At 66.4% G+C, this 53843-nt stretch carries 61 protein-coding genes (1 of these 61 running past the window's edge); 32 read left to right on the top strand and 29 right to left on the bottom strand.

Annotated features, from left to right (window positions below; translation table 11 throughout):
• Positions 1-75 precede the first annotated feature (75 nt).
• The 3 genes from ACU0AG_RS08630 to ACU0AG_RS08640 all read left to right on the top strand — a co-directional run bounded on the left by ACU0AG_RS08630 (position 76) and on the right by ACU0AG_RS08640 (position 3196).
• Positions 76-567, top strand: a complete 492-nt coding sequence (locus tag ACU0AG_RS08630) for a DUF2497 domain-containing protein (protein WP_482782050.1) — start codon at positions 76-78, stop codon at positions 565-567.
• 62 nt (positions 568-629) lie between these two features.
• Complete coding sequence (locus tag ACU0AG_RS08635; protein WP_482781868.1) at positions 630-2786, top strand: dipeptidyl-peptidase 5; 2157 nt, start codon at positions 630-632, stop codon at positions 2784-2786.
• Complete coding sequence (locus tag ACU0AG_RS08640) at positions 2783-3196, top strand: (2Fe-2S) ferredoxin domain-containing protein (RefSeq protein ID WP_482781869.1); 414 nt, start codon at positions 2783-2785, stop codon at positions 3194-3196. Before ACU0AG_RS08635 ends, ACU0AG_RS08640 begins: the two co-directional genes overlap by 4 nt.
• A 129-nt stretch (positions 3197-3325) precedes the next feature.
• Here ACU0AG_RS08640 and ACU0AG_RS08645 read toward each other — a convergent pair whose 3' ends face one another.
• Positions 3326-3637, bottom strand: a complete 312-nt coding sequence (locus ACU0AG_RS08645) for a hypothetical protein (protein ID WP_482781870.1) — start codon at positions 3635-3637, stop codon at positions 3326-3328.
• A gap of 138 nt (positions 3638-3775) precedes the next feature.
• Here ACU0AG_RS08645 and ACU0AG_RS08650 point away from each other — a divergent pair, with 138 nt between their 5' ends.
• The 3 genes from ACU0AG_RS08650 to xth all read left to right on the top strand — a co-directional run bounded on the left by ACU0AG_RS08650 (position 3776) and on the right by xth (position 5506).
• Entirely contained in the window at positions 3776-4207 is a 432-nt protein-coding gene (locus tag ACU0AG_RS08650) for a CBS domain-containing protein (protein ID WP_482781871.1), read from the top strand.
• Between the two features lie 39 nt (positions 4208-4246).
• Positions 4247-4579 (top strand): HesB/IscA family protein, encoded by a 333-nt coding sequence (locus ACU0AG_RS08655; protein WP_482781872.1) that lies wholly within the window; start codon positions 4247-4249, stop codon positions 4577-4579.
• 132 nt (positions 4580-4711) lie between these two features.
• The gene (xth, locus tag ACU0AG_RS08660; RefSeq protein WP_482781873.1) at positions 4712-5506 is read left to right on the top strand and encodes an exodeoxyribonuclease III; all 795 of its coding nucleotides are present in this window, start codon (positions 4712-4714) and stop codon (positions 5504-5506) included.
• Between the two features lie 97 nt (positions 5507-5603).
• Here the strand turns inward: xth and ACU0AG_RS08665 are convergent, their stop codons facing one another.
• The 10 genes from ACU0AG_RS08665 to ACU0AG_RS08710 all read right to left on the bottom strand — a co-directional run bounded on the left by ACU0AG_RS08665 (position 5604) and on the right by ACU0AG_RS08710 (position 12216).
• Complete coding sequence (locus tag ACU0AG_RS08665) at positions 5604-6260, bottom strand: cell wall hydrolase (RefSeq protein WP_482781874.1); 657 nt, start codon at positions 6258-6260, stop codon at positions 5604-5606.
• A 197-nt stretch (positions 6261-6457) separates the two neighbouring features.
• The gene (locus tag ACU0AG_RS08670) at positions 6458-6799 is read right to left on the bottom strand and encodes a DUF1491 family protein (protein ID WP_482781875.1); all 342 of its coding nucleotides are present in this window, start codon (positions 6797-6799) and stop codon (positions 6458-6460) included.
• Between the two features lie 2 nt (positions 6800-6801).
• The gene (locus tag ACU0AG_RS08675; RefSeq protein ID WP_482781876.1) at positions 6802-7278 is read right to left on the bottom strand and encodes a PaaI family thioesterase; all 477 of its coding nucleotides are present in this window, start codon (positions 7276-7278) and stop codon (positions 6802-6804) included.
• Between the two features lie 16 nt (positions 7279-7294).
• Positions 7295-7756 (bottom strand): PTS sugar transporter subunit IIA, encoded by a 462-nt coding sequence (locus tag ACU0AG_RS08680; protein WP_482781877.1) that lies wholly within the window; start codon positions 7754-7756, stop codon positions 7295-7297.
• 160 nt (positions 7757-7916) lie between these two features.
• On the bottom strand, positions 7917-8483 hold the full coding sequence (gene hpf, locus ACU0AG_RS08685; protein ID WP_482781878.1) for a ribosome hibernation-promoting factor, HPF/YfiA family: 567 nt from the start codon (positions 8481-8483) through the stop codon (positions 7917-7919).
• A 61-nt stretch (positions 8484-8544) separates the two neighbouring features.
• On the bottom strand, positions 8545-9249 hold the full coding sequence (gene dnaQ / locus ACU0AG_RS08690; RefSeq protein WP_482781879.1) for a DNA polymerase III subunit epsilon: 705 nt from the start codon (positions 9247-9249) through the stop codon (positions 8545-8547).
• Between the two features lie 63 nt (positions 9250-9312).
• On the bottom strand, positions 9313-9897 hold the full coding sequence (coaE, locus tag ACU0AG_RS08695) for a dephospho-CoA kinase (RefSeq protein WP_482781880.1): 585 nt from the start codon (positions 9895-9897) through the stop codon (positions 9313-9315).
• Entirely contained in the window at positions 9894-10775 is an 882-nt protein-coding gene (gene aroE, locus ACU0AG_RS08700) for a shikimate dehydrogenase (protein WP_482781881.1), read from the bottom strand. The genes coaE and aroE overlap by 4 nt, the downstream gene beginning before the upstream one ends.
• Positions 10772-11374, bottom strand: coding sequence for a Maf family nucleotide pyrophosphatase (locus ACU0AG_RS08705; protein WP_482781882.1), 603 nt, complete (start codon positions 11372-11374; stop codon positions 10772-10774). The genes aroE and ACU0AG_RS08705 overlap by 4 nt, the downstream gene beginning before the upstream one ends.
• The gene (locus ACU0AG_RS08710; protein ID WP_482781883.1) at positions 11371-12216 is read right to left on the bottom strand and encodes a pyruvate, water dikinase regulatory protein; all 846 of its coding nucleotides are present in this window, start codon (positions 12214-12216) and stop codon (positions 11371-11373) included. The genes ACU0AG_RS08705 and ACU0AG_RS08710 overlap by 4 nt, the downstream gene beginning before the upstream one ends.
• Before the next feature lie 325 nt (positions 12217-12541).
• Here ACU0AG_RS08710 and hemE point away from each other — a divergent pair, with 325 nt between their 5' ends.
• From hemE to ACU0AG_RS08735, 5 genes are all read left to right on the top strand, one after another.
• Positions 12542-13558: a uroporphyrinogen decarboxylase gene (gene hemE, locus ACU0AG_RS08715; protein WP_482781884.1), complete on the top strand. Its 1017-nt coding sequence runs from the start codon at positions 12542-12544 to the stop codon at positions 13556-13558.
• 4 nt (positions 13559-13562) lie between these two features.
• Entirely contained in the window at positions 13563-14009 is a 447-nt protein-coding gene (locus ACU0AG_RS08720) for a CopD family protein (RefSeq protein WP_482781885.1), read from the top strand.
• Positions 14010-14209: 200 nt separating this feature from the next.
• Entirely contained in the window at positions 14210-15475 is a 1266-nt protein-coding gene (gene rho, locus ACU0AG_RS08725; protein ID WP_017663775.1) for a transcription termination factor Rho, read from the top strand.
• Between the two features lie 49 nt (positions 15476-15524).
• Positions 15525-15917: a BLUF domain-containing protein gene (locus tag ACU0AG_RS08730; RefSeq protein ID WP_482781886.1), complete on the top strand. Its 393-nt coding sequence runs from the start codon at positions 15525-15527 to the stop codon at positions 15915-15917.
• A gap of 13 nt (positions 15918-15930) precedes the next feature.
• On the top strand, positions 15931-16356 hold the full coding sequence (locus ACU0AG_RS08735; protein ID WP_482781887.1) for a hypothetical protein: 426 nt from the start codon (positions 15931-15933) through the stop codon (positions 16354-16356).
• A 3-nt stretch (positions 16357-16359) separates the two neighbouring features.
• Here the strand turns inward: ACU0AG_RS08735 and ACU0AG_RS08740 are convergent, their stop codons facing one another.
• Together ACU0AG_RS08740 and ACU0AG_RS08745 are read right to left on the bottom strand one after the other, a co-directional pair.
• Positions 16360-16767, bottom strand: a complete 408-nt coding sequence (locus ACU0AG_RS08740) for a nuclear transport factor 2 family protein (RefSeq protein ID WP_482781888.1) — start codon at positions 16765-16767, stop codon at positions 16360-16362.
• On the bottom strand, positions 16764-17462 hold the full coding sequence (locus tag ACU0AG_RS08745) for a dienelactone hydrolase family protein (protein WP_482781889.1): 699 nt from the start codon (positions 17460-17462) through the stop codon (positions 16764-16766). Before ACU0AG_RS08745 ends, ACU0AG_RS08740 begins: the two co-directional genes overlap by 4 nt.
• A 99-nt stretch (positions 17463-17561) precedes the next feature.
• Between ACU0AG_RS08745 and ACU0AG_RS08750 the strand changes: the two genes are divergently transcribed.
• From ACU0AG_RS08750 to ACU0AG_RS08775, 6 genes are all read left to right on the top strand, one after another.
• Positions 17562-17813 carry a DUF6489 family protein gene (locus ACU0AG_RS08750; RefSeq protein ID WP_482781890.1) on the top strand — a complete coding sequence of 84 codons (252 nt, stop codon included), beginning with the start codon at positions 17562-17564 and terminating at the stop codon, positions 17811-17813.
• Between the two features lie 7 nt (positions 17814-17820).
• On the top strand, positions 17821-19116 hold the full coding sequence (gene mnmE, locus ACU0AG_RS08755) for a tRNA uridine-5-carboxymethylaminomethyl(34) synthesis GTPase MnmE (RefSeq protein WP_482781891.1): 1296 nt from the start codon (positions 17821-17823) through the stop codon (positions 19114-19116).
• A gap of 243 nt (positions 19117-19359) precedes the next feature.
• On the top strand, positions 19360-21222 hold the full coding sequence (mnmG, locus tag ACU0AG_RS08760; RefSeq protein WP_482781892.1) for a tRNA uridine-5-carboxymethylaminomethyl(34) synthesis enzyme MnmG: 1863 nt from the start codon (positions 19360-19362) through the stop codon (positions 21220-21222).
• Positions 21219-21845 carry a 16S rRNA (guanine(527)-N(7))-methyltransferase RsmG gene (rsmG, locus tag ACU0AG_RS08765; RefSeq protein ID WP_482781893.1) on the top strand — a complete coding sequence of 209 codons (627 nt, stop codon included), beginning with the start codon at positions 21219-21221 and terminating at the stop codon, positions 21843-21845. The genes mnmG and rsmG overlap by 4 nt, the downstream gene beginning before the upstream one ends.
• A gap of 57 nt (positions 21846-21902) precedes the next feature.
• Positions 21903-22679, top strand: a complete 777-nt coding sequence (locus ACU0AG_RS08770) for a ParA family protein (protein ID WP_482781894.1) — start codon at positions 21903-21905, stop codon at positions 22677-22679.
• Positions 22676-23638, top strand: a complete 963-nt coding sequence (locus ACU0AG_RS08775) for a ParB/RepB/Spo0J family partition protein (protein ID WP_482781895.1) — start codon at positions 22676-22678, stop codon at positions 23636-23638. The genes ACU0AG_RS08770 and ACU0AG_RS08775 overlap by 4 nt, the downstream gene beginning before the upstream one ends.
• A gap of 63 nt (positions 23639-23701) precedes the next feature.
• Here ACU0AG_RS08775 and ACU0AG_RS08780 read toward each other — a convergent pair whose 3' ends face one another.
• Together ACU0AG_RS08780 and ACU0AG_RS08785 are read right to left on the bottom strand one after the other, a co-directional pair.
• Positions 23702-24553: a hypothetical protein gene (locus ACU0AG_RS08780; RefSeq protein ID WP_482781896.1), complete on the bottom strand. Its 852-nt coding sequence runs from the start codon at positions 24551-24553 to the stop codon at positions 23702-23704.
• Positions 24554-24681: 128 nt separating this feature from the next.
• Positions 24682-25182, bottom strand: coding sequence for a GAF domain-containing protein (locus ACU0AG_RS08785; protein ID WP_482781897.1), 501 nt, complete (start codon positions 25180-25182; stop codon positions 24682-24684).
• A gap of 57 nt (positions 25183-25239) precedes the next feature.
• On the opposite strand from ACU0AG_RS08785, the gene ACU0AG_RS08790 reads away from it, so the two are divergent.
• Positions 25240-26715, top strand: a complete 1476-nt coding sequence (locus tag ACU0AG_RS08790) for a PQQ-dependent sugar dehydrogenase (protein WP_482781898.1) — start codon at positions 25240-25242, stop codon at positions 26713-26715.
• A 38-nt stretch (positions 26716-26753) separates the two neighbouring features.
• Here ACU0AG_RS08790 and ACU0AG_RS08795 read toward each other — a convergent pair whose 3' ends face one another.
• Positions 26754-27572 carry a DUF815 domain-containing protein gene (locus tag ACU0AG_RS08795; protein WP_482781899.1) on the bottom strand — a complete coding sequence of 273 codons (819 nt, stop codon included), beginning with the start codon at positions 27570-27572 and terminating at the stop codon, positions 26754-26756.
• A gap of 1 nt (position 27573) precedes the next feature.
• Positions 27574-29316: an acyl-CoA dehydrogenase family protein gene (locus ACU0AG_RS08800; RefSeq protein ID WP_482781900.1), complete on the bottom strand. Its 1743-nt coding sequence runs from the start codon at positions 29314-29316 to the stop codon at positions 27574-27576.
• Positions 29317-29389: 73 nt separating this feature from the next.
• Here ACU0AG_RS08800 and ACU0AG_RS08805 point away from each other — a divergent pair, with 73 nt between their 5' ends.
• Positions 29390-30319, top strand: a complete 930-nt coding sequence (locus tag ACU0AG_RS08805; protein WP_482781901.1) for an L-threonylcarbamoyladenylate synthase — start codon at positions 29390-29392, stop codon at positions 30317-30319.
• Here the strand turns inward: ACU0AG_RS08805 and ACU0AG_RS08810 are convergent.
• The 6 genes from ACU0AG_RS08810 to ACU0AG_RS08835 form a co-directional block, all read right to left on the bottom strand.
• The gene (locus tag ACU0AG_RS08810) at positions 30316-30648 is read right to left on the bottom strand and encodes a hypothetical protein (protein WP_482781902.1); all 333 of its coding nucleotides are present in this window, start codon (positions 30646-30648) and stop codon (positions 30316-30318) included. The genes ACU0AG_RS08805 and ACU0AG_RS08810 overlap by 4 nt on opposite strands.
• A gap of 40 nt (positions 30649-30688) precedes the next feature.
• Entirely contained in the window at positions 30689-31513 is an 825-nt protein-coding gene (locus ACU0AG_RS08815) for a head GIN domain-containing protein (protein ID WP_482781903.1), read from the bottom strand.
• 208 nt (positions 31514-31721) lie between these two features.
• Entirely contained in the window at positions 31722-32255 is a 534-nt protein-coding gene (locus ACU0AG_RS08820) for a CarD family transcriptional regulator (RefSeq protein ID WP_482781904.1), read from the bottom strand.
• A gap of 266 nt (positions 32256-32521) precedes the next feature.
• A complete protein-coding gene (gene fdxA, locus ACU0AG_RS08825; RefSeq protein ID WP_482781905.1) occupies positions 32522-32860 on the bottom strand; it encodes a ferredoxin FdxA in 339 nt (112 codons plus the stop codon).
• 10 nt (positions 32861-32870) lie between these two features.
• Positions 32871-33236, bottom strand: a complete 366-nt coding sequence (locus ACU0AG_RS08830; RefSeq protein ID WP_482781906.1) for a S4 domain-containing protein — start codon at positions 33234-33236, stop codon at positions 32871-32873.
• Positions 33233-35974: a helicase-related protein gene (locus ACU0AG_RS08835; protein ID WP_482781907.1), complete on the bottom strand. Its 2742-nt coding sequence runs from the start codon at positions 35972-35974 to the stop codon at positions 33233-33235. Before ACU0AG_RS08835 ends, ACU0AG_RS08830 begins: the two co-directional genes overlap by 4 nt.
• A 210-nt stretch (positions 35975-36184) precedes the next feature.
• Here ACU0AG_RS08835 and ACU0AG_RS08840 point away from each other — a divergent pair, with 210 nt between their 5' ends.
• Genes ACU0AG_RS08840 through ACU0AG_RS08865 form a run of 6 tightly spaced genes read left to right on the top strand, consistent with a single transcriptional unit; the run spans position 36185 to position 40944 of the window.
• Positions 36185-37972 (top strand): peptidoglycan DD-metalloendopeptidase family protein, encoded by a 1788-nt coding sequence (locus tag ACU0AG_RS08840; protein ID WP_482781908.1) that lies wholly within the window; start codon positions 36185-36187, stop codon positions 37970-37972.
• A 43-nt stretch (positions 37973-38015) separates the two neighbouring features.
• Positions 38016-39011: a porphobilinogen synthase gene (gene hemB, locus ACU0AG_RS08845; RefSeq protein WP_482781909.1), complete on the top strand. Its 996-nt coding sequence runs from the start codon at positions 38016-38018 to the stop codon at positions 39009-39011.
• Positions 39004-39555 carry a GNAT family N-acetyltransferase gene (locus ACU0AG_RS08850; RefSeq protein WP_482781910.1) on the top strand — a complete coding sequence of 184 codons (552 nt, stop codon included), beginning with the start codon at positions 39004-39006 and terminating at the stop codon, positions 39553-39555. The genes hemB and ACU0AG_RS08850 overlap by 8 nt, the downstream gene beginning before the upstream one ends.
• A complete protein-coding gene (locus ACU0AG_RS08855) occupies positions 39552-40100 on the top strand; it encodes a GNAT family N-acetyltransferase (RefSeq protein WP_482781911.1) in 549 nt (182 codons plus the stop codon). Before ACU0AG_RS08850 ends, ACU0AG_RS08855 begins: the two co-directional genes overlap by 4 nt.
• Entirely contained in the window at positions 40097-40663 is a 567-nt protein-coding gene (locus ACU0AG_RS08860) for a gamma carbonic anhydrase family protein (protein ID WP_482781912.1), read from the top strand. The genes ACU0AG_RS08855 and ACU0AG_RS08860 overlap by 4 nt, the downstream gene beginning before the upstream one ends.
• On the top strand, positions 40663-40944 hold the full coding sequence (locus ACU0AG_RS08865; RefSeq protein ID WP_482781913.1) for a DUF167 domain-containing protein: 282 nt from the start codon (positions 40663-40665) through the stop codon (positions 40942-40944). Before ACU0AG_RS08860 ends, ACU0AG_RS08865 begins: the two co-directional genes overlap by 1 nt.
• Here the strand turns inward: ACU0AG_RS08865 and ACU0AG_RS08870 are convergent.
• The 3 genes from ACU0AG_RS08870 to ACU0AG_RS08880 form a co-directional block, all read right to left on the bottom strand.
• Positions 40941-41573: a YoaK family protein gene (locus tag ACU0AG_RS08870; RefSeq protein WP_482781914.1), complete on the bottom strand. Its 633-nt coding sequence runs from the start codon at positions 41571-41573 to the stop codon at positions 40941-40943. The genes ACU0AG_RS08865 and ACU0AG_RS08870 overlap by 4 nt on opposite strands.
• A 10-nt stretch (positions 41574-41583) precedes the next feature.
• Positions 41584-42099, bottom strand: a complete 516-nt coding sequence (locus ACU0AG_RS08875; RefSeq protein ID WP_482781915.1) for a DUF1993 family protein — start codon at positions 42097-42099, stop codon at positions 41584-41586.
• A 177-nt stretch (positions 42100-42276) separates the two neighbouring features.
• Positions 42277-43890, bottom strand: a complete 1614-nt coding sequence (locus ACU0AG_RS08880; protein WP_482781916.1) for a cisplatin damage response ATP-dependent DNA ligase — start codon at positions 43888-43890, stop codon at positions 42277-42279.
• A gap of 98 nt (positions 43891-43988) precedes the next feature.
• Here ACU0AG_RS08880 and ACU0AG_RS08885 point away from each other — a divergent pair, with 98 nt between their 5' ends.
• Positions 43989-44291, top strand: a complete 303-nt coding sequence (locus ACU0AG_RS08885) for a hypothetical protein (protein ID WP_482781917.1) — start codon at positions 43989-43991, stop codon at positions 44289-44291.
• Between the two features lie 22 nt (positions 44292-44313).
• On the opposite strand, the gene ACU0AG_RS08890 is transcribed toward ACU0AG_RS08885, so the two are convergent.
• The 3 genes from ACU0AG_RS08890 to ACU0AG_RS08900 all read right to left on the bottom strand — a co-directional run bounded on the left by ACU0AG_RS08890 (position 44314) and on the right by ACU0AG_RS08900 (position 48145).
• Entirely contained in the window at positions 44314-45321 is a 1008-nt protein-coding gene (locus ACU0AG_RS08890) for a ligase-associated DNA damage response exonuclease (protein WP_482781918.1), read from the bottom strand.
• Positions 45322-45452: 131 nt separating this feature from the next.
• Positions 45453-47810, bottom strand: a complete 2358-nt coding sequence (gene clpA / locus ACU0AG_RS08895; RefSeq protein WP_482781919.1) for an ATP-dependent Clp protease ATP-binding subunit ClpA — start codon at positions 47808-47810, stop codon at positions 45453-45455.
• A gap of 131 nt (positions 47811-47941) precedes the next feature.
• Positions 47942-48145: a DUF1192 family protein gene (locus tag ACU0AG_RS08900; RefSeq protein WP_482781920.1), complete on the bottom strand. Its 204-nt coding sequence runs from the start codon at positions 48143-48145 to the stop codon at positions 47942-47944.
• Positions 48146-48248: 103 nt separating this feature from the next.
• Between ACU0AG_RS08900 and ACU0AG_RS08905 the strand changes: the two genes are divergently transcribed.
• The 6 genes from ACU0AG_RS08905 to ACU0AG_RS08930 all read left to right on the top strand — a co-directional run.
• Positions 48249-49271 (top strand): NAD(P)H-quinone oxidoreductase, encoded by a 1023-nt coding sequence (locus ACU0AG_RS08905; protein ID WP_482781921.1) that lies wholly within the window; start codon positions 48249-48251, stop codon positions 49269-49271.
• 1 nt (position 49272) lies between these two features.
• The gene (locus ACU0AG_RS08910; protein ID WP_482781922.1) at positions 49273-49902 is read left to right on the top strand and encodes a glutathione S-transferase family protein; all 630 of its coding nucleotides are present in this window, start codon (positions 49273-49275) and stop codon (positions 49900-49902) included.
• A gap of 195 nt (positions 49903-50097) precedes the next feature.
• Positions 50098-51006, top strand: coding sequence for a UDP-2,3-diacylglucosamine diphosphatase (locus ACU0AG_RS08915; RefSeq protein WP_482781923.1), 909 nt, complete (start codon positions 50098-50100; stop codon positions 51004-51006).
• The gene (locus ACU0AG_RS08920) at positions 51003-52109 is read left to right on the top strand and encodes a glycosyltransferase family 4 protein (RefSeq protein ID WP_482781924.1); all 1107 of its coding nucleotides are present in this window, start codon (positions 51003-51005) and stop codon (positions 52107-52109) included. Before ACU0AG_RS08915 ends, ACU0AG_RS08920 begins: the two co-directional genes overlap by 4 nt.
• Positions 52110-52211: 102 nt before the next feature.
• The gene (locus tag ACU0AG_RS08925) at positions 52212-52949 is read left to right on the top strand and encodes a DUF1013 domain-containing protein (RefSeq protein WP_482781925.1); all 738 of its coding nucleotides are present in this window, start codon (positions 52212-52214) and stop codon (positions 52947-52949) included.
• A 304-nt stretch (positions 52950-53253) separates the two neighbouring features.
• Positions 53254-53843, top strand: partial view of an AMP-binding protein gene (locus ACU0AG_RS08930; RefSeq protein WP_482781926.1) — the beginning only. Its footprint extends 1072 nt past the window's final position; only the first 590 of its 1662 coding nucleotides appear in the window; the start codon lies at positions 53254-53256; the stop codon falls past the right edge of the window.

Below are 53843 nucleotides of genomic sequence, written 5' to 3' on the forward strand. Positions count from 1 at the left end.
GCCGAAGTTGCAGCCCGGCGAATGAAACCGGTCCCGATTCGGGACAGGCCGGGAACAGGGAATATGGGGCATATGATGGCGCAGGACGGCGAGGCTTCGGTCGAGGAGATTCTCGAATCGATCAAGAAGGTGATCGCACGCGACAACCGGGCCGGGGCGATGGAAACCCGGCGCCGGCGCGAAAGCGTGTCGGATCATGTCCTTGCGGACCGGGCCGAGCCTGCCCGCGCCCATGTGGTGCGTGACGAAGACGAGGTGCTCGACCTTGCCGAGATGGAATGCGCCCCCGAAGACACCGCACCGCTGCCGCCGGTCGAAGCCGAAGATGCGCCGCTGATTGCCGATACCGTGCGCGATGCGATGCACGAAAACCTCGCCGCACTGGCGATGCTGGCAGAGCCCGGTGCGCGGCCGCAGATCGTGCGTTCGGGCGAGACCTCATTGGAAGGGCTGACCCGCGAATTGCTGCGCCCGATGCTGGCACAATGGCTTGAAGCCAATCTGCCGGGCATGGTCGAAAAGCTGGTGCAGGCGGAAATCGCGCGGATCGTCGGCAAGCGTCCCTAGGCTGCACCACCCACGCTTTGCAGCACTGGCGCGTCGGCATAAGGCGGGCTAATCCCGCCATCATGCACAAGCTGATGATCTCCGGCGCGTCAGTCGCCGTCGCCGCCCTGTTCGCCGCTCCGCTTGCCGCGCAGGAAGCGCCCGCCGTTCCGGGCGTGACTGCCCCGCCGATGAGCGCCGAGGATCTCGTCACCCTGCCCCGCCTCGGTGCGCCTGCGGTCAACGCGGGCGGAACGCTGGCGGTTTACAGCGTCACCACCACCGATCCCGAAAGCCTGGCGCGCAGCACCGCGTTCTACCTGCTCGATCTGACTGCGGCAGGGGCTGCGCCGGTGGCGCTCGATTTCGGGATCGCGGCGTCCGATCCGGTGTTCGGCGCGGACGGGCAGCTCTATTTCCTCAGCAGCGAACATCCCGATGGCGAGGGGGTCGAGGCGCGCGGGCGGGTGTGGCGGGTCGGCCTGACCAAGGCGGGCATCAGCGGCACGCCGCAGCTGGTTGCAGGCTATCCCCACGCCGGGATCGAGGGCTTCAAACTCGCGCCCAATGGCAAGGCGATCGCCCTGTGGGCCGCCCTGCCCCGCGATTGCCCGAAATTCGGCTGCGCCGATGCCAAGCCGAAGCACCTGCCCGGCCCGGGCACCGGCCGGCTGTATGACGCAGCAGACGGCTTCGTGCGCCACTGGGACAGCTGGGAGACCCCCGGCACCCACAACCGCATCTTCGTCGCCCCGCTGACCGACGGGCGCGTTTCGGGCGCGGAAGTTCCGGTTGACGGCACCGATCCCGCCACCGGCCTCGTCGCCGACAGCCCCACCATGCCCTTCGGCGGCGCGGAGGAAGTGGCCTTCGCGCCCGATGGCAAGGCGCTCTATTTCACCGCGCGCAAGGCCGATGCGGCCGAGCCCACATCAACCAATCTCGACATCTATATGTCGGATCTCAAGGGCGCAGCGCCGGTGCTGCTGACCGATGGCAACACAGCCACCGACACCACCCCCGTGCCTTCGCCCGATGGCCGCTATCTGGCATGGCTCGCCATGGCCCGCCCGACTTACGAGGCGGACAGGCTGGCGGTGCAACTGCTCGACCTCAAGACCGGCAAGGCCCGCAACCTGACAGCGGACACCGATCTCAGTTTCGGCAGCCTGACGTGGAGCACGGATGGCAAGCACCTCATCGCCACCGCGCAGAAGGTGCTCGATACCCCCGCCTTCCGCATCGACATCGCCACCGGCGCGGTGACGGAACTCAACCTGATGGCCGGCAACGAGGCGCATATCGGCAACCTTGCCGCCCTGCCCGGCGGGCGGCTGCTGTTCACCCGCGATTCGCTCGGCAATCCGGCGGAGCTGTTCCTGTCGGATGGCGGCGCGCAGGCCCGCCCGCTGACCGATGTCGCCACCACCCTGATGGGCAAGCGCGCCAATATCGTCACCCGCCGTTTCAGCTTTGCCGGCGCGAATGGCGACACGGTGTGGGGCCAGATCACCCGGCTCGCCGACCAGACCGGCCCGATCCCCGCAATCCTCTATATCCACGGCGGGCCGCAGGGCAGCTTCAACGACAGCTGGTCGACCCGCTGGAACCCTCGCGTCACCGCCAGCCAGGGCTATGCGGTGATCTCGGTCGATTTCCATGGCAGCACCGGATACGGGCAGGCCTTCACCGATGCGATCAACAAGGACTGGGGCGGCAAGCCGCTCGAAGACCTGCAAAAGGGCCTCGACGCCGCCCTCGCGCTCGACCCGCAGATCGATGGCAGCCGCGCCTGCGCCATGGGGGCGAGCTATGGCGGCTACATGATCAACTGGATCGCCGGGCAGTGGCCCGACCGCTTCGATTGTCTCGTCAACCACAACGGATTGTTCGACAATCGCGCCTTTGCCTATTCGACCGAGGAACAGTGGTTCCCGCGCTGGGATTTCGGCGGCTCCTATGAACAGGCGCGGGAGACCTACGAGAAGTGGAACCCGGTCAACCATGTCGGCAAATGGCAGACCCCGATGCTGGTGGTGCTGGGCGAAAAGGATTTCCGCGTCCCCTACACGCAGGGGCTGGGCGCCTTCACCGCGCTTCAGGAACGCGGGATTCCGGCGCAATTGCTGGTGTTTCCGGATGAAAACCACTGGGTGCTCAAGGCCAAGAACTCGCTGCAATGGCACAACACCGTCTTCGCATGGCTGGGCCGCTGGCTGAAGGCGGACAAGCCGGAATGAGCCGGCAGGAACTGCTCTCGGCGCAAACCTCGCTCGCCAAGCATTACGGCGATCCGGCCAAGGCCAGCGCGATCACCCGCCACATCATGCTGTGTGCGGTATCGGACAAGCAGAAATGCTGTTCGCGCGAGGCGGGCGAGGAGGCGTGGGGCTTTCTCAAATCACGCCTGAAGGAACTGGGGCTGGTCGGCCCGCAGCGCACCGCCGACAGCAATCGCGGGCCGGGCGGCGGGGTGCAGCGCAGCAAGGCGGATTGTCTGCAAATCTGCGCGGCGGGGCCGGTCGCGGTCGTGTGGCCGGACGGGGTGTGGTATCATTCCTGCTCGCCCGCGGTGCTGGAGCGGATCATTCAGGAACATCTGGTCGGCGGAGTGCCGGTCGAGGAATTCCGGCTGATGCCCGCGCAATAGGTTCCGTTCGCCTCGAGCGTAGTCGAGAGGCCGGTGCGCAAGGTGTCTCGACTGACGACAGTATGTCGGCAGTTCATCCTGAGCCTGCCGAAGGGCTCGACACGAACGGGGACGGGGCGCGACGGCCCCTCAATCCTCTTTCGGGCTCCAGAATTCGTCCTTGGCGGGCATCTGGTTATCGACCGATTCATCGTGGCCGGTGCCGTTCGAAAGGAACACCAGCCCCATCAGCGCCCCGCCCAGCAGCATCGTCAGGCTGATGCCGAGCGCCACGGCGATGTAGAAATGCACCGAGACCATGCCGTTATAGGCAAACAGCAGGCCCATCGCGATGGCCACCACCAGCACGGTTGCGGCCAGCAGCAGCTTCATGATCTGGCGATAGCGCGCCCAGGCGTGGGCCGCATTCACAGGGTCATCGAGCGGAGATTTGCGGGTCATGGCCCAAGCCATGGCCTGCGCCGCCACGATTGGCAACGCGCAAAGGGTGCAAGTCAGCCCTCACGCCGCGCAATCATGCGGATTCGCCTTTTGGCGGGAAACATGTCACCTTCCTCATCCGATAGAGAGGGAGTCGTCATGAACATCGCTCGAATCATCGCCCAGCGCGGCCCATCCGACATCATCGCCTGCGACGTTGCGACGCCCGTGTCGCAGGTCGTCAGCACGCTCGCCAGCAAACGCATCGGCGCGCTGCCGGTGCTGCGCGATGGCCGCGTGGTCGGCATCGTGTCCGAACGCGACGTGATCTACCGCCTTGCCGATCACGGGGGCGCGTGCCTCGATCTGCCGGTCGAACAGATCATGACATCGCCTGCGGTCACGGTCGAACCTTCGACCACGATCGACGAGGCGCTGGGCATGATGACCCGCCGCCGTTTCCGCCACTTTCCGGTGGTCGAGGATGGCGCGCTGGTGGCGTTCATCTCGATCGGCGACCTGGTGAAGCACAAGATGGACGAGGTGCAGCACGAGGCCGAGGCGCTGCGCAACTATATCCAGGCGGTGTGACCGCTTGAGGATTGCGCCCGCGCGCCCTAGATTGTGACCATGAGCGCCGAGCCCCTGATCCTCACCCCGTCCGCCGCCAAGCGCGTGGCCTTCATCGCGCAGAAACAGTCGCGCCCGGCGATCCTGCGCCTTGCGGTCGAAGGCGGCGGGTGTTCGGGCTTCCAGTACAAGTTCGATCTGGCAGATGCCCCCGATGCCGATGACAGCGTCTCCGAAACCGATGGCGTGAAGCTGGTGGTCGATCCGGTCAGCCTCGATCTGATCGCGGGCAGCACGGTCGATTTCGTCGAATCGCTGGGCGGCGCGGCCTTCAAGGTCGAAAACCCGCAGGCCGCCGCAGGCTGCGGCTGCGGGGCCAGCTTCGGGATTTGAGTTGATCTCTTGCCCCGTCATTGCGAGGAGGCCCGCAAGGGCCGACGCGGCAATCCATGGACAGGCCTCGCCTCAGGCGGAAACGCTGGTCGATGGATTGCTTCGCTCCGCTCGCAATGACGAGGTAGCCCCATGAAAATCGCCACCTTCAACATCAACGGAATCAAGGCCCGCGGCCCGCGCCTTATCGAATGGCTTGAGGAAACGCGCCCCGCGGTCGCTTGCCTGCAGGAAATCAAGACGCAGGACGAAGGCTTCCCCGCGGGCGATTTCGAGGCGATCGGCTATTCGGCGATCTGGCACGGACAGAAGAGCTTCAACGGGGTCGCGATCCTCGTCGATACCCGCGCCGGATACACCCTTGCCGAAGTGCAGCGCGGGCTGGGCATCCCCGGTCCCAACGAAGGCGACGAGGAACAGGCGCGCTATCTCGAAGCCGATGTCTCGGGCGTGCGGATCGCCTGCCTGTATCTGCCCAACGGCAATCCCCATCCGGGGCCGAAATTCACCTACAAGCTGGCGTGGATGGCAAAGCTGCGCGAGCGCATGGCCGCGATCCGTGCCGAGGAAGTGCCCGCCGTGGTGCTCGGCGATTTCAACGTCATTCCCGAAGACAACGACGTGTGGTCGGTGAAGGCAATGGCGGACGATGCCCTGATGCAGCCCGAATCACGCGCCGCCTATGCGCGGCTGCTCAATGATGGCTGGACCGACGCGATCCGCACCCACAATCCGCGTGGGGGCGTGTGGACCTACTGGGACTATCAGGCCGGTGCATGGCAGCGCGATCACGGCTTCCGGATCGACCACATCCTGCTGTCACCCGAATGCGCCGACCGGCTCGATGCCTGCGGCGTCGACAAGGCCTATCGCGGACGCGAAAAGGCCAGCGACCACACGCCTGTTTGGGTGAAAATCAGAAACTGACCCAGCCTTAGGGCGATGACCGGCGCGCAGCGCCGCAAGGGCGACCGCCCGCCCGCGGCCGCTCGCCCGAAGGGCGAACAGCGGCGAGGATGAGCGATCAGCGATAAAAGATATGCGTGTCGATCTGGGCGAGGCGCGTCTTGGTGCGGCTCCAGCCGGGTTTGACGTAGCGGGCGTGGAAGAACACCGCTTCGCCCGCTTCGGATTCCCACAGGCCCTTGTGCGCGATTTCGGCGATGGCCACGGCGCGGGCCCAGGCGGGTGATCCGGTGCGGATCGCGGGCATACGGTTGCCGCGCATGAACGAGAACTGCCCCGGCTGTGACACGACGCCGCAATAGGAGCGCGGGAAGCGGCCGTCTTCGGTGCGGTTGATGATCACCTGCGCCACAGCCAGCTGGCCGGTCAGCGGCTCGCCGCGAGCCTCGAAATAGACCGCGCCGGCGAGGCAGTGCAGCTCTTCGGTGAGGGTCTGGCCGGTATCGACCATGCCGACCAGCTCGGCAAGCGAACCCGCCTCGGTCAGAACCGGCGCGGCAGGCGCAGGCGCGGGCGCGAGCGGCTGCACCACGGCTTCGGATACGAAGGTGATCGGGGTTTCAGGCACCAGTTCCGCATCATCGACCACATCGGTCACGGCGGACTGTTTATCGGCTGCCCGGGCCAGAGCGACGGCATCGGAGCCGCCGGGAAACATCGTGGTTGCGAAAGCCAGTCCGGCAATCGCGACAATCGTGGCAGTCTTGCGACTCATGAACTCTACAAATCGGGCGGTGAGCGCGCTCCGTCGCAGGCGGGAACCTTGATCCAGATCGTTTGGCGATGTGGGGGGGTTCGAAGAAGCCTGCCGGCCGCTCCCCGTCTGCGTGCTGGTCGATACGGCCGGATTGCCGCCCTGCCAGCCTGCGCTTCAGAGGTTGCGGCGGGCCGTTAGCCCCATCGCCGCGCAGGTCAACGCCAGTCGTTCAATTCCGCGACGAAGCGTTCGGGATCCGCGATGTCCACCTCGATCAGCCAGATATCGGCATCCTGCTGGCGACGACGGGCCAGATAATCGGTGAATTCCTGCCGGTTTTCAGGATTTTCCCGCTTTGCAGCAACATAAGTGCGCGATCCGTCAAGCTGCGGCATCCTTTCGTAAAGCACCGCGCCGCTGCCGCGACACTGCGTTACGACCAGGATCGTGCCCGTGTCCCGTTCCCCCTTGGCGAGCACTGCGGCGAACCCGCCCTGCGATTCGGCGAGGCGGATGATCGCACTCGCTTCGAGGTGGGCGGGCAGGCGGCCCTCCACCGCTACACGTCCGCCACGTAGCCCGGCAGGCTGGAGAGCGCCATGCGCGAACGCATGAAGGTGCCGGTGCCGCGCCCGATTTCCTCGCCCTCGCTATCGACCAGCCGCGCCTCGGCCACGAAGACGCGGCGCTTGCCGGTCACCCAGCGGCCCTCGGCCACCACGGTGCCTTCGCGCACCGGGCGGGTGAAGTGCAGGTTGAAACTGGTGGTCAGCAGAAAGCGGTCGGTCGCCAGCGTGTTGGCGGCATAGAAGGCCGCATCGTCGAGCATCTTGAAATAGATCGTCCCGTGCGCCGCGCCCGCCGCGTGATAATCTTCCGGGGTCACGGTGAAGGTCAGCCGCGACAAGCCCTCGCCCGGAATGTGCAAGGTGCTGGCAAACTTGCGATTGATCGGCGCCGAGGCATAGAGCCGTTCCAGCGCACGGTAATGCTGATCGGCACCGGTTGCGGATGAATTCTCGTCACTCACCGGCATCACACAGCGTTGCAGATCACGCGGCGTCGCGCAGGAACTGATCGGTCAGCAAGCCATAGACCGCCTCGGTGGTGGGGGCATCGGCGAGCATCTGGAGCATCGTTTCGTCCCGCGTCAGGCGCGAGATCGCCGCGAGCGCGTGGAGGTGCGTCGCCCCCGCATTCTCCGGCGAGACAAGCCCGCACACCAGCGAGACCGGGCGCGAATCCGCGGCTGCGAAATCGATCGGCTGCTCCAGCCGGATCAGCGCCAGCGACGGACGGCGCACGGCCTTGCTGCGGCAATGCGGGATCGCCACCCCGCGCCCGAAGCCGGTGCTGCCCAGCGCCTCGCGCGCTTCGAGGTTTTCGAGCACCTCGCCCGCATCCAGCCCGTAGGCATCGGCGAGCAGCTGCGCGGTCTGCGCCAGCACCTTCGGCTTGCTGTCCAGCCGGGCGAACGCGATCGCCTTCGGAGATAGGGCTAGGTTGACGTCCATTGTGTTGATGATCCCGATAAACTGCGCCCTTGTGCGGCGAATATCCGGACCGGATATGCTGGAACAGCATCGCCGGGCCGGGGCGGTGAGCCCCTCCTGCTACCGCCGCCTGAACCTTTGGACGCCGGCCTTCCGGCAATCGCGGAAGGCCAACGCGGCTCTATTTCGGTTCGACCCATCCGATCGAACCATCGGCCCGCCGATAAACCATATTATGCCTGCCGGTGCCAGCATTTTTGAAAAACAGCGCGCCCGTGTTCCGCAGGTCCATCAGCATCACCGCATCCGCGACAGTGGCGGTGGGAATGTCGACGCGGGTTTCGGCGATCACCAGCGGGGCATCGGCAACAACCTCTTCTTCCTCGTCTTCCTCGACGGCGAAGATGGTGTAGGCGGCCTCTTCCTCGTTGCGGGCGTGATCGGCCTGCTGGTGGCGATCTGTCAGCCGGCGCTTGTAGCGGCGCAGCTGCTTTTCGATCTTCGCTGCCGCATCATCCAGCGCGATATGGGCATCCTGCGCGCTGCCTTGCGCCTTCAGGATCAGCCCCTGCATCACATGGGTGACGATATCGCAGGTAAAGGCCCCGGCGGGCGCCTTGCCGAAGGTGACATGGGATGACAGCGCGCGGTCGAAATACTTGTCGACGATTGTGCCCAACCGGTCAGCCGCATGTTCCTGCAAGGCTGCGCCGGTTTCCATCTGGTGGCCGGAAATCCGAATATCCATAAGCTGTCAGTCCTCCCGTCAATGATGACGATCCCGTGTCTGATCGTGGACCGCTGAACCCTCAGCGGTTCCAGATCGCGTTGTCGATCCCGGCAATGAATGCACGGTGGCGTTCCAGCTCCTCCGGGCTGGCAACATGAGGGCGGGGTTCGCGCCGGGGCTTGTCCGTGGCCGGACGGTGCCAGGGCGCGTTGGTGGTGGTGGTGGTGGCGGAATCGCCCGCCGGATCGCTATCGACCAGACCAAGCCCGATCTGGCGACCGCCGGTCAGTTCGACATAGACCTGCGCGAGCAGTTCGGCATCGAGCAGCGCGCCATGCTTGACCCGGTGCGAGCGATCGATGCCGTAGCGGGTGCACAGCGCATCGAGGCTGAGCTTGGAACCGGGGTGCTTCTTGCGGGCGATGGCGACGGTATCGACCATCCGTTCCATGCTGATCGGTGCGCGCCCGATCAGCTCCAGCTCGTTGTTGAGAAAGCCGAAATCGAACCCGGCATTATGCGCCACCAGCGGTGCATCGCCGAGGAATTCGAGCAGTTCGTCCGCGCTGTCGGCAAATCTTGGCTTGGTCGCCAGGAAGGCGGCAGACAGGCCGTGCACCCGTTCCGCCTCGGGCGGCATGTCGCGTTCGGGGTTGAAATAGGCGTGGAAGGTGCGGCCCGTTTCAACCCGGCCGATCATCTCGATGCACCCGATTTCCACCATGCGATCCCCGGTCTTGGGATCGAGCCCGGTGGTTTCGGTATCGAAGATCACTTCACGCATTTGCCGGACTATCTGCCCAAGTCGGGTGACTTGCAAGCGCTGGCTGCAATCAAAATGACGCAATCACAACGTGGCGATCAGCGCTGCGACCTGGGCGCGGGTTTCTTCCAGCGAGGTGCCGGTATCGATCACGTGATCGGCGCGTTCGCGCTTGTGCGAATCGTGCAGTTGCAGGCCGAAGATGTGTTCGAACTTCTGTTCGGTCATGCCCGGACGGGCGAGCACGCGGGCGCGCTGCACGGCTTCGGGGGCGGAGACGACGACGATGGTATCGACTGCTTCGTGCCCGCCGCGCTCGAACAGCAGCGGAATGTCGAACACCACGGCGCGCTTGTCGTGATGCTGTTCGAGGAACGCGGCGCGCTTGGCCGCCACCGCCGGGTGGACGATCGCTTCCAGACGGTGCAGCGCTTCCTTGTCGGCAAAGACCTGATGGCCCAGCCGGTCGCGGTCCACGCCATCGGGGCCGGTGCTGCCGGGAAAGGCGGCCTCGATCGCGGGGAGCAATTCGCCCCCCGGCCCCTGCATGGCGCGCACTTCGGCATCGGCATCGAAGACGGGGATTCCGGCCTCGGCAAACATCTGCGCGACGGTCGACTTGCCCATGCCGATGGAGCCGGTGAGGCCGATGATCTTCGGTTGCGTCATTGCGTCAGGATGGTCCGGAGTTCACTGTCACGCTCGCGCGGGGGCGCGGCGCCGAAGAAGCGCTCAAAGGCGACCGCCGCCTGCCCGATCAGCATGGCAAGGCCATCGATGGTGCGGTGGCCCCTGGCCGCCGCGCCTTGCAGGAACGCGGTGTCGAGCGGGGCGGTGACGATGTCATAGGCGATGGCACCGGGCGGCGCGTGGCTCCAGTCGAAGGCGAGGGGGGCCTGCCCCTGCATCCCCAGCGACGAGGCATTGATCACCAGATCGCAGCATCCCTCGCGGTCATCGAAGGCAAAATCGGTCGGATCGGCAAAGTGCGAAAGATGGATCGCATGGTGCTCGCCCTTGGGGGCAAGTTCGTCGAGCAGGGCGCGGGCCTTGGCCGGATCGCGCCCGGCGACCACCAGTGTGAAGCCTTGCCCCGCCAGCGCCGCGATGATCGCCCGCGCCGCGCCGCCGGTGCCGATGATGCGGGCCATGCGGAAATAGTGCGTCTGGCCCAGCACCGCCTTCAGCGGCTCCAGAAACCCGCTTGCATCGGTGTTGGTGCCGCTTAGCCCGCCCTTGCCCCCCGGCAGGATGGTGTTGACCGCGCCGATGCTGTCAGCCGGCGCCTCGATATGATCCAGCAGCGGCATCACGGCCTGCTTGTGCGGCATGGTGACATTGCACCCGCGCCACAGGGGGTCATCGCGGCGCTGCCGGAGGTAATCGGCGAGCTCATCGGCTCTGACATGGCAGGCGCGGTATTCGGCATCGATCCCCAGCTTCTCGAGCCAGAAATTGTGGATTTTCGGGGATTTGGACTGGGCGATGGGATCGCCGATCACCTCGGCATAGGCCTGTCCTGAGCTCTGTCGAAGGGGGCGGGTCATGCGATCAGCACCCCTTCCTCGCGCAGCGCCCCCAGCAAGGGCAGCAGCGGCATGCCGAGCACGGTGAACTGGTCGCCCTCGATCGCCGAGAACAATTGCACCCCCGGCCCCTCGATCCGGAAGGCGCCTACGGTATGGCCGATGGCTGGCCATTCAAGCGCCAGATAATGCGCGATAAACTCCTCCGAGAGTTCGCGCACATGCAGGCGCGCAAGGCTGGCATGGCTCCACGCGCACCCGTCGCCGCGCACCAGAGCGGCAGCCGAATGAAGCTCCATCACCTGTCCGGAGAAAAACCGCAGATGCTCCGCGGCTTCATCGCGGGAAGCAGGCTTGTCGAAGCGGCGGCCGGCGCACACCACCAGCGAATCCGAACCCAGCACAAGGGCTTGTGGGTGCAGCGAGGCAACCGCAGCCGCCTTGGCTACGGCCAGCGCTTCCGCCACCTCGGCGGGGCCAGCGCCTTCAAGCCCGGCCTCGACCGCGCGTTCGTCGATATCGGCGGGAATGCTATGGTAGGCTACGCCCGCCGCATCGAGCATCGCCCGGCGCGAGGCCGATTTGCTGGCGAGGATCAGGGTCATATCGGCCAGAGTCATATCGGCTTGTCAACTCCGTCGACCTGTGCGGGTCGCCGCTCGCGCTCCTGCGCCAGACGGATGATCGCGGCGGCGGTTTCCTCGATCGAGCGGCGGGTGACGTCGATCACCGGCCAGCCATTATCGCCGAACATCCGCCGGGCAAATTGCAGCTCGGCCTTCACCCGGTCATTATCGACATAGGCGGTCTCGGTTGCTTCGTTGAGCGACAGCAGCCGGTTGCGGCGGATCTGGACCAGCCGTTCCGGCGACGTCGTCAGCCCCACCACCAGCGGATGGCGCAGGCGGTAAAGCGCCGAGGGCGGCGGGCTTTCCACCACCAGCGGGATATTGGCGACCTTGTAACCGCGATTGGCGAGATAGATCGAGGTCGGCGTCTTGGACGAGCGCGACACGCCCACCAGCACGATATCGGCCTCCTCCCACTCCTCGTGGCCGAGGCCGTCGTCATGGGCGATGGTGTACTGGATCGCATCGACGCGCTTGAAATAGGTCTCGTCCATCATGTGCTGGCGACCGGGGCGGCCATGGGCTTCCTGCCCCAGCTGCGCCTCCAGCGCGGCGGTCACCTGGTCGAGCACGGGCACGGCCGGAAGCCCGAGATGGCGGCAATGCTCCTCCAGCCGCTTGCGGGTTTCGGGGTTCACCAGCGTATAGAGCACCAGCCCCGGATGCGCAGCGAGATCGGGCACGATCCGGTCGAGGTGCTGCAAAGACCGCACCATCGGCCAGAAATGGCGGTTTACGCTTGGGTTGTCGAACTGCGCCAGCGCCGCCTTGGCGATCATTTCCAGCGTCTCGCCGGTCGAATCCGATACAAGGTGCAGGTTGAGTCGGTTCATGCGGAGAGTTCGTTCGGACGCCTGTGGACAGATTGCCGCATAAACCATGGGAGGGCGGGGCTAACAAGCAGGGGAGCAATTTTCATGCCCGCTCCCGGCCTTTTCGCAAGGCTATTTGCCCACACGGGACAAGTTTTGTCGACAGGCTGGGAATAGTGGGGATAAAGCTGGCTTGACGTCCAATCCGTGCGGATTCGGTGGGGGCTTGAGTCACAGGGGGAGACTGGGGGTAATCGGACAGAGGCCGGTAATTCCCGCTTTCCACAGGGCCAACAGACTCCATCAGTCTCTTTATAATTTGAATTGATTTGTTTTAAGGAACCCTATGCCCGGTCCGCTTCTCGATACGCTCAAAGGTGTCCGTCAGGACGTCGCCCCCGTCTGGCTCATGCGACAGGCTGGGCGTTATCTGCCGGAATACCGCGAATTGCGCGCCGAAAAGGGCGGGTTTCTCGAACTGGTTTACGACAGTGAGGCAGCCGCCGAGATCACTGTCCAGCCGATCCGGCGGTTCGGCTTCGATGGCGCGATCCTGTTTTCCGACATCCTGATCGTACCGCACGCGATGGGGCAGGGGCTGACCTTCCAGGCTGGCGAAGGTCCGCACCTGTCGCCGACGCTGCTTGAGGTTGGGCTGGATTCCTTCACGCCCGCCTTCGAACGGTTCGAGCCGGTGTACGAAACCGTGCGCCTTACCCGCCAGCAGATCGGGCCGGCGGTGACGATGCTCGGCTTTGCGGGCAGCCCCTGGACGGTTGCGACCTATATGATCGCGGGCGAGGGGTCGAAGGATCAGGGCCCGGCGCGGCTTCTGGCCTATCGCGATCCGGCGCATTTGCAGGCGATCATCGATGCCATCATCGATGTTTCGGTAACCTATCTGCGCGGCCAGATCGATGCGGGCGCGGAAGCGGTGCAACTGTTCGACAGCTGGGCCGGCAGCCTTGCGCCCGACCAGTTCGAGAAATGGGTCGTCGCGCCCAATGCGGCGATCACCGCGAAGCTCAAGGAAACGCACCCCGATACGCCGGTCATCGGCTTTCCCAAGGGCGCCGGGGCCAAGCTGCCCGCCTATGCCCGCGAGACAGGGGTGGACGCGGTCGGCCTCGACGAGACGCTCGATCCGGTGTGGGCACACCAGAGCCTGCCGCAGGGCATGCCGGTGCAAGGCAACTTCGATCCGCTGCTGCTCGAAGCGGGCGGCCCTGCGCTGGCCGAGCGGGTCAAGACCATCATCGCCGCTTTCGAGGATCGCCCGCATGTCTTCAACCTCGGCCACGGGATCGGGCAGTTCACGCCGATTGCGCATGTCGAGGAATTGCTCGCCGCGCTAAGGGGTTAAGCCTGTGCAGGACACGCTGCTGTCGATCTATCTGTTCCTCAAATCGGGCCATGTCATCTTCATGGTGTTCTGGCTGGCGGGGCTGTTCATGCTGCCGCGCCAGTGCATCTACATGCTCGATCACGCGGCGGGTTCCGAAGGTGAGGCCAAGTGGGCGACCCGCATGGGCAAGCTCCGCAAGATCATCCTCACCCCGGCAATGATCATCGTCTGGGTGCTGGGGCTGACGATGGCGATTGCAGGCGGGCATTTCAGCAATGGCGGGTGGCTGCATGCCAAGCTGGCGCTGGTGCTGGCGCTGACCGGTTACCACGGCTGGCTGGTCGGGCAGACCAAGAAGATGGCGCGGGGGGAACGTCCGCTGAGCGAAAAGCAGCTGCGCATGATCGGCGAAGTTCCGGGCCTGCTGCTGATCGTGATCGTGCTGCTGGTCTATCTGAAACCGTTCTGAGGCACCGCGCGCCCGTCGCAATCGCTGATTGACCTTGCGGCGGCGCGCTTCTATCTCGCATCCACCTATCCGGTAGGTGGCAGGGCAGACGGCCCTTCCACAGGTCTGCTTTCTCCAAGCCCGGCCCCGCATCAAGGGGCACCGCCTGACAACGGCGGCACTGACCATCCGGCCACACCTGACTTTCGGAAATACGATTCATGCATCTGAAGGACCTCAAGCGAAAGACCCCGGCCGAACTGGTCGCGATGGCGGAAGAACTGGGCGTCGAAGGCGCCTCGACCATGCGCCGGCAGGATCTGCTGTTCTCGATCCTGCGCGAACTCGCCGAGGATGAGGAATACGAAGAAAAGATCATGGGCATCGGCACCATCGAGGTGCTGCAGGACGGTTTCGGCTTCCTGCGCTCGCCCGAAGCGAATTACCTTGCCGGGCCGGACGATATCTATGTCTCGCCCAACCAGGTCCGCCGCTGGGGCCTGCGCACGGGTGACACGGTCGAAGGCGAGATCCGCGCCCCTCGCGATGGCGAGCGCTATTTCGCGCTCACCAGCCTCGCCAAGGTCAACTTCGACGATCCCGATGCGGTGCGCCTGCGCACCAATTTCGACAACCTGACGCCGCTCTATCCTGACCAGAAGCTGACGCTCGACACGCTCGATCCGACGGTGAAGGACAAGAGCGCGCGTGTGATCGATATCATCGCGCCGCAGGGCAAGGGCCAGCGCGCCCTGATCGTCGCGCCGCCGCGCACCGGCAAGACCGTGCTGCTCCAGAACATCGCCAAGGCGATCACCGACAATCACCCCGAGGTGTTCCTGATCGTCCTCCTGGTCGACGAACGCCCCGAGGAAGTCACCGACATGCAGCGTTCGGTGAAGGGCGAGGTGATCTCCTCGACCTTCGATGAACCTGCCAACCGCCACGTGCAGGTTGCCGAAATGGTGATCGAAAAGGCCAAGCGTCTGGTCGAGCACAAGCATGACGTGGTGATCCTGCTCGATTCGATCACGCGTCTGGGCCGCGCCTACAACACTGTGGTGCCCTCTTCGGGCAAGGTGCTGACCGGCGGTGTCGATGCCAACGCGCTCCAGCGGCCCAAGCGGTTCTTCGGCGCGGCGCGCAACATCGAGGAAGGCGGCAGCCTCTCGATCATCGCCACCGCGCTGATCGACACCGGTAGCCGCATGGACGAAGTGATCTTCGAAGAGTTCAAGGGCACCGGCAACTCGGAAATCGTGCTCGACCGCAAGGTGTCCGACAAGCGCATCTTCCCCGCGCTGGATGTCGGCAAGTCCGGCACCCGCAAGGAAGAACTGCTGGTGCAGAAGGACAACCTCAGCAAGATGTGGGTGCTGCGCCGCATCCTGATGCAGATGGGCACCGTAGATGCGATGGAATTCCTGCTCGACAAGATGAAGGATTCCAAGACCAACGAGGACTTCTTTGCTACGATGAACCAGTAAGACCTGCCGGGGGGCGGGCGTTTCGGACGGGAAAAGACAGGTCGGATCAGTGCTTAGCCAGTATCTCTATATCAGCACCGCGCCGACTCTCCCGCGCGAGGAGGTGGACGCCATCCTCGCCACCAGCGCCCGCAACAATCCCGCCCGCGGGATCACCGGCCTGCTGCTTTTCAACGGCCGCAATTTCCTCCAGCTGCTCGAAGGCGAGGATGCCGAGGTTGCGGCGCTGATGGACACCATCACCGCCGATCCGCGCCACGCCGGCGTCTCGGTGCTCGACCGGCGCGGCATCGAACAGCGCGCTTGCCCTGACTGGGCGATGAAGCGGGTGATGATCGCCGAAAGCATCGCCAGCCGCCGCGAAATGCTGGATCGCGACCTGCCCGAAGGGCTCGACCCCGAAGTGCGCAAGATGATCGTGAACTTCGCGGTGCTGAACTAGGGCGCCCCGGGGTTTGGATCTGGTCACCATCGCCATCGCGGTTTCCCGCGTTGAAGCGGTGGTTCTTGCCGGAATGCTCGAAGGTTATGGTATCCGGGTGCATATCGGCGCCGATGCTCACGGTTCGACCGAGTATAATGCGCTGGCGCTGGGCGGCTACCGCCTGTGGATCGCCGAGGCAGATTGGGCTGCGGCCTCTGACATACTGCGTCAGTCGGCTGCGGGCGCAACGGACACGATCAGCACAGGCCCACGGCGCGCCATCTTCCGGTTCTGGGCGGCGGTGCTGGCGGCGCAGGCCGTGTTTGTCCTGCCAGCGCTTGCGGTGCTGGGCACGCTTGCGATCGAGCTGTTGCTGGTTCCGCTTGCGTTGCTGGTCGTGCCGGTCAATCCGCAGGGGCGCACGGATTACTACCTCGCGCCGCCAGTGACGGAATAGCGCCTATCCTTTGGCCGCCTGAAGCTGCGCCGCCATCATCTCCCAGACCTTGTTAATCGCCTTCAAGGGCCTCACCATCACCTTGAAATCGCTGATTGTTCCATCTTTGTTCCAACGAATGATATCGACCCCGTTGATCGCGATGCCGTCCAGCTCGGTGACGAATTCGAGCATCATCTCGTCTCCGTCCACCAGCTCGCGGACATAGTGGAATTTGTCGTTGCCCAGCACATGGCTGGCGGCGACGAGATAGGCCATGACGATGGCTTTGCCTTGCTGGGGCGTGTGCACCACCGGCGAATGGAACACCGCATCATCGGCGAGCAGGTCCGACAGGAGGGCAGGATCGCTCCCGCCCTCCATATAGGCGTGCCAGCGGGCGAGATTGGCGTTGGGCGTCTTCGGGCTCATCCCAGGTGCTCGGCGAAGAAGGCGGCGGTGCGGCTGTCGGCGAGGGTGGCAGCTTCCTCGTTGCGGCGCTTGCCGTGCTCGGTTGCGAAGCCGTGGTCGAGCCCTTCGTAATCGAACAGCGTCACCTTGGGGTGATCATCCAGCCCGGCGTGCATCGCGGCCTGTGTTTCACGTGGAACAAAACCGTCGGCCGTGGGGATGTGCAGCAGCAGCGGATTGGCGATCGCGTCCTTCTCGCCCAGCAGACCGTCGATCCCGACCCCGTAATAGCCGACGCTGGCATCGATGCTGGTGCGCGCCGCCGCCATGAAAGCGAGCCGCCCGCCGAGGCAATAGCCGACGCAGCCGACCTTGCCGGTGCCTTCGTGCTCGCGCAGCCAGTCGATCGCGGCCTGGATGTCGCGGATCCCGGCGTCCTGATTGAACTTGCCCATCCAGTCGAGCGCCCGGGTGAACTCCGCCTCGACATCGGGATCGAGCGAAATGCCCGGTTCAAGCCGCCAGAACAGATCGGGCGCCAGCGCGACATAGCCCGCCGCGGCGAGTTTTTCGCACTTCTGGCGGATGCCGGGGTTCACCCCGAAAATCTCCTGAATGACGATGATGGCACCGCGCGGGGTGCTGTCGGGGCGGGCGATATAGGCGCCGAAGCTGGCATCGCCTTCGAGGGTGGGGATCGTGGCATTGAGGGTCATGCGGGGTCTCTCTCTTGCAGGGTTTCGGGTTGCCGCCGGGTCTATCGCTTGCCTTGGCCGCCTGCCAAGCGCAAATGAGAGAGGGAGGAGAAACCGCTCATGAAGATCACCATCGAAGTCGATTGCACCCCGGAAGAGGCGCGCAGCTTCCTCGGCCTGCCCGATGTCAGCGCCGCCAATTCGGTCTATGTCGACAGCATTACCAAGGCCATGAAGGGCGTGTCGAACCCCGCGCAGATGGCCGAATATGCGCAGGCACTGGCGCCGATGGGGCAGGTGGGGCTGAAGCTGTTTCAGAGCTTCGTCGAAGGCGGGTTGAAGGCGGCCTCCGGCTCCAAACCTTCCGAATAGCATCGCGATGCAGACCGCCCCGACGATCTTCGCGCTTTCGAGCGGCGCGCCGCCCGCCGGTGTGGGGGTGATCCGTGTCTCCGGCGCGCAGGCGGGTGCAGCCTTGCTGGCATTGGCGGGCAGGGTGCCGCCGCCGCGCAGGGCTTCGCTGGCACGGCTGCGCGACAGTGATGGTGCGCTGCTGGACGAGGCGCTGGTGCTGTGGTTCCCCGGACCGAATACGGCGACGGGCGAGGATCTGGCCGAATTCCACTGTCACGGCGGGCGCGCGGTGATCGCGGCGGTGGAGGCGGCGCTCGCAGCGCTCCCCGATACCCGCCGTGCCGAGCCGGGCGAGTTCACCCGCCGCGCCTTCGCCAATGGCCGGATCGATCTGGCCGAGGCGGAAGGGCTGGGGGATCTGCTCGCCGCCGAGACCGAGCTGCAACGCGCCGCCGCGCTTGCCAATGCGGGCGGGGCGCTGTCACGGCAGGTCGAGGGTTGGCGCGAGCGTGTGCTCGGCCTGTCCGCGGAAGTCGAAGGCGTGCTCGATTTCTCGGACGAGGAAGACTCCGCCGATCTGCCCGAATGTTTCACGTGGAACATTGCTGCGCTTGCTGCGGAGATCGGCGATTGGCTCGCCCGCCCGCGTTCGGAGCGGTTGGGCGAGGGCTTCCGCGTCGTGCTCGCCGGGCCGCCCAATGCGGGCAAATCCACCCTGTTCAACGCGCTGGTCGAGAGCGAGGCCGCGATCACCTCGCCGCTGGCGGGCACCACCCGCGATGTGATCGAGCGGTCTGTGGCGGTGGCCGGGGTGCCCTTCACCTTTGTCGATACGGCAGGGCTAAGGCAAGTCGAGGGCGGGGCAAAGGCGGACCAGATCGAGGCTATCGGCATCGACCGCGCCCGGGGCGAGTTGGCACGCGCCGATTGCGTCTTGTGGCTTGGCCCCGAAGGTGAGGGGCCGGCCGGCGCATGGGAGATCGCCGCGCAGGCTGATCGCGATGGCTTCCGGCCCAAGGCTTCGGCGGGCTTCACGGTCTCGGCGGCCACGGGTGAGGGTGTGGCGGCGCTCAAGGAAGCACTGCTGGACAGGGCGCGCGATGCGCTCCCCAAACCGGGTGAGGCTGCGCTCAACGCCCGCCAGCATGCGCGTCTGTCCGAAGCGGCAGAGGCGCTGGAGGCGGCACGCAACCTGACCGATCCGTTGCTGGTCGCCGAGGAACTCCGTCGCGCACGCCTGGCCTTCGACCGGTTGATCGGCCGCGCAACAACCGAGGACATGCTCGATACCCTGTTCGGACGGTTCTGCATCGGGAAGTGATCCGGCGATTTGGCGCAAAATGTTTCACGTGAAACATTGACCCCCATTTTCGCCAAAAATGTTTCACGTGAAACATTGCCCGCCAATTCTGCCCCAAATGTTTCACGTGAAACATTGGCTGCCAATTTGACGCAAACTGGCTCCGGTTGAGGCGAGGTGTCTGATGCAGCCACCAGCTTTGTGCGCCCGCCGACCACCACAATCCGCTTTGACGACTCCCTCGCAGGGGCCTATTTGCGGGCCATGCACCAGTTCGATGTTCTCGTTATCGGCGGCGGTCACGCCGGGGTTGAGGCTGCCTGCGCGGCGGCCCGCATGGGTGCGCGCACCGCGCTGGTGAGTTTCGATTGCGATGCCATCGGCGCGATGAGCTGCAATCCAGCCATTGGCGGGCTGGGCAAGGGTCACCTGGTCCGCGAAGTCGATGCGCTCGACGGGGTGATCGGACGGGCGGCGGATGCTGGCGCGATCCATTACCGGATGCTCAACCGCTCCAAGGGCAGCGCCGTATGGGGCCCGCGGGTGCAGGCCGACCGGGTGCGGTTCAAGGCGGCGGTGCAGGCGCTGGTCCGCGCCCAAGCCAATCTCACGCTGGTGCAGGGCGAGGCTGCGGCGCTGGTGCTGACAGGCGGGGTGGTCTCCGGTCTGGAACTGGCCGACGGCACAATGTTTCACGTGAAACATATCGTGCTGTGCACCGGCACCTTCCTCGGCGGGGTGCTGTTCCGCGGCGAGGAGCGGTTTGAAGGCGGTCGCATCGGAGAGAACGCGGCCAAGCGGCTCGCGCAGCAGCTTCGCGCAGCCGATTTGCCCATGGCCCGCCTCAAGACCGGCACGCCCCCGCGGCTCGACGGGCGGACCATCAACTGGGCCGCGCTCGAAGAGCAGCCTTCCGACGGCGAGGGCTGGACCATGTCCCCGCTGACGCCTGCGCGCATCAACCCGCAGGTGTTCTGCGCGATCACCCGCACCACGCAGGCCGGGCATGATGCGATCCGCGCCAACCTCCACCGCTCGCCGCTGTTCTCCGGCGCAATTGCGGCGGCGGGGCCGCGCTACTGCCCCTCGATCGAGGACAAGATCCACCGCTTCGGCGATCGCGAGGGGCATCAGGTGTTCCTTGAGCCAGAGGGGCTCGACACGCATATCGTCTATCCCAATGGCATCAGCACCTCGCTGCCGGTGGATGTTCAGGAGACCGTGGTGCGCACCATGCCGGGGTGCGAGCAGGTGGCGATCGTGCAGCCGGGCTATGCGGTGGAATATGACCATATCGACCCGCGGGCGCTGACGCCGGACTTGCAGGTGCGGGCGATCCCCGGTCTCTATTGTGCCGGGCAGATCAACGGAACCACCGGCTACGAGGAGGCCGCCGCGCAGGGGTTGGTCGCGGGGCTGGAGGCTGCCGCGGCGGCTTTGGGCAAGGCCGCGCCGCAGCTTGACCGGGCGAACAGCTACATCGCGGTGATGGTCGATGACCTGACCTTGCAGGGCGTGTCCGAACCTTACCGGATGCTCACCGCCCGCGCCGAATACCGCCTGCGCCTGCGCGCCAACAATGCCGCGACGCGTCTGACCGGGCTGGGGATCGCGGCCGGGTGTGTCGGAGCCGAGCGCCGCGCATGGTGGGAACGGCGCGAAAATGTGCGGGCAATGTTTCACGTGAAACATTCGCAGAAGCTCCACGCCCGCGAACTCGCCGACCTCGGCCTGCCGGTGCGACGCGATCACGGGGAGAAGTCGCTGGCCGAATGGCTGCGCTATGACGGGGTCACCCCCGAAGCGCTCGCGCCCTGGCTGGGGGAGGTGACCGCACTGGATCCGCTGCTGGCCGAAGAGATGGCAGAGGATGCCGCCTATGCCCCCTATCTCGCCCGGCAGGACGCCGAATTGCGCGATCTGCGGGCGAGTGAGGCTTTGCCTCTGCCGGCCGATTTCCCCTATGCCGAGGTGCCCGGCCTCTCGAACGAGATGGTCGAGCGGCTCTCCGCCGCTGCACCCGGAACGCTGGCAGCCGCAGGGCGTGTGCCGGGGGTGACGCCCGCCGCGCTCTCGGCCCTGCTGGTGCACGCCCGCCGTCTTGCCAGCGGGCAGCGCGCGGCATGATCGTCACCGAAGAGGAAGCCCGCGCCTATGTCGCCGGGCTGACCGATGCCGAAGGCATGGCGCGGCTGGACCGCTTCGCCGCGCTGGTGCTGGAGGAGAACCAGCGCCAGAACCTGATCGCCAAACCCACCGAACCGCATATCTGGCAGCGCCACATAGCCGATTCGGCGCAGCTGCTCGAAAATGTTTCACGTGAAACATTGGGCGCCAATGCGGGCGGGCCCTGGCTCGATCTGGGGAGCGGGCCGGGCTTTCCCGGTCTGGTGATCGCTGCGCTGTGCCCCAATATGCCGGTGGTGCTGGTCGAATCGCGGGCGCGGCGGGTGGAGTTTCTCGAAAGCGCCATTGCCGCGCTCGGCCTTGCGAAATGCCGGGTCGAAGGGCAGCGGCTGGAGCGGGTCACACCCTTCGCAGCCCGCGCCATTTCGGCACGGGCCTTTGCGCCGCTGGACAAACTCCTGACGTTGTCCGCACCCTTCTCCACAAGGCAGACCGCCTATGTGTTGCCCAAGGGGCGCTCTGCGGCGCAGGAACTTGAATCGATGAAGCCTTCGATTCGGGCAATGTTTCACGTGAAACATTCCTTGACCGATCCCGAGGCCGGGATCATCGTGAAGGCCTGACACGCGAAAACGGTGCGGATTCAGCCTGAATCGGCGCGCGGGAAGGACGGGACCACCATGCTGACCATCGCGATTGCCAACCAGAAGGGCGGGGTGGGCAAAACCACCACCGCGATCAACATTGCCACCGCCATGGCAGCGACGGGTTGGCGCACGCTGCTGATCGACCTCGATCCGCAGGGCAATGCCTCGACCGGGCTGGGTGTCCATTCCTCGGCCCGCGAGGTTTCGAGTTATGATCTGCTGGTCGACGAGGTGACGCTCGATTCCGCCATCGTGCCGACCGCGATCCCGCGGCTCGAGATTGTGCCCGCTACGGTCGATCTCTCTGGCGCCGAGGTCGAGCTGGTGGCCGTGGAGGGCCGCACGCACCGCCTGCAAAAGGCGCTGGCAGGCCACACCGGCCACGATATCTGCTTCATCGATTGCCCGCCCTCGCTCGGCCTGTTGACGCTCAACGCGCTGTGCGCCGCCGATACGCTGCTGGTGCCGTTGCAGTGCGAATTCTTCGCGCTGGAAGGGTTGAGCCAGCTGCTCCAGACGGTGGATCAGGTGCAGCAGCGGTTCAATCCGGCGCTCGGCATCATCGGCGTGGCGCTGACCATGTTCGATCGCCGCAACCGCCTGACCGATCAGGTGTCCGACGATGTGCGCGACTGCCTCGGCAAGCTGGTGTTCGATACGGTGATCCCGCGCAATGTGCGCCTGTCCGAAGCGCCGAGCCATGGCTTGCCCGCGCTGATCTATGACCAGCATTGCACCGGCAGCCGCGCCTATATGGCGCTGGCCCGCGAATTGATCGGACGATTTCCCGCAGAAAGACAAGCCGCATGAGCGATGATGTGACCCAACCCCTTGATAATTCTGCCGCTTTGCGTGGATCGGCGGACAAGCCGCGGCGTCTGGGCAAGGGGCTTGGGGCGCTGCTGGGCGAGACCCGCCGGGAAGAGCCGCTGGTGCGTCGCGAGGAGCCGGTCGAAGCGCCGATGCCCGGGTCTTCGCCGCTGCGGATGTTGCCGCTCGCCTCGATCCGGCCGCTGCCCGGCAACCCCCGCAAGCATTTCGACGAAACCGCGCTGGCCGAGCTTGCCGCCTCGATAGCATCGCGCGGGGTGATCCAGCCGATCATCGTCCGCCCGCATCCCGAGGGCGAGGGTTATCAGCTGGTTGCCGGTGAACGCCGGTGGCGGGCGGCGCAGAAGGCGCGGATTCACGAGATTCCGGCGCTGGTGCGCGATCTGTCAGACCGCGAGGTGATGGCGCTGGCGCTGATCGAGAACCTGCAGCGCGAGGATCTCAGCCCGGTCGAGGAAGCGCGGGCCTATCACCGCCTCTCCGAACACGAAGGCATGATTCAGGTCGATATCGCCAAGCTGGTCGACAAGTCGCGCAGCCATGTCGCCAACATGATGCGGCTGATGACGCTGCCCGACCGCGTGCTCGACCTGATCGAGGAAGACAAGCTGACCATCGGCCATGTCCGCCCGCTGATCGGGCGCGACGATGCGCTGCATCTGGCGGAAATCGCGGTGCAGGAAGGGCTTTCGGTGCGCGATATCGAAACGCTCACCCGCAAGGCTTCGCGCAAGCCGGGCGAGCCGGCGCAGCCTCAGCTGATTCCGGCCGAGAATGCCGATATTCTGGCCGTGCAACAGCACCTTGAGGAATTCCTCGGCCTTGGCGTGAAGATCAAGCCCGAGGCCGATCCGCGCAAAGGCACGATCACGATCCGCTACACCACGCTCGATCAGCTCGATCTGGTCTGCCAGCGCCTTACCGGCGGCGAAATCTGACACGAAAAAAGGGAGCCGCGCAGCCCGCGGCTCCCTTGATTTTTTCGTTGCAAAGACGGGGGTTTAACGCCCGGTCTTGATCATCTTGGCCGAAGGAATCTCGCGCACGGCGCCCGGCACGGTGTAGCGTTCCTCGCGCACGGTTTCGCGCACCACGACCTGCTGCTGCACTTCGGTGCGCACCGGCACCAGCACCGTCTGCTGCGGCGCATAGGCATAGCCATAGCTGTAACCACCGGCGGGATAGCCGTGGCCATAGGCGGGGTAGGCGATATGGCCGCCCGGCGCGCCATATTGCGAAAGGTAGCCATCCAGCGCGGCTTCGCAGTCGTAGCGGTTCTTCTTCTTGCCGCCACCGATCAGGCTGCCGAGCAGCCCGCCGATCAGGCCGCCACCGCCGGCGCCCAGCACCGAACCCAGCACGCGGTCGCCTGCGCCGGCGATCTCGTAACCGGCAACCCCGCCGGCAATCGCGCCGAGCAGTCCGCCGATGATCAGGCCGGTGTCGTCATTGTTGCGCCCCCTGGTGCGGCGGCGGCATTCCTCGATCCACTGGTCGCGCTCGAACACCACCGGCGCGGCATAGGCGGGCGCATAGACCGGCGCATGGGGCATCGGGGCATAGGTGTGCTGCATCGGGGTCCACTGCGGGTGATGCGCGCGCGGGGCTGCGGGAAGATCGATCCGGCGGGTGCGGGTGATCGTCTCCACCCCGTCGACCACAGTGCGGGTCTCGTTCACCTGCGCCATTGCCGGAGCCGTGCGATATTCCACCGGCAGGCTGCGCACTTCGGCCTCGCTCATCGGGGTCAGCGGCGGCAGATCGCTGTAATTCTGGGCATTTGCCAGCGATGCAAAGCCGATCGCGGGCAGGGCAATGCCGATAGCGGTAAAGGTGCGAAGCGGCAGGCGCATGGTAAAACCCCCTTCTCGCCGCAAGCTGCGGCCTATGGTTAGCAAAGGGTTTACCACCGACTAACCCCGCTGCCCAAGCGATGCTGTGGCAAGTGTCCCGTTTCGGGCCGGTCGGGCGGGGAAGCGGCTCAGATCCGGTCGGAAAGCAGCGCGGCGAGCGCCTCGATCCCGTCCGCATCGGACCGGGTGAAGCGCGCGGGCGAGGGGCTGTCTAGGTCGATCACCGCGATCACCGCTCCATCGCGAATCACCGGCACCACCAGTTCCGACTGGCTCGCCGCGTCGCAGGCGATGTGGCCGGGGAAGGCGTGCACGTCCTCGACCAGCTGGGTCTGCCCGCTGGCCGCCGCCGCGCCGCACACGCCCTTGCCAAAGGGGATGCGGATGCAGGCCGGACGCCCCACGAAGGGCCCCAGCACCAGTTCGTTGGCGAGGCCGCTCTTGGACTGCCCCACGCGGTAGAACCCAGCCCAGTTGAGATCGGGCAGAAATTCCCAGATCAGCGCCGCGACATTGGCCATGTTGGCCACCGCATCGGGTTCGCCCGCTGTCAGCGCGTCGGCTGCCCCCGACAACTCGCGGTAAAGCTCGGCCACATCCTGACCTGCTGCGGGCTTGAAATCATACACGGTGCGGGGGCCTTTCGTCGCTTGCCGCCTGTGCGGCCGGGCTCTATCTGCTGCCACATGGCCATTTTACGCAAAATCGCAATCGCTCTCGGGATCATTCTTGTGCTGGGAGGAGGCGCGGTGTGGTTCCTGACCCGCGGCGATACCGCCGAGCTTTCGGTCGAGGAGGTCACCGGCACCGATCCGGTGCTGCGCGAAGGCGATGCGCAGACGGTGCCCACAGTCCAGATTGCCGAGCCGGTGGGCTGGGCTGCGGGCGAGGCGCCCGAAGCGGCCGAGGGCCTCGAAGTGGTCCGTTTTGCCGAGGGGCTGGATCATCCGCGCACGCTTTATGCCCTCCCCAATGGCGATATCCTCGTCTCGCTCACCCGCGCGCCGAAGCAGGAAGGTGGCGAGGGCGGGATCATGGCTGCAATCACCGGCTGGGTGGCCGACAAGCTGCTGACCAAGGCGGGCGCGACCGGCGAATCCGCCAACCAGATCGTGCTGCTGCGTGACGAGGACGGCAACGGCACCGCCGAAAAGCGGATCGTGCTGCTGGAAGACGGGCTCGATTCGCCCTCCGGTCTCAGCTGGAAGGACGGCACTCTGTTTGTCGCCAACCACAATGCGGTGCTCGCCTTCCCCTATGCGCTGGGCAGCGACAAGGTTTCGGGCGAGGCGCGCAAGATCATGGACCTGCCCGGCGGCGGCGGCCACTGGATGCGCAACCTCGAACTCTCGCCCGATGGCAACCAGCTCTATGTTGCGGTCGGATCGGTCAGCAATATCGGCGAACAGGGAATGAAGGCCGAAGAAGGCCGGGCGATGATCTGGGAATATGATCTCGTCGCCAAAAGCCAGCGGCAATATGCGGCGGGCCTGCGCAATCCCAACGGGCTCGATTTCAGCCCCTGGACCGGCGAACTGTGGACCACGGTGAACGAGCGCGACATGCTCGGCAGCGATCTGGTGCCCGATTACCTCACCAATGTGCCGGTGGGCGCGCAGTATGGCTGGCCGTGGGTCTATTACAAAACCAACCGTGACCGGCGCGTGGAAGCGCCGATGCCGCGCTTCCTGATGGAATATGTGAGGAAGCCCGAATATGCGCTGGGCCCGCACGTCGCGGCGCTGGGGCTGGTGTTCACCACCGAAGGCCACATGATGGGCGAAAGCTTCGCCAGCGGTGCCTTTATCGCCCGCCACGGTTCGTGGAACCGCAAGCCGCCTTCGGGCTATGATGTGGTGTTCGTCGATTTCGACGACCGCGGCAATCCGGTGGGCAAGCCGGTGCCGGTGCTGACCGGCTTCCTCAAGGCCGATGGCACCACGCGCGGGCGTCCCACCTGGGTCGAATGGGCAGCTGACGGATCGCTGCTGGTGTCGGACGATACTGCGGGGATCATCTGGCGCGTGCGCTCGCCCTCGGCCAAGCCTGCCGCGGCGATTGCGCGCCTGCAAGGCGAACGCCTGCCCGCTCGCGAATTGAAAGACCCGCGTGCGGCTTTCGAGGAAGATTACCTGCGCCAGCAGGCGGGGCAGAAGAAGTAGTTCCCGGCCGCCTGTCGGCGGGGCGGGCGGTCCGAAACCTAAAGCGCTTTCCCCGCCCGTCCGGCGATCTCTGTGGCGAATTGCAGCGCGGTGCGGCCCGAACGGTTGCCGCGCTGGATCGCGAAGGCCATCGCCTCCTCCGCCTCGAAGCCAAGGCCGAGCGGCGCGAGGTAGCTGCTGACAATCGCGAGGTAGGTGTCCTTGTCTGCCGGGTGGAAGCCCAGCGTCAGCCCGAAGCGGTCGGCCAGCGCCAGCGCATCGTCACGCTCGTCACGTTCGTGGATCGCGCCCGAGGTATCCTCGCGCTCGGTGATGGTGCGGCGGTTGGCGGTGACGACGAGGCGGATATGCGCGGGGCGCGGGGCGATGCCGCCGTCGAGCAGGCTGCGTAAGCTGAGCATCTCGGCCCGCCCGTCCGCGCCGAAGCCGAGATCGTCGATGAACAGCAGGAAGGCGCGGGGCTGCTGCGCGAGTGCGGCGATCAGCGCGGGAAAGCTCGGCAGGGTGCCGGGAGCGAGCTGCACCAGCGCGAGTGACTGCGGCGCATCGCGCTGCACATCAGCCACGCAGGCGCGCACCAGTGCCGACTTGCCCATCCCGCGCGCACCCCACAGCAGCACGTCATGCGCCGCAGCGCCGCTCGCCAAACGGGCGCAATTGTTGCGCAGCGCGACTTTCTGCGCGGCGATTCCGTGCAGACCATCCAGCGGCAGCGCGGCGAGCACCGGCACAGGGCGTGCGTGCGTCCCCTCCCACAGATAGGCGGGGTGGGCGCGCCAGTCTGCGGGCGGGGGCGGCGGGGGTGCCAGCCGTTCGAGCGCGGCGGCGATCCGGTCCAGCGCGTCCCCCGCCTCCATCTCAGCCCACCAGCGCTGCGGCGGGGAGGGCGTAGAGCAGATCGGCCCCGGCGACTGCGCCAGCCTTCAGGCCTGCGGCTTCGGGCACGATCCGGTCGAGGAAGAACCGCACCGTAACCGGTTTGGTCGCCGCGAGTTCGGGCGCGGCCCCTGCGGCCACCGCCTCGGCCTGCTTCGTCAGCTGCCACCCAGCGACGCACACTGCCGCCATGGTGCAGAACGGCACACTGCCGGCGAGGCGATCATCGAGGCTGGCATCATCGCGCATCCAGCGCGCCACGTTGGCGCAATCGCGGGCGAGGGCCGACAGGGCGAATTCCGCCGCGGTTTCGCGGGCGATGGTCTCGAACAGCGCCACCAGCGCCTCGCCGCCCTCCAGCCCCAGCTTGCGGGTGACAAGGTCGGCGGCCTGAATGCCGTTGGTGCCTTCGTAGATCGGCGCGATGCGCGAATCGCGCCAGTGCTGCGCCGCGCCGGTTTCCTCGACAAAGCCCATGCCGCCGTGGATCTGGATGCCGAGGCCCGCGACTTCGACGCCGATATCGGTGCCCCAGGCCTTGATCAGCGGCACCACGATTTCGGCGCGGGCGCGGGCGGCTTCATCGCCCAGATTGCCGCGATCGACCTGCCCCGCGCAGTAGTAGAGAAGCGCCCGCGCGCCTTCGGTCAGCGCCTTCATCCGCAGGATCATGCGGCGCACGTCGGGATGTTCGATGATCGCCACCGGGGTCTTGTCGGGCGAACCGGCGCGGGCGGACTGCACCCGGTCACGCGCATAGGCGAGCGCTTGCTGCGTCGCCCGCTCGCCGATCTGCACGCCCTGATTGCCGACATTGATGCGGGCATTGTTCATCATCGTGAACATCGCGGCGAGGCCCTTGTTGGGCTGGCCGACCAGTTCGCCGATGCATTCGCCATTGTCGCCGTAGGACATGACGCAGGTGGGCGAGGCGTTGATCCCCAGCTTGTGTTCGAGGCTGACGCAGCGAAGATCGTTCTTCGCACCCAGGCTGCCGTCGGCGTTCACATGATACTTGGGCACCACGAAGAGGCTGATCCCGCGCGAACCTTCGGGCGCACCGGGGAGGCGGGCGAGGACGAGGTGGATGATGTTCTTCGCCAGATCATGCTCGCCCCAGGTGATGTAGATCTTCTGGCCGGTGATCCGGTATTTGCCCGCGTGTTCGCCGCTCTCGATGGGTTCGGCGGTGCTGCGCAGGGCACCCACATCGCTGCCCGCGGCGGGTTCGGTGAGGTTCATCGTCCCCGACCACTCGCCGCTCACCAGCCTCGGCAAATACATCGCCTGCTGGCCGGGCGAGCCGTGGTGCTCCAGCGCCTCGATCGCGCCCACGCTCAGCATCGGCAGCAGGGTGAAGGCCATGTTCGCCGCACCGAGGTTTTCCAGCACGTTGCAGGCGAGGGTGAAGGGCAGGCCCTGCCCGCCATGGGCGAGCGGGGAGGCGATGGCGTTCCAGCCCTGCTCGACATAGGCGTGATAGGCGGCCTCGAAGCCTTCGGGCAGGCGCACGACGCCGTTTTCCAGCTTCGCGCCTTCAAGATCGCCCTTGCGGTTCAATGGCGCAAATTCCCCCGCCGCGAACTGGCCCACGCCTGCTACAATCGCCTCGACCAGATCGGGCTCGGCATGGGCGAAACGTTCGGTTGCGGCGAGTTCGTCGATCCCGGCATTGACGCGGATGGCGAGCAACTGGTCGGCGGTCGGCGGGGTAAAGGGGGTCACTTCGGGGGCGTCCTTGCGTCTGGAAAGGGCCTGCGCGCTTGGCAGGGCGGGCAAACGAATATAGCGCCGCTGCATGAGCGGCAAGAACGTTACGGAAGTGGTGCTGGCGGACGCCGAAGGGATCGCGAAAGCGGCGCGTTGCCTCGAATCGGGCGGGTTGGTGGCGGTGCCGACCGAGACGGTTTACGGCCTCGCGGCGCGGGCGGATTCGCCGGAAGCGGTGGCGCGGATCTATGCCGCCAAGGGCCGACCGGATTTCAACCCGCTGATCGTGCATGTGCGGGGGGTGGAGCAGGCGGCGCGCTATGCCGATCTGTCCCCGCAGGCGCTGGCGCTGGCCGCCACACACTGGCCCGGCCCGCTGACGCTGGTGGTGCCGCGCCGTGCCGATGCCGGGCTGGCCCCGGCGGTGACCGCAGGCCTGCCGACCGTTGCGCTGCGGGCTCCTGCCCATCCGGTGATGCAGGCGCTGCTGGAGGCGACCGGCTTCCCGCTCGCCGCGCCTTCGGCCAACCGCAGCGGCTTCATCAGCCCCACTTGCGCCGATCATGTGCTGGCCTCGCTCGACGGGCGGATCGACATGGTGCTCGATGGCGGGCCGACCACGGCGGGGGTGGAATCGACCATCGTCGCGGTGCGCGCTGACGGGAGCGTGGAGGAACTGCGCCCCGGGCCGCTTGCAATCGGGGTTCAGGGTGAAGGCAAGACGCCGGAGGCACGCTTGGAGGCTCCGGGCCAGCTCGCCAGCCACTATGCGCCGGGCAAGCCGGTGCGGCTCAATGCACTTACGGCCGAAGAGGACGAGTTCCTGATCGGCTTCGGAGCGGTGGCGGGTGATGTCACGCTGTCAGCCAGCGGTGATCTCGCCGAAGCCGCCGCACGGCTTTACGCAGCCCTGCACGAAGCCGCCCGCGCCCCGCAGCCGCGCATCGCGGTCGCCCCGGTGCCCGATGAAGGCGTGGGGCGAGCGATCAACGACCGGCTGCGGCGGGCTGCGGCTTAGCGCCGGTCAGGTTCCACCGGCACGCCCGGCATCAGCGCCCGCATCTCCGCCCTGATCGCCTGCGCCTTCTCGCAATCCTCGTCGTCCCCGTCGGCGCAGCGGTCCATTGCCTTGCGGTAATCGCGATCGAGCTCGCCGAGGCGCGCCTCGCGCTTGCGGATCTCCCGCCCGCGCTTTTCGTCGGCTTCGGACTGGCTGGTGGTGGCGACATCCACGCCCTTGCTCACTGCGCGCACCGGCAGGGTCACCACATCGGCCGCAGCCCGCGCCAGACAGCCCTGCAAGGCGAGGGAGGCGAGGATCAGTGCGGCAAGGGCGGGGGTGCGCATCGCGGGCCAGTGTCACCCGCAACCGGCGCGAATGCAAATCCTATTGCGGCGCTTTCGGGGCGACCGGTGCGACCGGCACGGTGGGTGCGGCGACGGGGGTTTCGGCAGGCGCCGGAATCGCCGCGGTGGTGCCCGCGCCGGTTGGCGAGCAGGTGAGCGTGCCCGATCCGAAGGCGTTGACAGTGCACTTGGCATTGCCGGTCACCTGCACATCGCCCGCGCCCGCGATATTCGCCTCGACCGTTCCGTCAGACGCGAAGGCAACATCGCCCGCGCCGCCGATCGCGACTTCGGCCTTGTCGGCCTTCAATCCGGCCAGTTCGACATCGCCGCTGCCGCCGATATTCACTTCAAGCACCTTGGCCGTGCCCGCGCCCTTCACCGTGCCGCTGCCGCCGATGTTCACGCCCAGCTTTTCCGCTGCGACCGAGGCGAAGGTGATCGTGCCTGAACCGCCGATCGAGACGCTGGCCGTGGGCGCCAGCGATTGCGCGGTGATGGTGCCGTTGCCGGCGATCACGACTTCCTTCGGCGGGGGCATGGTGATGCGGATGGTGGCATTGCTGGTGCCCTTCCACCCATCCTCGCGGGTGATCCCGATCACGGTCTCGTCGCGCACGAAGCGCAGCGAATCGGTGTCCGTCCCTTCGACCTTGAGCGAAAAGGCATCGCCATCGGTCACGATCACGGTGTCGCCCGAAGCCAGCACCACTTCCGACGGCGGCGGGCCGGCGATTTCGACCTCGGCGAGCGGCACACCGTCCTGCCCGTTGATCTGCATGTCCGCACCCTCGCAACCTGCCAGCACAAGGCCGAGCGCAAGAGCCGTGGCGGGGGCGATGCGGTTGCGAAGGATGTGGGTCATCGGGGCTCTCTCCGGTTAGCGTATTGCCTATGTAATACACCGCGCAATGGGGTGCAAGCCCACCCCGCTGCGACTAGGCGGCAAACCCGCCAAGTCTCGCTCCCCTCCCGCTTGCGGGAGGGGGTGGGGGTGGGCCTCAAACCACCATAAGCAAAAAGGGCCGCCCCGTCGGGCAGCCCTTGATGTTCGCGTTACGCGGCGGGGAGCCTCAGGCTTCCTCGGCGGTATCGTAATACTGCGGGGCGTGTTCGCGCAGCACCTGGAGGATCTTGCCGAGCGCGGTCTGCTCGTCGGTTTCCTCCATCGCGGCCAGTTCGCGGGCGAGGCGGCTGGAGGCTGCTTCGAAGATCTGGCGTTCCGAATAGGACTGTTCCGGCTGGTCTTCGGGGCGGAACAGGTCGCGGGTCACTTCGGCGATCGACACGAGGTCGCCCGAATTGATCTTCGCTTCATATTCCTGCGCGCGGCGCGACCACATGGTGCGCTTGACCTTGGGCTTGCCCTTCAGGGTTTCCATCGCCTGCTTGAGGGTCTTGTCGGAAGACAGCTTGCGCATCCCGATCGCTTCGACCTTGCCCACCGGCACCCGCAGGGTCATGCGCTCTTTTTCAAAGCGGAGCACATAGAGTTCCAGCTGCATACCGGCGATTTCCTCGCTCTGCAGCTCGATCACACGGCCAACGCCGTGCTTGGGGTAGACAACATAATCGCCGACGGTGAATGCGTTTGCGGTGCTTGCCATGCAAGTTCCTTTCTGTGGGCCGTCCGGACAGCGTGAGAGCGGACAACCATCCCGGCGGCGCGACCCGACCCCGAAAGGGATCAAGCGCCGGGAGCGGATCATCCGGTTAGGGGGTTGCTGGTGGTGCGGCCTTCCTGGTTTTCATCGCCTGCGCGGGCTGCGGCCCGGCGCGGTCGCTGGATTATATAGCACACCCGCAACAAAATTGCGAGTCGGCGATTGCACGCGCCCCTATCCCTTTGCAGATAGGAAGGTTTGCAGGAAAATCAGTCGCCTTCGCCCGGCTGTTCGCTGAAATACTTCTCGAACTTACCCGGTTCGCCCTTGTGCGCGTCGGCATCTTCGGGCGGGGCCTTCTGGCTGGTGATGTTGGGCCAGATCGCCGAATACTGGGTGTTGAGCTCCAGCCACTTTTCGAGGCCGTCCTCGGTATCGGGCAGGATCGCCTCGGCCGGGCATTCGGGTTCGCACACGCCGCAATCGATGCATTCGCTGGGGTTGATCACCAGCATGTTCTCGCCTTCGTAGAAGCAATCGACCGGGCACACTTCCACACAATCGGTGTACTTGCACTTGATGCAGTCTTCGGTGACGACGTAAGTCATTGCGGCTCTTTCAAAAGCGGTGTTCGGGATCGCCGGACGCAGCGTCCGGCACAAGCGGCGACGCGCCTATGGTGTTTTGCCCTTTAGGGTCAAGTCCGCAGCCGTCAACCTCACGATAATGCGCACGCGCCTCGGCAGGCGGGCCGCGGCGGTCGGGGAGCGAGAGCAGTTCGATCACCCGCACGCTGCCGCCCAGCGCGATGGTCAGCACATCGCCGCAGCGCACGGGTTCCGATCCGCGCCGCACGTGGCTCCGGTTGCGCCGCACCGCATGGCCTTCGATCAGGGCGAGCGCGGCGGAGCGGGTGCGGGCAAAGCGCAGGCAGACCAGCAGGCGGTCGATCCTCAGCGATCCGGCCGCACTGCCCGCTGTCATCCCTTGAGCAGGTCCGCCAGCTTGTCGAAGGCCCCGCCGGCGCGGGCCGGGCCGGTGTCGCCGATGGGTTTGGGTGCGGGCCTGGCTGTGGCGGCGGGTCGGGCGGGACGCTGGCCGCGCCGGTTATCGCGCTGCGGCTTTCCGCCCTTGCCGTCGGTGTCCGGCCGGGCCTTGCCTTGCGGGTTTTCCCTGCCCTTGCGATTGTCGAGCCGGTGATCGCGGCGGCGTTCGTCCTTTTCGCCGGGGCGGCGCGGGCGCCAGTGCCAGCGGTCGGGCGCCGGGGCGCCGTGCGCGCCTTCGGGCAGCGCGCGAGCGCGGTCGCAGCGGAAGCCCGCGCTGCCGAGCAGGCGGCGGGCATTGTCGGCCTCCAGCCCGATCGACACGGCGAGCGACAGGTCGAGCCGGAAGGCGGGGTTGCGCTCCTTCGGGTGGGCCGCGGTCACCACGGCGCGGGCATCGAAGGCGGCGCGCAGGATCTTCTCGGCCAGATCGACGCGGATCGCCTGCGTCCCGGCATAGCGGTATCCGGCGGGCAGACGCCCCTTCGCCCAGCTGCCCTCGGCCAGCACGGGGAGCATGTTCTCGCTGAGCGGACGCGGATCGAGGCCGAGCGCGTGCAGCAACCGGCGCGGGGCGGGCTTCAGCAGCGGGGCATCGAAGATATCGAGCGCGCCGAAGGTCACGCCCAGTTTGCGCAGATAGGGCCGCATGTCCTTGGGCAGGTTTTCCAGCCCCGCATCCTCGCGGCTGATCACGCCGCGGGCCTCGATCAGCGTGATCACCAGCGCGCGCGCCTGCGATCCGGCTTCGGGATCGCGGGCGGCCTCGGCCAGTTTGCGCAAGGGGGCGAGCGGTTCGAGCTGCTTGTCCAGCCATTCGCCCAGCCCTGCCTCCAGCTTCGTCTTTGCCGCTTCGGGCAACAGCGCCAGATCGCGGGTCAGCGCCAGCTTGGGCGTGCCGAAGCTCCCGCCGCCGGGTTGGCCGGGGAAGGTGATGTCAGCAAGTGCGCGGGACTGCCAGCAGATCGCCCCGCCCGAAATCTCGAGCTCGCCGATGCCCTGCCCCAGCAGCCAGTCGGCGCGTTCGGCAAGCAGCGCGGGCAGCGCCTTTTCGCCCGCCGCCAGCAGCATCCGCCGGTCAGCCACCCCGGCCGAGGGATCGACATGGAAACGGAAGCCTTCGAGCCGGCCGATGCTCTCGCCCTCCACCGTCAGATGGCCATCGGGTTCGAGCGTGACGGGCAGCGCGCTTGCATCCTGCCCCAGCGATTTCATCAAGAGTGTCGTCCTTCGATTCACGAACCTTTCGGTCAGCCGCGCATGCAGCGCATCCGAAAGCTTCGCCTCGACCGCGCGAGCCCGCGCCGCCATTTCGTCCCGCGCCAGCACCCAGTCGGGCCGCTGGCAGATGTATGCCCAGCTGCGAATCGCCGCGATCCGCCCTTGCAGCGTGTCGATGTCGCCCTGCATCCGGTCAAGCTCGGCAATGCGTGCGGCGACGAAATCGGCGCCCAGATAGCCTTGCGCAAGGTCATCCCACAAGCGCGCCACGAAGCGGGCGTGCTGTTCGACGCCAAGATTGCGGAAATCGGGGAGCGAGCAGGCCCCCCAGAAGCGCCGCACGCTGCCCGCGCCGCGCACGGTCTGGCCGACGGGATCATCCGCCAGCCGCCGCAGCACCGCCATGTCGATCGCTTCGGGCGCGGGCTTGAGCACGGGATTGTCGGGCCGCGCCTCAAGATCGGCGATCAGCATGCGCAGGCTGTCATGGCGCGGGGTGGCATCGCGCCAGAACAGGTGGGTGAGCGGCGCGAACTTGTGTTCCTCGATGGCGTAGACTTCTTCATCGGTGAAGGCGAGCGGCTCGCCGTCGCCCTTGCCCGTCCCCGACAGCGTGCCGAAGGTGCCGTCGCGCTGGTGCCGCCCGGCGCGACCGGCGATCTGCGCCATTTCCGACGGGGTCAGCCGCCGCTTCCTGCGCCCGTCATATTTGGACAGGCTGGCAAAGGCGACATGATCGAGATCGAGGTTCAGCCCCATGCCGATGGCGTCGGTGGCGACGATGTAATCGACCTCGCCCGCCTGGAACATCGCCACCTGCTTGTTGCGGGTTTCGGGCGAGAGCGCGCCCATCACCACCGCCGCCCCGCCGCGGAACCGCCGCAGCGCCTCGGCCATGGCGTAGACCTGCTCGATGCTGAAGGCGACCACGGCGCTGCGTTTGGGCAGGCGCGACAGCTTGCACACGCCCGCATGGCTGAGGGTGGAAAAGCGCGGGCGGCTGGTCACTTCTGCCCCGGGGATCAGCGCCTTGACCATCGGTTCGAGCGTCGCCGAGCCGAGGATCATCGTCTCCTCGCGCCCTCTCGCGTGGAGCAGCCGGTCGGTGAAGATATGCCCGCGTTCGGGGTCCGCGCCCAGTTGCGCCTCGTCGAGCGCGACGAAAGCGACCTCGCCGCTCGTCCGCGGCATGGCTTCGGCGGTGCAGAGGAAATAGCGCGCGTCCGGCGGCTCGATCCGCTCCTCGCCGGTGATCAGCGCGACCTGCTTGTCACCCTTGATCGCCCGCACCCGGTCATAGACCTCGCGTGCCAGCAGGCGAAGCGGAAAGCCCATCATGCCGCTCGAATGGCCGCACATCCGCTCGATCGCGAGATGCGTCTTGCCGGTGTTGGTCGGCCCCAACACGGCGCGCACATGGCTGTCATCGCCGGGGCGGAAGGGAGAGGGAGGGGTCACGACCTTCGGGGTTCTGTCAGGCTTGCAGGCGGGGGGCAAGGGCGGCGGCGGGGCCTTGCGCAAGCTACGCACAACACCTTATCGCATCCGCAGTGCGGCTGGTCGCTGGTTAACGCCGGATTTACTTTGTTCTGGCATCAAAATGCGACAAGGGACGGGGCTGTGTGACAGTGGATCTCGCTCCGGACGGGCGCCGCTATCGGGGCATTGATGTTGGACCATGCGCGCAATCTGAACGATCCGCCGGAGCCTGAAAGCGGCGCCGGGGACAACGCGCCTGCTATTCCGGCATCGACCGCACCCCCTTCCGCGTCCGCAGCGCCCGCGCCGCTCGATCCCGAAACCGCCCGCGAACTGCTGCCCTATTTCCGCAACGCCAAGGCGCTCGCCCCGCCGACCAAGGCACAAAAGGCCAAGCGCCGCGTGATTGCGCGGGTCAACGGGTTTGGCGAACGCTATGACGAATGGCGTCTTGGCGTCTCGCGCTGGTTTGCCGAGGCCGATCTGGCCCCCGATCTGGCCGAGGACATCGGCAGCCGCCGCTGGTTTCGCGGGCTTGGGACGATGGTGGGCCTCGGCGCGCTGGCGCTGGCGTTCTGGCCCGATCTGACCCCGCTCGAAGCCCGCCCGGCCATGCCGCAGGGCGAGGAAGTGCAGGGCGAGTTGCGCAGCCAGATGATCCTGCCGCTGGCGCTGGGTGCCGACAGTGGCCGGCGGATGGGGCCGACCCAGGCGGTGATCCCGCTCAAAAGCGCGCCCGAACGGCCGCAGATCGCGCTGGTGGTGACGCTGGCGCCGGGGGACAGCTTTGTCTCGATGCTGCGCCGTGCGGGGGTATCCGCCAGCGATATCGACCGCGCCGCCGCGCTGGTCGGGCAGGCGGTGCCCTTGTCGGAGATCACCTCGGGCACGCAGATGGATGTGCTGCTGGGCCGCCGGCCCGCACCGGGCGAGCCGCGCCCGCTCGACAGCCTCGCCTTCCGCGCCCGCTTCGATCTGGAGCTTGAGCTGACCCGGCCGGGCGTGGGCGAGATTGCCGAAGACGGCACGCCGGTGATCCCCAGGGGCCCGCTCGCGCTCAAACGCAACGTCATCCGGGTCGACAACACCCCGCTGCGGGTGCGCGGTGCGGTGGGATCGAGCCTCTACCGCTCGATGCGGCAGGCGGGCGTCCCGGCGAGCGCGGTGCAGGAATATCTCAAGGCGCTCGACGCGCAGATCGACATGGACCGCGAAGTGCGCCCCGGTGACGAGTTCGACATCATCATCGATTACCGCCGCGCCGCCACCGGCGAGCGGCAGGCAGGGCAGCTGCTCTATGCCGGGGTCGACCGGGCGGGCAAGCCGCGCACCCAGCTGATGCGCTGGGGCAAGGACGGGCGCTTCTACGAGGCATCGGGCGTGGGCGAACAGCGGCGCGGGCTGCTGGCGCCGGTGCCGGGGCCGGTCTCGTCGAACTACGGGATGCGGCGCCACCCGATCCTGGGCTATACGCGGATGCACGCGGGGATGGACTTCAAGGCACGTTACGGCACGCCGATCGTTGCAGTCACCGACGGGCGCGTGAGTGCGGCCGGACGCGCCGGGGGCTGCGGTATCGCGGTGCGGCTGGAGCACGGCGGGGGGCTGTCCACCCGCTATTGCCACATGAGCCGCATGGCGGTGGGCGCGGGCCAGCAGGTGCGGCGCGGTCAGGTGATCGGCTATGTCGGATCGACCGGCCTTTCGACCGGCGCGCACCTCCACTACGAAATGTATCGCGGCGGGCGAGCGGTCAATCCGGCCAGCGTCCAGTTCGTCACCCGCGCCGAACTGTCGGGCACCGAACTGATCGATTTCCGCCGCCAGCTGATCAAGCTGAAGGAAATCGAGGTCGGCGCGGCGCTCAAGGATCTCGAACCCCTGCCGACCGAAGTGAAGGAGCCGGTGCGCGAGATCGAGAAGGTCGATCTGTCGGCGCGGATCGGCAAAGCCGGCACCGGCGCGGGCTCACTGTAAACGGCGCTTGTCGTCCAGCCGCGAATGGGCGTAAGCCTTGCGCATGACCGGAAGCTATCCCCTCACCCGCCTGCGCCGCAGCCGTGCCACCGCGTGGAGCCGTGCGCTGCACCGCGAAACCATCCTCACCCCTGCCGATCTGATCTGGCCGCTGTTCGTGACCGCAGGCAAGGGTGTGGAGGAGCCGGTTGCCACCCTGCCCGGCGTGTCGCGCTGGTCGGTCGATGGCATCGTGGCGCGCGCGAAAGAGGCGGTGAGCCTCGGCATTCCGGTGATCGCGCTGTTCCCCAACACCCCCCGGGAACTGCGCAGCGACGACGGGGCCGAGGCGCATAATCCCGACAACCTGATGTGCCAGGCGATCCGCGCCATCAAGGACGCCTGCGGCGATGCCATCGGCGTGCTGACCGACGTGGCGCTCGATCCCTATACCAGCCACGGGCAGGACGGGCTGGTGGACGATGCGGGCTATGTCCTCAACGACGATACCGTGGCCGCGCTGGTCGATCAGGCGGTCAATCAGGCCAATGCGGGCGCGGATATCATCGCGCCTTCGGACATGATGGACGGCCGCATCCACGCGATCCGCCGTGCGCTGGAGATGAACGGGCACCCCAATGTCCAGATCATGTCCTACGCCGCCAAGTATGCCAGCGCCTTCTACGGCCCGTTCCGCGATGCGGTGGGCAGCGGGGGCTTGCTGAAGGGCGACAAGAAGACCTACCAGATGGATCCCGCCAATGGCGACGAGGCGCTGCGCGAAGTGGCGATGGACATTGCCGAGGGTGCGGATTCGGTGATGGTGAAACCGGGCCTCGCCTATCTCGACATCATCTACCGCGTAAAGCAGCGCTTCGACGTGCCGGTGTTCGCCTATCAGGTGAGCGGCGAATACGCGATGATCGAGGCCGCGCAGGCAGCCGGGATCGGCGACCGCGATGCGCTGGTGCTGGAAAAGCTGATCGCCTTCAAGCGCGCCGGATGCAGCGGGATCCTGACCTATCACGCCGCCCACGTCGCCCGATTGCTGAATGGCTGAATTCCGTCACGACACCGCCCGCCTTGTCCTGCGCGACTGGCGCGAGGATGACTGGCCTGAATTCTGGCGCGTCACCAATACGCCTGCGGTGATGCGCTGGCTGGGCGGCGTGGTGGACGAGGCCGGCAAGGCTGCGGTGCGGGCGCGGCTTGAATCCTACCGGCACGATCACGGCCACACCTTCTGGGTGGTGGAACGCAAGGATGATGGCGCGCTGCTCGGCTTTTGCGGGCTGAAACGCTCCAACCAGCCGGGCGGTCCGCAGGGGATGATGGAAGTCGGCTGGCGGCTGCGCGAGGATGCCCAGGGGCAGGGCTATGCCAAAGAGGCCGCGACGGCCGCGCTCGATATCGCCTTTGATCGCTTCGGTGCAGACGAAGTCATCGCGCTGACCGTGCAGGGCAATGCGCCGAGCTGGGGCCTGATGCTGCGGCTGGGGATGCGGCGGCGCGAGGATCTCGATTTCGCCAGCCCCGATTTCGATCCCGAAAACCCGCTGATCATCGCCTATTCCATCGCCCGCAAGGAATGGCAGACAGCATGACGGCAGCCGTGCTGACCACGCCCCGGCTGGTGCTGCGCCAGATCGGCGCGGATGATCTCGATGCGCACATGACGCTGCTCAATACGCCCGCGGTGATGCAATATCTGGGCGGGGTGCAGCCCCGCGCCGTGATCGCGGCCAAGCATCAGGCCGCGCGTGACGGTTTTGCCGCCGAGGGCTTTGGTTTCATGATCATGCAAGAGCGGTCGAGCGGCGCGATGGTCGGCCATTGCGGGCTGCGCCGTGTCGCCCATCCGCTGGCGCCCAACCCGCAGGATCACGAAATCGGCTGGCTGGTGCGCGAGGACCGCTGGCGCATGGGCTATGCCCACGAGGCAATGCGCGCCGTGGTGGACTGGGGCTTTGCCGTGCATCACGCGCCGCTGATCGTCGCCTTGACCTGCGAGGCCAACGTGGGCAGCTGGCGGTTGATGGAAAAGCTCGGGATGGCGCGGCGCACGGACCTCGATTTCCGCGACCCGGCCGATCCCGAACCGATTATCCAATACGCGATCACCCGCGACCAATGGGAGAACCAGCAATGACCCACCGACCGGGCGTCAACATCATCCCGATCCACGACAAGACCCCGAAAATCCACGACACCGCCTTCATCGCGCCCGGCTGCACGATCATCGGCGATGTCGAGATCGGTGCAGGCTCTTCGATCTGGTACAATTGCGTGCTGCGCGCCGACGTGTTCTCGATCCGCATTGGCGAGCGCACCAATGTGCAGGACGGCTCTGTGCTCCACTGCGATCCGCCGCGCCCCGGCGATCCGGACGGTTGCCCGCTGGTGATCGGCGATGATGTGCTGATCGGCCACATGGCGATGGTGCACGGCTGCACCATCCATGATCGCGGCTTTGTCGGCCTCGGCGCGATCGTGATGAACAAGGCGGTGATCGGTTCTGACGCGATGCTGGCGGCGGGCGCGATGCTGACCGAGCGCAAGGTGATGGGCGAGCGCGAGCTGTGGGCCGGGCGGCCTGCGGTCAAGCTGCGCGATCTGCCCGAACCCGCGATTGCGGGCATGCGGGTGGGCGTGGCGCATTATGCCGAGAACGCCAAGCACCATGCCGAGGCGGTCGCCAAAGCGCTGGGCTGATGGCGCGGCCACCGGCGACCCTTCCTGATGCGGCGGCGCTGCGCGCCTGCTGTGATGGCGAGGGACGGCTGGCGGTGAAAGTCACCCCCGGCGCGCGCGAGGAAGCGGTGACGCTTGCGGGCGGCCTCGTGCAGGTGAAGGTGCGCGCTCCGGCAGACAGGGGCGCGGCGAATGAAGCGGTGGCGCAGCTGCTGGCAAAGGCGCTGGATGTGCCGCCCTCGCGGATAGAATTGTTGCGCGGCGCGACTTCGCGGCAGAAGCTGTTCCGGATTTCGCTCTAACGCTCGATCCGCAGCGCCAATCCCCACAGCATCAGCGCGGCGGCAAATCCCGTCCCTGCTGCCGCAGCCGGTGCGACAAGACACAGCGCCCCGCCTGCCGCTGCGCCCAGCGCCAGCGCGCTCCACAGCAGGCCGTAGCCCCGCGTGGAGGGCAGCGGCTCTCCCGCCAGCCTTGCCGCCACCCCCTGCCCGAAGCGCACCAGCGCGCCGGTCATGTAAGTGACGCCCACCGTCACCTCGCCATCGCGGACGAAGACATTGTTGGCGAGCCCCATCGCCAGCGCCGACAGGCCAAGGAAGGGAACGGGCAGACCCGCCGCGAGCAATCCCGCGCCCGCCCCCAGCAGCACGGCGACCAGCCCCAGCAGCACCCGCTTGTGCCGCCCGCGCACGCGCCGCCCGATCATCGCACCCGCGATCACCCCTGCCAGAAAGCACGCGATCAGCCCCAGCGGCGCGAGCGCCAGCGCAGGCCGTTCCACCAGCTCCACCCCCATCCGCGTGGTGTTGCCCGACATGAACGAGGTGAAATAGCCGCCCGCGACCACAAACCCTGTCGCATCCACCAGCCCCGCCAGCCCGGCAAGGCCAAGCGCGAGACGCTGGCGGGCGGGATTGTAGCGGTGCATCGGCTTGGGCTCAGGCTCCTGCGGGCTGCTTCAGATATCTGATCATGTAGCCGACATAATCCGCCTTGCCGACCGCCAGCCCTTCCATGCGCAGGATCGCATAGACGCTCATCAGGTGGAAATAGACCTGCGGCGTGGCCCAGTCGCGGCAGTATTCGTGCGCCTGCATGGCAAAGGCCATGCCGTTGGGGAGGGTGAATTCCACCGTGTCGCCGCTGGCAGGCCAGGTGGCAGGATCGGTGCCGGTGACGAGCGCCTTCGCCTTGGCGATCCGCGCGCGGGCCTCGGCCAGACTGGCAATGTCGCTGTCGTCGGCGGCGTGCCCGGCATTGCCGAGGCGGTTCAGCGCGGTCACCACCTGATCGATGGTGAAGCGGATCTGGGTGTGAAGCGGGAACATGTCCTCCGCCAGACGGGCCTGCAACAGCGCCTCGCCCTTGTCATGGCCTTCCGCCTTGGCAACGAGGTGGTCGAGCGTGCCGAGCACATTGGCATAGGCGGCAAGCGCTGCGGTGGCGTAGGACATAGTTTCTCTCCCGTTGGTATGCGGGGGGAGTTAGGCCGCGTTCATCCCTTTATCAACGCCCCCTCGTCATTGCGAGCCGAAGGCGAAGCAATCCATGGCCGACCCGTGCGACAAGTGGAAACGGCCATCCATGGATTGCTTCGTCGCCTCCGGCTCCTCGCAATGACGAGGAGGGGCCTAGTCCTTTATCAACGCCCGCAATCCCTCGATCCGGTCGGCTTCATGCGCGGGTTTGTCCCAGCGGATGCGGTGGATGCGGGGGAAGCGCATGGCGAGGCCGCTCTTGTGGCGCTTTGACGAATGGACGCTATCGAACGCCACCTCGAACACCAGTTCGCGCTTCACCTCGCGCACCGGGCCGAAGCGATTGAGGGTGTTCTGCCGCACGAACTTGTCGAGCTGCTTCAATTCGGCATCGGTGAAGCCCGAATAGGCCTTGCCCACCGGCAGCAGCTCGGCCCCGGCATCGGGATCGCCGGCCCAGCAGCCGAAGGTGTAGTCGCTGTAGAAGCTCGACCGCTTGCCGCTGCCGCGCTGCGCATACATCAGCACGCAATCGACCAGCAGCGGATCGCGCTTCCACTTGAACCAGTGGCCGGCCTTGCGCCCTGCGACATAGAGGCTCTCGCGGTGCTTGAGCATCAGCCCTTCGATCGCCTCGTCGCGCGCGGTGTCGCGGATCGCGGCGAGCGCGGCGAAATCCTCCGCCTCGACCAGCTGCGACAGGTCGAAATGGCTCGCCGGAAGCCGCGCCATCAGCCCTTCCAGAGTTGCGCGGCGCGACTTCCACGGGTGCTCGCGCCAGTCGGTGCCCTCGGCCAGCAGCACATCGTAAAGCCGCACGAAGGCGGGGTAATCGCGCAGCATCGCCTTCGACACGGTCTTGCGCCCCAACCGCTGCTGGAGCGCATTGAAACTCGCCGCGCCGCCCGCCTCTCCGCCTTGGGCAGAGCCGCGCACCAGCAATTCGCCGTCGAGCACCGCATCGAAGGGCAGGGCTTCGAGCAGTTCGGGGAAGGTGGCCGAGATATCGTCGCCCGAACGCGAATAGACCCGTGTCTGCCCGCGCCCTTCGTGATTTGTGGCCCGCACCAGCTGCACGCGGATGCCGTCCCATTTCCATTCGGCCGCGTAGTCGGCCAGATCGACGTGCGTGTCCTCCAGCGGGTGGGCGAGCATGAAAGGGCGGAAGCGCGGCACATTGGCGAGATCGGGCGGTGGCGCGCCGTCCGCCGCCCAGTCGAACAGTTCGCCATAGGGCGGGGCGAGGGCGTGCCAGTATTCCTCGACTTCCTCGACCGCCACGCCAAAGGCCTGCGCAAAGCCCGTCTTGGCCAGCCGCGCCGAAATGCCGACCCGCATCCCGCCGGTGGCGAGCTTGATCAGGGCATAGCGCCCCCTCGCATCCATCCGGTCAAGCAGCGCGGGCAGTTCCCTCGGCGCGGTGGCGCGGGTGAGGGCGGAGAGGCGCTCGACCACTTCGGCGAGCGACAGTTCAGGCCGGGGTGCGGCATCCTCCGGTTCGGGCCACAGCAGGCTTGCCGTCTCGGCCGTATCGCCGACGAAATCGCGCGAGAGCGCCCACAGCACCGGATCGACCCGCTCCATCATCAGGCCTCTGATGGTGGAGGACTTCACTGCAGGAAAATCCAGACCGTCGGTCAGCGCGGCGAGCGCCCAGCCGCGGTCCGGATCAGGGGCCTCGCGCAGATAGGCGGCGATCAGCGCCAGCTTGCGGTTGCGGCTGGTGGTATAGACGAGCGCATCGAGCAGGGCGGCGAATTCCTCCATCAGGCCCCCGTAACCCGTTCATTGTGCTGCCATGCGAATCGGCTAAAGCATCGCCCCGACGCCTCGCCTGTCCGCGTCGCCAACAAGGAATTGCCTTTATGAAGTTTGCTCCGCTTGCCGCGCTTGGTCTGGCCTTCGCGGCTGTTGCTGCCCCTGCCGCCGTTCTCGCCCAGACCGAAGCGCCTGCTGCCGCCTTCACCGTCGACACCCCGATCGAGGCGCTGATGGCCGACGAACGCGCCAAGGCGGTGGTGGTGAAGCACCTGCCGGGCATCGACCAGCACCCGGCCTACGACCAGTTCAAGGCGCTCAGCCTCAAGGCGCTGGCCCCCTTCTCGCAGGGGATGATCAGCGAGGAAGTGCTGGGCAAGATCGGCACCGATCTGGCGGCGATCAAGTAAGCCTGTTGCGGGGGCGGGGGTGCTATTCATCCTCGTCCTCGTACCCCACCAGTGCCAGCGCACGCGCGCGGCGCTGGTTCAGCTGGCACCAGCGCAGCAGCGCTTCCTCGCGGCCGTGGGTGATCCAGGTTTCCTGCGGGTTCACCTCGGCGATAGTGGTGGTCAGCTCGTTCCAGTCGGCATGGTCGGAGATCACCAGCGGCAGTTCCACCCCGCGCTGCCGCGCCCGTCCGCGCACCCGCATCCACCCGCTCGCCATGGCGGTGATCGCGTCGGGCAGGCGGCGGCTCCAGCGGTCATTGAGGGCAGAGGGCGGTGCGAGGATGATGCTCCCGCGCATCGCCTCCTTCGAGGGCGCATCGCTGACCAGCCGCAGATCGCCCAGCGCGACGCCGTGTTCCTCATACAGCCGGCACATCGCTTCCATCGCGCCGTGGAGCCAGATCGTGTCGCCATATCCGCCCGCCCGCAGTTCCGCGATCACCCGCTGCGCCTTGCCGAGCGCATAGGCACCCACGAGGATGCAGGAATCGGGGTTGGCGGTGCGGGCGTGGAGCAGCTTGCCGATTTCCGCGCCGATCGGCGGATGGGTGAAGACCGGCAGGCCGAAGGTCGCCTCGGTGATGAAGATGTCGCAGGGAGTGACGGCGAAGGGTGTGCAGGTGGGATCGGGGGCGCGCTTGTAATCGCCGGTGATGATCACCCGCTCGCCCGCGTGTTCGAGGCAAATCTGGGCCGAGCCGAGCACGTGTCCGGCAGGCAGGAAGGTCGCGGTGACCCCGCCGCCGATGCTGACCGCTTCGCCATATTCCACCGGCACCGCGCCTTCGCGGGTCTGGTAGCGCAGCGCCATGATCGCCAGCGTGGCAGGGGTCGCCAGCGTTTCGCCATGCCCGCCGCGGGCGTGATCGGCATGGCCATGCGTGACCAGCGCCCGCGGCACGGCACGGGCGGGATCGACCCATGTGTCGGCCGGGACGATGTGGATGCCCCACGGCTCGGGCCTGATCCAGGAGAAGGGCGCGGTCATGGGGGAGATACGAAGGTAAAGCGGATCGGGTTCCGCGATAGGCCCACCCCGCTGCGACTAGGCAGCAAGCTGCCAAGTCTCGCTCCCCTCCCGCTTGCGGGAGGGGCTGGGGGTGGGCACGCCCGTCAGTTTTATCCCTCGTCCGTCTCCGGCGCGGGGTCCTTGGCCACCGGCTTCTTCTTCGCGCCCGCCTTTTTCGCGGGCTTCACCTTCGGCGGGGCCGGGGTCATTTCGAAGGCGGGCTTGCCGTCCTTGATGCTGACATGCACCTCGCCGCCATCGGCCAGCTTGCCGAACAGCAGTTCTTCCGCGAGCGGCTGCTTGATCTTTTCCTGGATCAGTCGGGCCATCGGGCGGGCGCCATACAGCTTGTCGTAACCCTTGTCGGCCAGCCAGCTGCGGGCATCGCTGTCGAACTGGATGTGGACGTTCTGCTCGGCCAGTTGCAGTTCGAGCTGGAGGATGAACTTGTCGACCACGCGGGCCACCGTGCTCTTGCCGAGATAGGCGAAGGGCACGATCGCATCGAGGCGGTTGCGGAATTCGGGGGTGAACATCTTCTTCACCGCTTCATCGCCCGCGTCGGCCTTGCTGACATCGCCAAAGCCGATACCCTGCCGCGCCATGTCGGACGCGCCCGCATTGGTGGTCATGATCAGCACCACATTGCGGAAATCGACCGTCTTGCCGTGGTGATCGGTCAGGCGGCCATTATCCATCACCTGCAACAGGATGTTGTAGAGATCGGGGTGCGCCTTCTCGATTTCGTCGAGCAGCAGCACGCAATGCGGGTTCTGGTCGATCGCATCGGTGAGCAACCCGCCCTGATCATAGCCGACATAGCCCGGAGGCGCGCCGATCAGGCGCGAGACCGAGTGCCGCTCCATATATTCGGACATGTCGAAGCGCTTCAGCTCGATCCCCATGATGGTGGCGAGCTGGCGGGCGACTTCGGTCTTGCCGACGCCGGTGGGGCCGCTGAACAGGAAGCTGCCGATCGGCTTGTCCGGATCGCGCAGGCCGGCACGGCTCAGCTTCATGGCGGTGGCAAGGCGCGTGATCGCCTCGTCCTGCCCGAACACGACATGCTTGAGATCGCGTTCGAGGTTTTCGAGCGCCTTCTTGTCGTCCTTGCTGACCGATTTTGGAGGGATGCGCGCCATGGTCGCGATCACCGCTTCGATTTCCTTGGCGGTGATGGTCTTCTTGCGGCGGCTGGGCGGCACCAGCATCTGCATCGCGCCGACTTCGTCGATCACGTCGATCGCCTTGTCGGGCAGCTTGCGGTCATTGATGTAGCGCGCCGAGAGTTCCACCGCGGTCTTGATCGCATCGGGGGTGTATTTGACCTTGTGGTGTTCCTCGAAGGCCGAGCGCAGGCCCTTGAGGATCGCGATGGTATCCTCGATCGTGGGCTCGTTCACATCGATCTTCTGGAACCGGCGCAGCAGGGCGCGGTCCTTTTCGAAGTGGTTGCGGAATTCCTTGTAGGTGGTCGATCCGATGCAGCGGATCGCGCCGGAGGACAGCGCGGGCTTCAACAGGTTCGAGGCGTCCATCGCCCCGCCGCTGGTCGCGCCCGCGCCGATCACGGTGTGGATCTCGTCGATGAACAGCACCGCGTTGGGCATCGCCTCAAGCTCGGTGACGACTTGCTTCAGCCGTTCTTCGAAATCGCCGCGATAGCGCGTGCCCGCCAGCAGCGCGCCCATGTCGAGCGAGTAGATCACCGCTTCCTGCAGCACTTCGGGCACATCGCCTTCGACGATCTTGCGCGCCAGGCCTTCGGCAATCGCGGTTTTCCCGACGCCGGGATCGCCGACATAGAGCGGGTTGTTCTTGGAACGGCGGCACAGGATCTGGATGGTGCGGTCAACCTCCGGCCCGCGCCCGATCAGCGGATCGATCTTGCCGGCTTCGGCCTTGGCGTTGAGGTTGACGGTGAACTGGTCGAGCGCCGTTTCCTTCTTGTTGCCGCCTGCGTCCTTGGCCTTTTCGGCCTCTTCCTGCTTGTCGGTGCCTTGCGGATTCTTCGATTCGATCTGGCGGCCGCCCTTGCCGATGCCGTGGCTGATGAAGCTGACCGCATCCAGCCGGCTCATGTCCTGCTGCTGGAGGAAATAGACCGCATAGCTGTCGCGTTCGGAAAACAGCGCGACCAGCACGTTGGCGCCGGTCACCGTGTCCTTGCCCGAAGACTGCACGTGCAGAATCGCGCGCTGGATCACCCGCTGGAAGCCCGCCGTGGGCTGCGGATCGGCGCCGTCTTCGGTCTTGAGGCTTTGATATTCCTGATCGAGATACTGCTTCACCACCTCGCCCAGCTCGGCCAGATCGACCCCGCAGGCAGCCATCACGGCGGCGGCATCCTCGTCTTCGATCAGCGCCAGCAGCAGGTGTTCGAGCGTGGCATATTCGTGCCGCCGTTCGGACGCGTTGCCGAGCGCGTTGTGCAGCGTGCGTTCGAGGTTCTGGGCGAAGCTGGGCATGGGAGAGGCCTTTCAGCGAGCGGTGGTTGCTCGTGGCGAGTGAGCGGGGGGCGCCATTTCCGGACTATATGGGCAAGACAGCGCAAATTGCGACTCTGCCGGTGAAGATACGCAGCGGAAAGTTGCGCGGATCACCCGCCCGGCTTTCCGAACAGCGCGTCAGCCGCGGCGCGGTGGGCGGCGGCCTTGTCGCGGTGGGCTTTCACGCGGGCGATTTCCGCTTCGAGCAGCGCGATCCGTTCGGCCAGCTCGGCCTGCGAATAGGGGCCGAGATCCTCGGTCACGAGGCGGCTGGCAGCGTCGCCGGACGGTCTGGGGCGATCGGGTTCTTCCATTCGAAGCGCAGCATCGCAAGCCAAGCGGCTTGCTGTCAATCGGCGAGACCTGTATTCGCCCCGCCAACGTGGTTAACGGGGCTCGTTCGGGGGAATAAAGGTAATGGTCGCAAGGGACGTGAGGGAACTGCCCGCCACCATGCAATCGATTGGGTTCGATGCACCGGGCGGGCCGGAGGTTTTGCGGCTGCAAACCGGCGATCTGCCGCGCCTTCGCCCCGATGATGTGCTGATCAAGGTAGCCTATGCCGGGGTCAACCGGCCCGATTGCCTGCAACGCGCCGGTGCCTATCCCCCGCCGCCGGGCGCCTCGCCCCTGCTGGGGCTGGAGGTTTCGGGCGAGATCGTCGCCGTCGGCAGCGAAGTCCCGCGCGAGATGATCGGGCAGTTCGTCGCCGCGCTCACGCCGGGCGGGGGCTATGCCGAATATTGCGCCGCGCACTGGCAGCACTGCCTGCCGGTGCCCGAAGGGATGCTGCTGTCCGAAGCGGCCGCGCTGCCCGAAACCCTGTTCACCGTGTGGCACAACCTGTTCGAGCGCGGATTGGCGCGCGATGGCGAAAGCGTGCTGGTCCACGGCGGCACCAGCGGCATCGGCACCATGGCGATCATGCTCGCCAAGGCCTTCGGGATGCAGGTGATCGTCACCTGCGGAGATCAGGCGAAGTGCGATGCCGCCACCCGCATCGGTGCGGATGTGGCGATCAATTACCGCGAGGCTGATTTCGTCGAGGCGGTGCTGGCGCACACCGGGGGCAAGGGCGTCAACGTGGTGCTCGACATGGTGTCGGGCGATTATGTCGCGAAGAACCTCAAATGCCTTGCCGAGGATGGCCGCCATGTCACCATCGCGGTGCTGGGCGGTGCGAAGGCCGATGTGAACATGGCGGTGGTGATGATGCGCCGCCTGACGCTCACCGGATCGACGCTGCGCCCGCGCTCGGACAGCTTCAAGGCCGCGCTCGCCGACGAAATCGCCGACAATGCCTGGCCGCTGTTCGCCGATGGCGAGCTGTCGCCGGTGATGGACATGACCTTCCCGCTGGCCGAAGCCGCCGCCGCTCATGCGCGGATGGAAGCGGGCGAGCATATCGGTAAGATCGTGCTGGAGGTAGCGGGTGGCTGAGGTGGCCGGGTCCCTCACCCTCCACGAAGATCCCCGCAGCGGGAATTGCTACAAGATCCGCCTCACCGCCGCGCTGCTTGGCCTGCCGCTGGAACGGCGGTCCTACGACATCATGCAGGGCGAGACGCGCGCGCCGGAATTTCTCGCCACGGTCAATGCCAATGGGCGGATACCGGTGCTCCAGATCGGCGAGGGGCAGGACGCCCGCTTCCTGCCCGAAAGCAACGCCGCCTGCTGGTATCTCGCCCATGGCAGCGCGCTTGTTCCGGCAGACCGCTTTGCGCAGGCCGACATGCTGCGCTGGATGTTCTTCGAACAGTACAACCACGAACCCAACGTCGCCACGCTGCGCTTCTGGCTGCGGTTCGTGGGCGAGGCGAAGCTTTCGGCGGAGCAGCGCGGGCAGATCATGGCCAAGCGGATGGCGGGCAGCGCGGCGCTCGATCTGATGGAAAGGCATCTGGCAGACCATGCCTTTTTCTGCGGTGACGCCGTGACGCTCGCCGATATCGCGCTGTTCCCCTACACCCATGTCGCCGAGGAAGGCGGCTTTGGCCTAGGCGACTATGCCCATATCCGCGCATGGATCGCGCGCGTTCAGGCGCTGCCCGGTTTTGTGGCGATGGACTGATGCCGGAGGGGCGATGGGCATGACCCATCGCCCTCTGGCCAAGCCCGTGCGGCGCCTGAGCATCTCCGGCACGCCGGCATGAAACGCGCTGTCATGGTTCTGAAAACATGACGCGAAACCGCCACGCGCCTGAGAGTCGGGTGTAACAATCGTCTGGCATCGGGGCACCTGAGACAAGCCACTCAGGAAATCCCGATGACCGGCGCCGACTTCGACGACCTGATTCACGCCAATGTTGCGAGCTTCCCCCTCACCGCCCCGCGCACGCCGGAACCCGAAGGTGTCGCACGGCGGAGCTACCGCACGGTCTGGATCAGCGACGTCCACCTCGGCACCAAGGGCTGCAATGCCGATCTGCTGATCGACTTCCTCGACCATGTCGACAGCGAGACGATGTATTTGGTCGGCGACATTATCGACGGATGGCGGCTCAAGAAGAAATTCTACTGGCCCGCTGCCCACAACGACATCGTCTGGCGCATCATGAAGCGGGCGCGGCGCGGCACGCGGGTCGTCTATATCCCCGGCAACCACGACGAGATGTTCCGCCAGTTCACCGGCCTCAATTTCGGCGGGATCGAGATCCGCCGCGCCGCCTTCCACGACACCGCCGATGGCCGCCGCCTGATGGTGCTGCACGGGGATGAATTCGACGCGGTGATGCTCTCGCACCGCTGGCTCGCCTTCGTGGGGGATCATGCCTACCACTGGATGATGAAGTGCAATGTGGCGGTGAACACCGTGCGGCGCTGGCTGGGCAAGCCCTATTGGTCGCTCTCCAAGGCGGCCAAGCACAAGGTCAAGAACGCGGTCGAATTCATCGGCAAATACGAGGAAGTCGTCGCCCGCGCCGCCGGCGAGCGCGGGGTCGACGGGGTGGTGTGCGGGCACATCCACACCGCCGAATTCCGCACCTTCCAGCACAATGGCCGCGCCATCGAATACTGGAACGATGGCGACTGGGTCGAAGGCTGCAACGCGCTGGTCGAACATCACGACGGACGGATGGAAATTCTCCACTGGCCCGACGAGATCAAGCGCCGCGCCGCCGGTGCCGAACCTGCCGCAGCCCCCGCTGCTGCCCCGGCGCGCGAGGCGGCGTGAACCAGTTCACCGCGATCCTGCCGGATAGCGCCGCGACCAGTCCTGCCGGGCCTTCGCCTGCATCAATCGCTATTGTTACCGATGCCTGGCACCCGCAGACCAACGGGGTGGTGCGCACGCTTTCGACCACCTGCGAGGTGCTGCGCGGCTGGGGGCATCAGGTCACCGTGATCTCGCCCGAAGGCTACCCTTCGCTGCCGGCGCCGACCTATCCCGAAATCCGCCTTGCGCTGACCCTGCCGGGTGCAGTCGGGCGGCGGCTGGCGAGTATCGCGCCCGATGCGGTGCACATCGCCACCGAAGGTCCGCTGGGGCTGGCGGCACGGGCGTATTGCCTGCGCCGCAAGGTGCCCTTCACCACCGCCTATCACACCCAGTTTCCCGATTACATCGCCCGCCGCACCGGACTTCCGGCGAGCACCTTCTGGCCGTTCATCCGCTGGTTCCACCGCCCGGCCGAGACGATCATGGTGGCGACCGAGACGATCCGCGCCCAGCTGCGCGAACAGGGGTTGAGCCACCTCGCCCACTGGAGCCGCGGCGTCGATCTGGCGTCCTTTTCCCCGAAAGCCCCGCCGCCGCCCGAATATGCCACGCTGCAAGGCCCGATCCTGCTCTATGTCGGGCGGGTCGCGGTGGAGAAGAACATCGAGGCCTTCCTCGCCTGCCCCTATCCCGGCACCAAGGTGGTGGTCGGCGATGGTCCGGCGCGGCCCGCGCTTGAAGCGAAGTTCCCCGATGCGCTGTTCCTCGGCAAGAAGACCGGCACAGAGCTGGCGGGCTGCTATGCCGGGGCCGATGTCTTCGTCTTTCCCAGCCGCACCGACACTTTCGGGCTGGTGATGATCGAGGCGCTGGCCTGCGGCACGCCGGTGGCCGCCTTTCCGGTCCCCGGCCCGCTCGATATCGTGACCGATGCCGTGGGCGCGCTGTCCGAAGACCTGACCCGCGCCATCGATGCCGCCCGCTATTGCGATCGCGCCGCCTGCGCGGCCTATGGCGCGGGCTTCAGCTGGGAGGCGGCGACTCGGCAGTTTCTGTCAGGACTGGTTCCGCTGAAAGAGGAGCAGGCCGGCTCGCTTGCGACAGCCGCTGCATTCTGACTCCCCTTTTCCTTGCCGTTACGGCCCGTTTCGCCTATGGGCTGCGGCAAGGCGGCCGCTCCGGAAGGGGCGGCCCTTCTATTTTCAACGGAGATTCCCCCCATGGCGACCAAGGATCAGCCCAAGCCGCTGATGCCGCATGCCACCGCAACCTGGCTGGTGGACAACACCGCGCTCTCGTTCGAGCAGATTGCCGAGTTCTGCGGCCTCCACATCCTCGAAGTGCAGGCGATGGCCGATGATCTTGCGGGCAGCAAGTATACCGGCCGCGATCCGGTGCACTCGGGCGAGCTGACGCAAGCCGAAATCGAAAAGGGTCAGGAAGACCCGTCCTATTCGCTGCGGATGCACAAGGCGCCGGTCGAAGTGACCCGCACCAAGGGACCGCGCTACACCCCCGTGTCGAAGCGGCAGGACAAGCCCGATGGCATCGCCTGGATCCTGCGCAACCACCCCGAAGTGTCGGACGCGCAGATCGGCAAGCTGATCGGCACCACCCGCAACACAATCGGCGCGATTCGCGACCGCAGCCACTGGAACATCCAGAACATCACCCCCAAGGATCCGGTGACCCTCGGCCTGTGCTCGCAGCGCGAGCTTGATGCGATGGTGGCCAAGGCCGCCAAGCGCGCCGGCGTGACCGAGGATGCCGACGCACCGGTCAAGGCCGAGCGCAATGACCGCGAAAAGCTGATCGAGGAACTGCGCGCCGAACGCGATGCGCAGGTCAAGGCTGCTGGCGAAGCCGCACAGGAAGCCGAAGCCGAAGCATGGCTCGCCCGCAAGCGCGAAGCCGAAGCTGCCGAGGAAAAGATCGACCCCGAGAGCGGGTTCATCTGAGAGGCTGAGCAATATTAGGTTATCTCGTCGCCCCGTGCTTGACACGGGGCTTGGCTTTCTTGCTTTGCGTGCCCGCCTCCGCGGGCACGTCCTCGGTGCTGTTTCAAACCCTTCGGGCTTGAGCACCTACGGCTCGCGCGCTTGCGCTCGCGGCCCGTCCGTTGGCGGGCCGAAATTGCTCTATCCCCCATGCCCTTGGCCCGGATCCCGTATCGGTCAGGGAGTGACGGGATTTTGCTATTTGGCGTTTAGGCCCGCCCAGTTTCGCTTGTGCGCCGGATGATTGTCGGCCACAATTACTGACATGACTGTCAGTAGCCCCGCCTATCACCACCCCACTCCCTCCGGCACCCGCTTCGCGCCGCAGAGCCTGCCCGCGATGTTCGCGGCCACCACTCGCGCCAATCCGGGTGCGCCGTTCCTGCATTTCCTCGGGCGGACTTACAGCTACAAGCAGATCCATGCGCAGGCGCAGGCCTTTGCGCTGGGGCTGACCGAAATCGGCATCCGCAAGGGCGACCGCGTCGGCCTGTTCCTGCCCAATGTCCCGATCTACGCCGCCGCTTACTACGGCGCGATGATGGCGGGCGCGGTGGTGGTGAACTTCTCGCCGCTCTATTCGGTCGAGGAGCTGAGCTGGCAGGTCGGCGATTCCGGCACGCGGGTGCTGGTGACGGTCGATGTGCCCGAACTCTACAAGACCGCGCACAAGGTGCTGGAAGGTTCCGCGCTGGAAACGCTGGTGGTGGGCAGCCTTGCCGACCAGCTTCCGTGGTTCAAGGGCGTTGCCCTGCAACTGCTGAAGCGCAGCCAGATTGCCGATGTGGCTTTCGGGCCAAGCGTGAAGAGCTGGGTCGAAATGACCCCGCATGGCGCGCCGCCGCAGGTGGAAGT

The organism is Erythrobacter sp. RANMB8 (assembly GCF_056848235.1).

Bases quoted from the DNA above. Each gene is read 5' to 3' on its own strand.
- ACU0AG_RS08630 (WP_482782050.1), top strand. From the start codon at position 76: ATGGCGCAGGACGGCGAGGCTTCGGTCGAGGAGATTCTCGAATCGATC.
- ACU0AG_RS08635 (WP_482781868.1), top strand. From the start codon at position 630: ATGCACAAGCTGATGATCTCCGGCGCGTCAGTCGCCGTCGCCGCCCTG.
- ACU0AG_RS08640 (WP_482781869.1), top strand. From the start codon at position 2,783: ATGAGCCGGCAGGAACTGCTCTCGGCGCAAACCTCGCTCGCCAAGCAT.
- ACU0AG_RS08645 (WP_482781870.1), bottom strand. From the start codon at position 3,637: ATGACCCGCAAATCTCCGCTCGATGACCCTGTGAATGCGGCCCACGCC.
- ACU0AG_RS08650 (WP_482781871.1), top strand. From the start codon at position 3,776: ATGAACATCGCTCGAATCATCGCCCAGCGCGGCCCATCCGACATCATC.
- ACU0AG_RS08655 (WP_482781872.1), top strand. From the start codon at position 4,247: ATGAGCGCCGAGCCCCTGATCCTCACCCCGTCCGCCGCCAAGCGCGTG.
- xth (WP_482781873.1), top strand. From the start codon at position 4,712: ATGAAAATCGCCACCTTCAACATCAACGGAATCAAGGCCCGCGGCCCG.
- ACU0AG_RS08665 (WP_482781874.1), bottom strand. From the start codon at position 6,260: ATGAGTCGCAAGACTGCCACGATTGTCGCGATTGCCGGACTGGCTTTC.
- ACU0AG_RS08675 (WP_482781876.1), bottom strand. From the start codon at position 7,278: ATGCCGGTGAGTGACGAGAATTCATCCGCAACCGGTGCCGATCAGCAT.
- ACU0AG_RS08680 (WP_482781877.1), bottom strand. From the start codon at position 7,756: ATGGACGTCAACCTAGCCCTATCTCCGAAGGCGATCGCGTTCGCCCGG.
- hpf (WP_482781878.1), bottom strand. From the start codon at position 8,483: ATGGATATTCGGATTTCCGGCCACCAGATGGAAACCGGCGCAGCCTTG.
- dnaQ (WP_482781879.1), bottom strand. From the start codon at position 9,249: ATGCGTGAAGTGATCTTCGATACCGAAACCACCGGGCTCGATCCCAAG.
- coaE (WP_482781880.1), bottom strand. From the start codon at position 9,897: ATGACGCAACCGAAGATCATCGGCCTCACCGGCTCCATCGGCATGGGC.
- aroE (WP_482781881.1), bottom strand. From the start codon at position 10,775: ATGACCCGCCCCCTTCGACAGAGCTCAGGACAGGCCTATGCCGAGGTG.
- ACU0AG_RS08705 (WP_482781882.1), bottom strand. From the start codon at position 11,374: ATGACTCTGGCCGATATGACCCTGATCCTCGCCAGCAAATCGGCCTCG.
- ACU0AG_RS08710 (WP_482781883.1), bottom strand. From the start codon at position 12,216: ATGAACCGACTCAACCTGCACCTTGTATCGGATTCGACCGGCGAGACG.
- hemE (WP_482781884.1), top strand. From the start codon at position 12,542: ATGCCCGGTCCGCTTCTCGATACGCTCAAAGGTGTCCGTCAGGACGTC.
- rho (WP_017663775.1), top strand. From the start codon at position 14,210: ATGCATCTGAAGGACCTCAAGCGAAAGACCCCGGCCGAACTGGTCGCG.
- ACU0AG_RS08740 (WP_482781888.1), bottom strand. From the start codon at position 16,767: ATGAGCCCGAAGACGCCCAACGCCAATCTCGCCCGCTGGCACGCCTAT.
- ACU0AG_RS08745 (WP_482781889.1), bottom strand. From the start codon at position 17,462: ATGACCCTCAATGCCACGATCCCCACCCTCGAAGGCGATGCCAGCTTC.
- ACU0AG_RS08750 (WP_482781890.1), top strand. From the start codon at position 17,562: ATGAAGATCACCATCGAAGTCGATTGCACCCCGGAAGAGGCGCGCAGC.
- mnmE (WP_482781891.1), top strand. From the start codon at position 17,821: ATGCAGACCGCCCCGACGATCTTCGCGCTTTCGAGCGGCGCGCCGCCC.
- mnmG (WP_482781892.1), top strand. From the start codon at position 19,360: ATGCACCAGTTCGATGTTCTCGTTATCGGCGGCGGTCACGCCGGGGTT.
- rsmG (WP_482781893.1), top strand. From the start codon at position 21,219: ATGATCGTCACCGAAGAGGAAGCCCGCGCCTATGTCGCCGGGCTGACC.
- ACU0AG_RS08770 (WP_482781894.1), top strand. From the start codon at position 21,903: ATGCTGACCATCGCGATTGCCAACCAGAAGGGCGGGGTGGGCAAAACC.
- ACU0AG_RS08775 (WP_482781895.1), top strand. From the start codon at position 22,676: ATGAGCGATGATGTGACCCAACCCCTTGATAATTCTGCCGCTTTGCGT.
- ACU0AG_RS08780 (WP_482781896.1), bottom strand. From the start codon at position 24,553: ATGCGCCTGCCGCTTCGCACCTTTACCGCTATCGGCATTGCCCTGCCC.
- ACU0AG_RS08790 (WP_482781898.1), top strand. From the start codon at position 25,240: ATGGCCATTTTACGCAAAATCGCAATCGCTCTCGGGATCATTCTTGTG.
- ACU0AG_RS08795 (WP_482781899.1), bottom strand. From the start codon at position 27,572: ATGGAGGCGGGGGACGCGCTGGACCGGATCGCCGCCGCGCTCGAACGG.
- ACU0AG_RS08805 (WP_482781901.1), top strand. From the start codon at position 29,390: ATGAGCGGCAAGAACGTTACGGAAGTGGTGCTGGCGGACGCCGAAGGG.
- ACU0AG_RS08810 (WP_482781902.1), bottom strand. From the start codon at position 30,648: ATGCGCACCCCCGCCCTTGCCGCACTGATCCTCGCCTCCCTCGCCTTG.
- ACU0AG_RS08815 (WP_482781903.1), bottom strand. From the start codon at position 31,513: ATGACCCACATCCTTCGCAACCGCATCGCCCCCGCCACGGCTCTTGCG.
- ACU0AG_RS08820 (WP_482781904.1), bottom strand. From the start codon at position 32,255: ATGGCAAGCACCGCAAACGCATTCACCGTCGGCGATTATGTTGTCTAC.
- fdxA (WP_482781905.1), bottom strand. From the start codon at position 32,860: ATGACTTACGTCGTCACCGAAGACTGCATCAAGTGCAAGTACACCGAT.
- ACU0AG_RS08830 (WP_482781906.1), bottom strand. From the start codon at position 33,236: ATGACAGCGGGCAGTGCGGCCGGATCGCTGAGGATCGACCGCCTGCTG.
- ACU0AG_RS08840 (WP_482781908.1), top strand. From the start codon at position 36,185: ATGTTGGACCATGCGCGCAATCTGAACGATCCGCCGGAGCCTGAAAGC.
- hemB (WP_482781909.1), top strand. From the start codon at position 38,016: ATGACCGGAAGCTATCCCCTCACCCGCCTGCGCCGCAGCCGTGCCACC.
- ACU0AG_RS08850 (WP_482781910.1), top strand. From the start codon at position 39,004: ATGGCTGAATTCCGTCACGACACCGCCCGCCTTGTCCTGCGCGACTGG.
- ACU0AG_RS08855 (WP_482781911.1), top strand. From the start codon at position 39,552: ATGACGGCAGCCGTGCTGACCACGCCCCGGCTGGTGCTGCGCCAGATC.
- ACU0AG_RS08860 (WP_482781912.1), top strand. From the start codon at position 40,097: ATGACCCACCGACCGGGCGTCAACATCATCCCGATCCACGACAAGACC.
- ACU0AG_RS08865 (WP_482781913.1), top strand. From the start codon at position 40,663: ATGGCGCGGCCACCGGCGACCCTTCCTGATGCGGCGGCGCTGCGCGCC.
- ACU0AG_RS08870 (WP_482781914.1), bottom strand. From the start codon at position 41,573: ATGCACCGCTACAATCCCGCCCGCCAGCGTCTCGCGCTTGGCCTTGCC.
- ACU0AG_RS08875 (WP_482781915.1), bottom strand. From the start codon at position 42,099: ATGTCCTACGCCACCGCAGCGCTTGCCGCCTATGCCAATGTGCTCGGC.
- ACU0AG_RS08880 (WP_482781916.1), bottom strand. From the start codon at position 43,890: ATGGAGGAATTCGCCGCCCTGCTCGATGCGCTCGTCTATACCACCAGC.
- ACU0AG_RS08885 (WP_482781917.1), top strand. From the start codon at position 43,989: ATGAAGTTTGCTCCGCTTGCCGCGCTTGGTCTGGCCTTCGCGGCTGTT.
- ACU0AG_RS08890 (WP_482781918.1), bottom strand. From the start codon at position 45,321: ATGACCGCGCCCTTCTCCTGGATCAGGCCCGAGCCGTGGGGCATCCAC.
- clpA (WP_482781919.1), bottom strand. From the start codon at position 47,810: ATGCCCAGCTTCGCCCAGAACCTCGAACGCACGCTGCACAACGCGCTC.
- ACU0AG_RS08900 (WP_482781920.1), bottom strand. From the start codon at position 48,145: ATGGAAGAACCCGATCGCCCCAGACCGTCCGGCGACGCTGCCAGCCGC.
- ACU0AG_RS08905 (WP_482781921.1), top strand. From the start codon at position 48,249: ATGGTCGCAAGGGACGTGAGGGAACTGCCCGCCACCATGCAATCGATT.
- ACU0AG_RS08915 (WP_482781923.1), top strand. From the start codon at position 50,098: ATGACCGGCGCCGACTTCGACGACCTGATTCACGCCAATGTTGCGAGC.
- ACU0AG_RS08925 (WP_482781925.1), top strand. From the start codon at position 52,212: ATGGCGACCAAGGATCAGCCCAAGCCGCTGATGCCGCATGCCACCGCA.